Origin of the sequence: Spirulina subsalsa FACHB-351, from assembly GCF_026130165.1 — a bacterium.
GTDB lineage: Bacteria > Cyanobacteriota > Cyanobacteriia > Cyanobacteriales > Spirulinaceae > Spirulina_A > Spirulina_A subsalsa_A.
The window spans coordinates 1-57,671 of the sequence record NZ_JAIHOM010000011.1; the positions used below are offsets into that span (position 1 = coordinate 1).

The 57,671-nt window shown below is 48.4% G+C and carries 52 protein-coding genes and 1 CRISPR repeat array (1 of these 53 running past the window's edge); of the genes, 20 read left to right on the plus strand and 32 right to left on the minus strand.

The window, feature by feature from the left end; all coding sequences use genetic code 11:
* The 3 genes from K4A83_RS22970 to K4A83_RS03235 all read right to left on the minus strand — a co-directional run.
* The coding region (locus K4A83_RS22970) for a helix-turn-helix domain-containing protein (protein ID WP_407809800.1) at positions 1-197 on the minus strand (197 nt) is incomplete at its 3' end.
* A gap of 345 nt (positions 198-542) precedes the next feature.
* Entirely contained in the window at positions 543-1,148 is a 606-nt protein-coding gene (locus K4A83_RS03230) for a TerD family protein (protein ID WP_265262963.1), read from the minus strand.
* 104 nt (positions 1,149-1,252) lie between these two features.
* Positions 1,253-1,828 (minus strand): TerD family protein, encoded by a 576-nt coding sequence (locus K4A83_RS03235; RefSeq protein WP_265262964.1) that lies wholly within the window; start codon positions 1,826-1,828, stop codon positions 1,253-1,255.
* Between the two features lie 387 nt (positions 1,829-2,215).
* Here K4A83_RS03235 and lpxD point away from each other — a divergent pair, with 387 nt between their 5' ends.
* Positions 2,216-3,250, plus strand: a complete 1,035-nt coding sequence (lpxD, locus tag K4A83_RS03240) for a UDP-3-O-(3-hydroxymyristoyl)glucosamine N-acyltransferase (protein WP_265262965.1) — start codon at positions 2,216-2,218, stop codon at positions 3,248-3,250.
* Between the two features lie 88 nt (positions 3,251-3,338).
* Here the strand turns inward: lpxD and K4A83_RS03245 are convergent, their stop codons facing one another.
* From K4A83_RS03245 to rfbB, 6 genes are all read right to left on the minus strand, one after another.
* On the minus strand, positions 3,339-5,396 hold the full coding sequence (locus K4A83_RS03245) for a pentapeptide repeat-containing protein (protein WP_265262966.1): 2,058 nt from the start codon (positions 5,394-5,396) through the stop codon (positions 3,339-3,341).
* A 128-nt stretch (positions 5,397-5,524) separates the two neighbouring features.
* Positions 5,525-6,406 (minus strand): MBL fold metallo-hydrolase, encoded by an 882-nt coding sequence (locus tag K4A83_RS03250; protein WP_407809801.1) that lies wholly within the window; start codon positions 6,404-6,406, stop codon positions 5,525-5,527.
* 7 nt (positions 6,407-6,413) lie between these two features.
* Positions 6,414-7,508 (minus strand): chorismate synthase, encoded by a 1,095-nt coding sequence (gene aroC, locus K4A83_RS03255; RefSeq protein WP_265262968.1) that lies wholly within the window; start codon positions 7,506-7,508, stop codon positions 6,414-6,416.
* A 96-nt stretch (positions 7,509-7,604) separates the two neighbouring features.
* Positions 7,605-9,623 carry an adenylate/guanylate cyclase domain-containing protein gene (locus K4A83_RS03260; RefSeq protein ID WP_265262970.1) on the minus strand — a complete coding sequence of 673 codons (2,019 nt, stop codon included), beginning with the start codon at positions 9,621-9,623 and terminating at the stop codon, positions 7,605-7,607.
* Positions 9,624-9,751: 128 nt separating this feature from the next.
* Positions 9,752-10,723 (minus strand): glutathione synthase, encoded by a 972-nt coding sequence (gene gshB, locus K4A83_RS03265; protein ID WP_265262971.1) that lies wholly within the window; start codon positions 10,721-10,723, stop codon positions 9,752-9,754.
* 176 nt (positions 10,724-10,899) lie between these two features.
* Positions 10,900-11,943 carry a dTDP-glucose 4,6-dehydratase gene (rfbB, locus tag K4A83_RS03270; protein WP_265262972.1) on the minus strand — a complete coding sequence of 348 codons (1,044 nt, stop codon included), beginning with the start codon at positions 11,941-11,943 and terminating at the stop codon, positions 10,900-10,902.
* 128 nt (positions 11,944-12,071) lie between these two features.
* On the opposite strand from rfbB, the gene pheS reads away from it, so the two are divergent.
* Positions 12,072-13,067 carry a phenylalanine--tRNA ligase subunit alpha gene (pheS, locus tag K4A83_RS03275; RefSeq protein ID WP_321160993.1) on the plus strand — a complete coding sequence of 332 codons (996 nt, stop codon included), beginning with the start codon at positions 12,072-12,074 and terminating at the stop codon, positions 13,065-13,067.
* A 120-nt stretch (positions 13,068-13,187) separates the two neighbouring features.
* Here the strand turns inward: pheS and K4A83_RS03280 are convergent, their stop codons facing one another.
* Complete coding sequence (locus K4A83_RS03280) at positions 13,188-13,682, minus strand: Fur family transcriptional regulator (RefSeq protein WP_265262973.1); 495 nt, start codon at positions 13,680-13,682, stop codon at positions 13,188-13,190.
* 212 nt (positions 13,683-13,894) lie between these two features.
* Here K4A83_RS03280 and bioB point away from each other — a divergent pair, with 212 nt between their 5' ends.
* Both bioB and K4A83_RS03290 read left to right on the plus strand, forming a co-directional pair.
* Entirely contained in the window at positions 13,895-14,974 is a 1,080-nt protein-coding gene (gene bioB, locus K4A83_RS03285; protein ID WP_265262974.1) for a biotin synthase BioB, read from the plus strand.
* A complete protein-coding gene (locus K4A83_RS03290; protein WP_265262975.1) occupies positions 14,952-15,611 on the plus strand; it encodes a biotin transporter BioY in 660 nt (219 codons plus the stop codon). Before bioB ends, K4A83_RS03290 begins: the two co-directional genes overlap by 23 nt.
* Positions 15,612-15,617: 6 nt before the next feature.
* Positions 15,618-16,521: a CRISPR direct-repeat array (repeat unit 37 nt; unit sequence GTGATCAACGCCTAACGGCGATCTAAGGTTAACTCAC).
* Between the two features lie 348 nt (positions 16,522-16,869).
* On the opposite strand, the gene K4A83_RS03295 is transcribed toward K4A83_RS03290, so the two are convergent.
* From K4A83_RS03295 to K4A83_RS03325, 7 genes are all read right to left on the minus strand, one after another.
* Entirely contained in the window at positions 16,870-18,294 is a 1,425-nt protein-coding gene (locus K4A83_RS03295; protein WP_265262976.1) for a Ni/Fe hydrogenase subunit alpha, read from the minus strand.
* A gap of 50 nt (positions 18,295-18,344) precedes the next feature.
* Positions 18,345-18,893 (minus strand): NADH-quinone oxidoreductase subunit B family protein, encoded by a 549-nt coding sequence (locus tag K4A83_RS03300; protein ID WP_265262977.1) that lies wholly within the window; start codon positions 18,891-18,893, stop codon positions 18,345-18,347.
* Between the two features lie 63 nt (positions 18,894-18,956).
* On the minus strand, positions 18,957-19,673 hold the full coding sequence (hoxU, locus tag K4A83_RS03305) for a bidirectional hydrogenase complex protein HoxU (RefSeq protein WP_265262978.1): 717 nt from the start codon (positions 19,671-19,673) through the stop codon (positions 18,957-18,959).
* Positions 19,674-19,746: 73 nt separating this feature from the next.
* Positions 19,747-20,805: an Acg family FMN-binding oxidoreductase gene (locus K4A83_RS03310; RefSeq protein WP_265262979.1), complete on the minus strand. Its 1,059-nt coding sequence runs from the start codon at positions 20,803-20,805 to the stop codon at positions 19,747-19,749.
* Between the two features lie 13 nt (positions 20,806-20,818).
* Positions 20,819-22,429 carry a NuoF family protein gene (locus K4A83_RS03315; RefSeq protein WP_265262980.1) on the minus strand — a complete coding sequence of 537 codons (1,611 nt, stop codon included), beginning with the start codon at positions 22,427-22,429 and terminating at the stop codon, positions 20,819-20,821.
* A gap of 144 nt (positions 22,430-22,573) precedes the next feature.
* Positions 22,574-23,098 carry a bidirectional hydrogenase complex protein HoxE gene (gene hoxE / locus K4A83_RS03320; protein ID WP_265262981.1) on the minus strand — a complete coding sequence of 175 codons (525 nt, stop codon included), beginning with the start codon at positions 23,096-23,098 and terminating at the stop codon, positions 22,574-22,576.
* A gap of 610 nt (positions 23,099-23,708) precedes the next feature.
* Positions 23,709-24,665, minus strand: coding sequence for a peptidoglycan-binding domain-containing protein (locus K4A83_RS03325; RefSeq protein ID WP_265262982.1), 957 nt, complete (start codon positions 24,663-24,665; stop codon positions 23,709-23,711).
* A 199-nt stretch (positions 24,666-24,864) separates the two neighbouring features.
* Between K4A83_RS03325 and K4A83_RS03330 the strand changes: the two genes are divergently transcribed.
* Positions 24,865-25,575 carry a hypothetical protein gene (locus K4A83_RS03330; protein WP_265262983.1) on the plus strand — a complete coding sequence of 237 codons (711 nt, stop codon included), beginning with the start codon at positions 24,865-24,867 and terminating at the stop codon, positions 25,573-25,575.
* On the opposite strand, the gene K4A83_RS03335 is transcribed toward K4A83_RS03330, so the two are convergent.
* The 5 genes from K4A83_RS03335 to K4A83_RS03355 all read right to left on the minus strand — a co-directional run bounded on the left by K4A83_RS03335 (position 25,559) and on the right by K4A83_RS03355 (position 30,014).
* A complete protein-coding gene (locus K4A83_RS03335) occupies positions 25,559-26,479 on the minus strand; it encodes a hypothetical protein (protein ID WP_265262984.1) in 921 nt (306 codons plus the stop codon). The two genes, K4A83_RS03330 and K4A83_RS03335, sit on opposite strands and share 17 nt — an antisense overlap.
* A gap of 158 nt (positions 26,480-26,637) precedes the next feature.
* On the minus strand, positions 26,638-27,240 hold the full coding sequence (hpsU, locus tag K4A83_RS03340; protein ID WP_265262985.1) for a hormogonium polysaccharide biosynthesis acetyltransferase HpsU: 603 nt from the start codon (positions 27,238-27,240) through the stop codon (positions 26,638-26,640).
* Entirely contained in the window at positions 27,237-28,199 is a 963-nt protein-coding gene (locus tag K4A83_RS03345; RefSeq protein ID WP_265262986.1) for a glycosyltransferase family 2 protein, read from the minus strand. Before K4A83_RS03345 ends, hpsU begins: the two co-directional genes overlap by 4 nt.
* Positions 28,200-28,222: 23 nt before the next feature.
* A complete protein-coding gene (locus tag K4A83_RS03350) occupies positions 28,223-29,161 on the minus strand; it encodes a glycosyltransferase family 2 protein (RefSeq protein WP_265262987.1) in 939 nt (312 codons plus the stop codon).
* Positions 29,162-29,309: 148 nt separating this feature from the next.
* Positions 29,310-30,014: a hypothetical protein gene (locus K4A83_RS03355; RefSeq protein ID WP_265262988.1), complete on the minus strand. Its 705-nt coding sequence runs from the start codon at positions 30,012-30,014 to the stop codon at positions 29,310-29,312.
* Positions 30,015-30,156: 142 nt separating this feature from the next.
* Between K4A83_RS03355 and cobU the strand changes: the two genes are divergently transcribed.
* From cobU to K4A83_RS03375, 4 genes are all read left to right on the plus strand, one after another.
* A complete protein-coding gene (gene cobU, locus K4A83_RS03360; RefSeq protein WP_265262989.1) occupies positions 30,157-30,711 on the plus strand; it encodes a bifunctional adenosylcobinamide kinase/adenosylcobinamide-phosphate guanylyltransferase in 555 nt (184 codons plus the stop codon).
* Between the two features lie 131 nt (positions 30,712-30,842).
* The gene (locus K4A83_RS03365) at positions 30,843-31,394 is read left to right on the plus strand and encodes an Npun_F5560 family protein (RefSeq protein ID WP_265262990.1); all 552 of its coding nucleotides are present in this window, start codon (positions 30,843-30,845) and stop codon (positions 31,392-31,394) included.
* Between the two features lie 61 nt (positions 31,395-31,455).
* Positions 31,456-32,079 (plus strand): hypothetical protein, encoded by a 624-nt coding sequence (locus K4A83_RS03370; RefSeq protein WP_265262991.1) that lies wholly within the window; start codon positions 31,456-31,458, stop codon positions 32,077-32,079.
* Positions 32,080-32,104: 25 nt separating this feature from the next.
* Positions 32,105-32,539 carry a DUF4332 domain-containing protein gene (locus K4A83_RS03375; protein ID WP_265262992.1) on the plus strand — a complete coding sequence of 145 codons (435 nt, stop codon included), beginning with the start codon at positions 32,105-32,107 and terminating at the stop codon, positions 32,537-32,539.
* A gap of 178 nt (positions 32,540-32,717) precedes the next feature.
* Here K4A83_RS03375 and K4A83_RS03380 read toward each other — a convergent pair whose 3' ends face one another.
* A complete protein-coding gene (locus K4A83_RS03380) occupies positions 32,718-33,446 on the minus strand; it encodes a Bax inhibitor-1/YccA family protein (protein ID WP_265262993.1) in 729 nt (242 codons plus the stop codon).
* Between the two features lie 294 nt (positions 33,447-33,740).
* Here K4A83_RS03380 and K4A83_RS03385 point away from each other — a divergent pair, with 294 nt between their 5' ends.
* The gene (locus K4A83_RS03385) at positions 33,741-34,517 is read left to right on the plus strand and encodes a sigma-70 family RNA polymerase sigma factor (RefSeq protein WP_265262994.1); all 777 of its coding nucleotides are present in this window, start codon (positions 33,741-33,743) and stop codon (positions 34,515-34,517) included.
* Positions 34,518-34,652: 135 nt separating this feature from the next.
* Here the strand turns inward: K4A83_RS03385 and hemB are convergent, their stop codons facing one another.
* A complete protein-coding gene (gene hemB, locus K4A83_RS03390; RefSeq protein ID WP_265262995.1) occupies positions 34,653-35,636 on the minus strand; it encodes a porphobilinogen synthase in 984 nt (327 codons plus the stop codon).
* Positions 35,637-35,843: 207 nt separating this feature from the next.
* On the opposite strand from hemB, the gene K4A83_RS03395 reads away from it, so the two are divergent.
* On the plus strand, positions 35,844-36,122 hold the full coding sequence (locus tag K4A83_RS03395) for a YggT family protein (RefSeq protein ID WP_265262996.1): 279 nt from the start codon (positions 35,844-35,846) through the stop codon (positions 36,120-36,122).
* A gap of 13 nt (positions 36,123-36,135) precedes the next feature.
* Here the strand turns inward: K4A83_RS03395 and K4A83_RS03400 are convergent, their stop codons facing one another.
* Positions 36,136-36,468 carry a DUF760 domain-containing protein gene (locus K4A83_RS03400; protein WP_407809803.1) on the minus strand — a complete coding sequence of 111 codons (333 nt, stop codon included), beginning with the start codon at positions 36,466-36,468 and terminating at the stop codon, positions 36,136-36,138.
* Between the two features lie 303 nt (positions 36,469-36,771).
* Between K4A83_RS03400 and K4A83_RS03405 the strand changes: the two genes are divergently transcribed.
* The 5 genes from K4A83_RS03405 to K4A83_RS03425 all read left to right on the plus strand — a co-directional run bounded on the left by K4A83_RS03405 (position 36,772) and on the right by K4A83_RS03425 (position 43,490).
* Positions 36,772-37,053: an HU family DNA-binding protein gene (locus K4A83_RS03405; protein ID WP_265262998.1), complete on the plus strand. Its 282-nt coding sequence runs from the start codon at positions 36,772-36,774 to the stop codon at positions 37,051-37,053.
* Positions 37,054-37,378: 325 nt separating this feature from the next.
* Positions 37,379-38,815: a YcjF family protein gene (locus tag K4A83_RS03410; protein WP_265263000.1), complete on the plus strand. Its 1,437-nt coding sequence runs from the start codon at positions 37,379-37,381 to the stop codon at positions 38,813-38,815.
* Positions 38,816-39,030: 215 nt separating this feature from the next.
* On the plus strand, positions 39,031-41,286 hold the full coding sequence (locus K4A83_RS03415) for a M48 family metalloprotease (protein ID WP_265263001.1): 2,256 nt from the start codon (positions 39,031-39,033) through the stop codon (positions 41,284-41,286).
* Positions 41,287-41,902: 616 nt separating this feature from the next.
* Positions 41,903-43,015 (plus strand): tetratricopeptide repeat protein, encoded by a 1,113-nt coding sequence (locus K4A83_RS03420; protein WP_265263003.1) that lies wholly within the window; start codon positions 41,903-41,905, stop codon positions 43,013-43,015.
* A 154-nt stretch (positions 43,016-43,169) separates the two neighbouring features.
* Entirely contained in the window at positions 43,170-43,490 is a 321-nt protein-coding gene (locus K4A83_RS03425; RefSeq protein WP_265263005.1) for a YkvA family protein, read from the plus strand.
* A 328-nt stretch (positions 43,491-43,818) separates the two neighbouring features.
* Here the strand turns inward: K4A83_RS03425 and phaC are convergent, their stop codons facing one another.
* From phaC to phaA, 4 genes are all read right to left on the minus strand, one after another.
* Positions 43,819-44,913 carry a class III poly(R)-hydroxyalkanoic acid synthase subunit PhaC gene (phaC, locus tag K4A83_RS03430; RefSeq protein WP_407809804.1) on the minus strand — a complete coding sequence of 365 codons (1,095 nt, stop codon included), beginning with the start codon at positions 44,911-44,913 and terminating at the stop codon, positions 43,819-43,821.
* A gap of 467 nt (positions 44,914-45,380) precedes the next feature.
* Positions 45,381-46,448, minus strand: a complete 1,068-nt coding sequence (phaE, locus tag K4A83_RS03435) for a class III poly(R)-hydroxyalkanoic acid synthase subunit PhaE (protein ID WP_265263007.1) — start codon at positions 46,446-46,448, stop codon at positions 45,381-45,383.
* Between the two features lie 220 nt (positions 46,449-46,668).
* The gene (phaB, locus tag K4A83_RS03440; protein WP_265263008.1) at positions 46,669-47,391 is read right to left on the minus strand and encodes an acetoacetyl-CoA reductase PhaB; all 723 of its coding nucleotides are present in this window, start codon (positions 47,389-47,391) and stop codon (positions 46,669-46,671) included.
* Between the two features lie 71 nt (positions 47,392-47,462).
* Positions 47,463-48,653, minus strand: a complete 1,191-nt coding sequence (gene phaA / locus K4A83_RS03445) for an acetyl-CoA acetyltransferase PhaA (RefSeq protein ID WP_265263009.1) — start codon at positions 48,651-48,653, stop codon at positions 47,463-47,465.
* A 499-nt stretch (positions 48,654-49,152) separates the two neighbouring features.
* Here phaA and K4A83_RS03450 point away from each other — a divergent pair, with 499 nt between their 5' ends.
* Positions 49,153-49,392: a helix-turn-helix domain-containing protein gene (locus K4A83_RS03450; RefSeq protein WP_265263010.1), complete on the plus strand. Its 240-nt coding sequence runs from the start codon at positions 49,153-49,155 to the stop codon at positions 49,390-49,392.
* Positions 49,376-50,050: a hypothetical protein gene (locus K4A83_RS03455; protein ID WP_265263011.1), complete on the plus strand. Its 675-nt coding sequence runs from the start codon at positions 49,376-49,378 to the stop codon at positions 50,048-50,050. Before K4A83_RS03450 ends, K4A83_RS03455 begins: the two co-directional genes overlap by 17 nt.
* On the opposite strand, the gene K4A83_RS03460 is transcribed toward K4A83_RS03455, so the two are convergent.
* Both K4A83_RS03460 and K4A83_RS03465 read right to left on the minus strand, forming a co-directional pair.
* Positions 50,047-50,730, minus strand: a complete 684-nt coding sequence (locus K4A83_RS03460; RefSeq protein WP_265263012.1) for a hypothetical protein — start codon at positions 50,728-50,730, stop codon at positions 50,047-50,049. The two genes, K4A83_RS03455 and K4A83_RS03460, sit on opposite strands and share 4 nt — an antisense overlap.
* 159 nt (positions 50,731-50,889) lie before the next feature.
* A complete protein-coding gene (locus tag K4A83_RS03465; RefSeq protein ID WP_265263013.1) occupies positions 50,890-51,906 on the minus strand; it encodes a dihydroorotate dehydrogenase-like protein in 1,017 nt (338 codons plus the stop codon).
* A 70-nt stretch (positions 51,907-51,976) separates the two neighbouring features.
* Between K4A83_RS03465 and K4A83_RS03470 the strand changes: the two genes are divergently transcribed.
* Positions 51,977-52,420: a hypothetical protein gene (locus K4A83_RS03470; protein ID WP_265263014.1), complete on the plus strand. Its 444-nt coding sequence runs from the start codon at positions 51,977-51,979 to the stop codon at positions 52,418-52,420.
* A gap of 70 nt (positions 52,421-52,490) precedes the next feature.
* On the opposite strand, the gene nifJ is transcribed toward K4A83_RS03470, so the two are convergent.
* Complete coding sequence (nifJ, locus tag K4A83_RS03475; protein WP_265263016.1) at positions 52,491-56,081, minus strand: pyruvate:ferredoxin (flavodoxin) oxidoreductase; 3,591 nt, start codon at positions 56,079-56,081, stop codon at positions 52,491-52,493.
* A gap of 949 nt (positions 56,082-57,030) precedes the next feature.
* Here nifJ and K4A83_RS03480 point away from each other — a divergent pair.
* Positions 57,031-57,671, plus strand: the 5' portion of a protein-coding gene (locus tag K4A83_RS03480) for an NAD(P)/FAD-dependent oxidoreductase (protein WP_265263018.1). Its footprint extends 379 nt past the window's final position; the window shows 641 of its 1,020 coding nt (coding positions 1-641); the start codon lies at positions 57,031-57,033; its stop codon lies off the right edge, out of view.

Below are 57,671 nucleotides of genomic sequence, written 5' to 3' on the forward strand. Positions count from 1 at the left end.
TAGGTCGGTCTAGGAGTGTTTGGACTGATTATGTATTCAGAATGAATTGAACAAGCATTGATAGACGACTTGCGACTGTTCACCCAATCCTTCCTTTCTCGAAGTGCATAGTTATAAACTTGTCGGCACGTTTCAAGGTGCATCTCAATCCTTTGGACTTGAGACTTTTTAGGCTTGAGTTTGAAATCGTAGGTCATCGTTATCATGCTCCCATTATAACACACTTAATAAAACTGGCAAGGCTCATTAAGTGTTGACGCTTCGCGGGTTACATACTGTTTTTCTTTTCATCCCCGTCCTAAAGTATCGGGGCTTTCAAGAAAACATGATCGGTAATCTTCCACCAATATCCCGCACCACCGGGGTCTGGTCAAGTGATTGAGGTAGAAATTGAGCTAAAACGCAAGGATGGTCAGCCTGTAGATGAATGGCTGCAAGCGGAGATTAACCGCCACGCTTAGAATCAGTGGGGAGCAGGGGAGTTGGGAATAAGCATCAATCATCGGTATTGGGATGATCAACTAAGACAATGAAGACTACCTTCAACGAGAACGTTGATAAAGAGCCACCAATTCCCCTAAACCATCCACATTAATCCCTTTGCCAACTGCCGTCATTCCCCAATCTTGTTCTCGTCGTTCCAACTCCGCCAAAATCAACCCCGTCATCCCTTGATACTCAGAACCTGAGAGATTATAACGCGCCACTTCTTGCTGATTTTTTGAGTTCACCAACCGGACAAAAGCATTCTTAACTTGCCCAAAATCCTGCTTTCTTTCCCGACATTTATAAATATTCACCGTAAAAACTAGCTTGACAATTGAATTGGGAATCTTCGCTAAATTAACCAAAATTTGTTCATCATCTCCCTGTCCTTCCCCCGTCAAATTATCTCCTAAATGAACAATCGCACCAGAAGCATGACGCAGATTGGCATAATAAACTAAATCTTGTTTGTTGACAAAACGATCCCCTTGTGATAAGCAAATGATTGAGGCATCTAAATCAAAATCAGGTGTATTTTTGAAGAGGCCGAATAACCCACCCCCTTGTTGAACATCCCAACCTAAACCACACATCACTTGGGTTAAACCGGGGGATTCTTTGGTTAAAGAAATCCGTTGTCCTTTCTGTAAATTAATCGCCATATTGGTAATATCCTTTTGGGACGTAATGTCTGCTTTAAATCATATCCTAGGGGGAATTCATGGATTCCCCCTAATATAATCTCTTCAGGGCTAGGTTAATTGGGTTAATTATAACGATCGAGTAAAGCTTGTAATCCTCCTTGATAGCCTTCTCCGATAGCACTCATGCGCCATTCTCCGTCCTTTAAGTACAATTCACCCATAATCATGGCTGTCTCAATGGAATAGTCTTCTGAGAGGTCGTAACGCAAAATTTCTTGCTTAGTTTGCACATCCACTAAACGAACAAAACCATTTTCAACTTGACCGAAATTTTGCCCCCTTTCTTCTGCCTCATAAATGGTAATAGTAAAGACAATTTTTGCGACTTCGGGGGGAACTTTGCGCAGGTCAACAATAATGGCTTCATCGTCTCCTTCTCCGGCTCCAGTGAGGTTATCTCCCATGTGTTTAACCGACTGATCTGGATCGGGACTGGTCAGGTTATTGTAAAAAATGAAATGTTGGTCAGAGAGGAGTTTTTCATTAGAGCCTAACAGGAAGACAGAAGCATCAAGGTCAAAACTTTTCCCTGTATCGGTACGTTTTACGTCCCAGCCTAAACCGACAAAGACAGCAATTAAACCGGGGGCAATTTTTTCGAGGGAGACTCGTTGGCCTTTTTTGAGTGAGATTGACATTTTATCTGGAGTGAATGTGAAAGAATGAAATTTAACGAAATTGTAGACAAATTGTAAACAAATTAAGGTCTGAATGGTCACAAGGGAGCCGCTTCGACTCCCATCCTCATTGTAGCCCTCAAATTCTGAGTCTGGCATCACTGGATGAAGCAACAGAATATTCTCTTCTTCACCCGACATTGCAGATAAAGAGAATTTGATGGTACTCTGTCAATGACCTACGGGACGTGGGGCAAAGCCTATCGCCAGAGAGTAAGACTCGTTACTGGGAAAAGTAAAAAGCATCTCTTTGGGTAGGAAGCCAAGACTGTCATTTTTCATTCAGTGTTGGTAGTTCACTTCACTCAAACCGGAATTCCCGATTTCCTATTCCCTAACTAATCCTCCATGGAATTTCAGCAATTAATTACCCACTTAGGTGTAGACCCCAGTCAAACCAGTTTAGCCCAGCAACCGGATCTCAACCCGGAGATTCAAGCCGTCTGTGCCGTATATGAGGCAACGCCGGAATCCCTAAGTTATGTGGAGGGAGCAAAATATGCCCAGTGGATTAGTCAAACGGCGGCGAATAGCCTTATTTTGCCTCCAGATCCGGCATTCCAAGCCGAAGCCACACAACGGGGGATTGCTTGGTTAGCCACTCCTGAACCCCGTTTATTGTTTGCTCGGGCGATCGCACTATTTTATCAACCCTACCGACCGAAACCCGCAATTGACCCCACAGCGGTGATTCATCCCAGCGTGGTGTTCGGAGAGTCTGTCTATATTGGCAGTCATGTTGTGATTGGTGAGGGGGCAAAAATTGGCGATCGCGCTTGTCTTCATCCCAACGTGGTGATTTATCCCGATGTGGAGATTGGGGAAAACACCACGATCCATGCTAACGCTACGATCCACGAACGAACCCAAATCGGGGCGAATTGTATGATTCACAGTGGGGCCGTCATTGGGGGGGAAGGGTTTGGCTTTGTTCCCTCCGCCCAAGGATGGGTCAAAATGGAACAATCGGGGCGAGTGGTCTTGGAAGACGGGGTAGAAGTGGGGAGTAATAGCACCGTAGATCGTCCGGCCGTGGGAGAAACTCGCATTGGTCGCAATACCAAACTCGACAACCTCGTACAAATTGGCCACGGTTGCAAAATAGGCACCAATACGGTGATTGCGTCACAAGCAGGCATGGCTGGAGGGGTGAAAGTGGGGAATGGGGTAATTTTGGCGGGTCAGGTGGGAATTGCCAACGAGGCCGTAATTGGAGATGGTGCGATCGCCACTGCCAAAGCGGGTATTCATAACAACATCAAGGCCGGGGAAATTGTCACAGGCATCCCGGCCTTACCTCATAAAGTCTTCCTCAAGGCCAGTGCCGTCTATCAGCACTTACCAGAAATGTACAAGACTTTACGGCGTTTAAAGCGAGGATAGGGAGTCGGGTTCGTAGTTGCGCTTTAGCGCCCAATCGGGAGAGGGGGAGAGGGGAAGCAATTATCAATAGATCGCCCTTAGGCGTTGATCACAGTTCAAGACCCAGTAACCTGGCAATCTTAGGCAGGATTTCCGAGGCATCCATTAACGGTCCCGGGGTGGATAAATCAATTAAACTCCCTTTGAGGAGATGGAGAGCGGTTTTAGCAGCTTTACGGTGGCTACTGTCGGGATTCTCTAACCCCACTTCGGCGAGGATGCGAATTTGTTCGAGGGCGGTGATCTGATCGTCTTCGCTCAATTCTGAGGTGGCGACTAAGATGTTTTGTAATTGTTGGAGAAATTCGGCGAGTTTAAGGGCTTTAGGGGTGTTGGTGGCTTGGAGGCCAATGATGGCATGGTGGGTTAGGTGCTGGGTGCGGGTGAGAAGGGTTTCGGGGGGGGCGGGGGTGGGTTTTTCGCTGCCAAAGACAGCCCAAGGATCACTATTTCGGGGACTGGGGGGACGGGTGAGGGCGGTGATAATCATGGTTTCGAGGTTACGGACGCGATCGCCTTCTAAAATCCCCGATAAGCCAATACTACTGTCGGGCATGAATTTGAACTGGTTGTAAGTGTGGAAATATTCCGCACTCAACAGGGAATGATCTACCACTTCGGCGGTTTTCACCCGCAATAACAGGTTCTGCCCCCGTTTTTCTAGGGCGACCAATTCTAGACGGGCTTCGGGATACAATTCCTCTAGTTTCTTGTAGGCGATCGCAATGGAACGAGGATCCACCCCCTGAGTATGGTACAAGTCTAAGGTGTGGGAAATGGGCTTAATAAACTCCACAAAGTCCCCCGGTGCAAAGGTTTCCCGGTAATTATCCGGTTTCCGGCGCGGATTGGGCTGATCTGGGGTAGGAACGTGGAGAAACACATACTGACAGTCTATAAAATCTAAGCGGGTGGTATTGGTCACACCCCAATCCTCCAAATAAGCCCCCGTCAGAGAAGCCCGCGTTAAGTCCGCCCCATCGAGTTGAGTCTGCTTGAAAATCGCTCCCGTTAAGTCCGTATTCACCAAGTTGGCATAACTCAACACCGCCCCTGTAAAGTCCGCTTGGGCTAAATTTGCCCCCTCTAAATAAACTCCTTGTAAATTTTTGTGCCTAAATACTTGACTTGCACCCTGACCTGTGATAAGTAAGCGACGAATCTGGGCATCTTGTAAATAAGTGTCCCCAGTGCGCACAAGGCTATAACGTTTGAGACGGAACCATTGAGTCCGGGTGAGAATCGCCCGACGGAGGTCTACCCCCTTTAATTCCGCTTGGTAAAAGTTGACATAGGAGAGGTTCGCCCCTTGGAAATTCGTGCCTTTAATCGCTGCTAGGGCAATAGCGAGGTTATAAATAAAAGCTTGTTTGCGATCGCCAGACAACGCCTGCCAACCCACATAAGTTCCCACCATTGCCCCCACCCCAGCCCAAATCAGAGAGAGCAATTTCACCTCATTGCCCGGCAGAGGAATCATCCCGATTTGCACATTGGCCCCCGCCATTGCCCCCGGAATCGTACCCAGCAGCGCCAACAATTCTGTCGCCGCCACCGCCCCAAAACCGGCCACCGCCATAGCCAAAGCCGCCGACACCGCCACCCCCAAAGTTGTCCCCACCCCAATGGCTAAGGCCACCCCCATAATAACCGCCATAATAATCGGATTCGACCCCGCCCCAGCCCCCGCGTAGGCTGTCGCCCAGACCAAAATCACCACCCAGAAACCCATCGCCACCAGCGCCCCCGTCGCCTTGGGCAACCCTTGGCGCGCCGTCATCCCGTAGAAAATCCCTAAAACCACCACCTCCACCAGCCCAATTAAAATATCCCCCGGGTGGAGATTTTGCAGCACATTAAATACAATACTGCCCATAAAAGCCGAAATGAGGGCGCAAGATCCCGACAACAGACAACAGCCCCCAATCAACGTCAACACCCAACGCCCTTGTAATCCTGTGCGAGCGTAACTAAAATTGGCTTCCGCTAAATTGGCTCCCCGAAAGTCTGCACTGCGTACATCTGCACGGCTAAAATCTGCCCCGCGTAAATCTTGATTTTGGAAGGAAGCACCGCATAGATTTTGACCGGAGAAATCGGTGGACATGATAGAGGGACTAAGGTTTGAACGGCTGGAAATATTATCAACAGTGAACTATTAACAGTCAATCATCTAACAGTCAATCATCAATGATTCACCCTTAACCTCAACAGCCCACTCTGGACGATTCACTATTATTTCACCTCTTTTGAAATCACACAAAGTTTCATCCCTTCCTTCGCCAATACACTACCGGGCATCGCTTCTTTAACTTCCTCAGCCACCTGATCGAGAAAATCATCACTGTGATTCGGTTCGTGATGGAACACGACTAACTGTTTTACCCCGGCTGCTTTAGCCGCTTTTACCCCTTCTTGCCAAGTGGAATGGCCCCAGCCCACCTTGGGAGACTTGGGATTGTGATACTCTTCATCGGTGTACATCGCATCATAAATAAACACATCGGCATCCCGTGCCAAGTGCAGCACATTCTCATCCAACCGATCAGGAAAATGTTCCGTATCGGTACAATAAACGGCCGTATGACCGCCCCAAGAGACGCGATAGCCCATCGCCCCATTAGGATGGTTTAAGGGCTTAGTTTCAATCACAATGTCATCGAGATTAAAGGTTTCCCCACAGACAATATCGTGATAGGTTAATTGGGCTTGAATATCGGCCACCGGAACCGGGGAGTTTATATGTAATACCCGATCTCGGAAATGCCGCTCCATTTTCATAATTTCCCCTTCTTGGGGAACTTGTCCATGAATATAAAAGCAATCTTCGGCGGTAAATTGGGGCAAGAAAAAAGGCAACCCTTGGATATGATCCCAATGGTAATGGGTAAAAAACATACAGGCTTCTAGGGGTTGCTCATGGTATAAATCATAAAGATGTTTCCCTAAAAGACGTAACCCAGTCCCCCCATCAAAAATCAGTTGTCGATCCCCAATTTCCATGGAAACGCAGGAGGTATTCCCGCCATAGCGGACGGTTTCGGGGCCTGGTGAGGGGACACTGCCTCGGACCCCCCAAAATCTTACAAAAAATCCAGAAGATGAGTTATTTTTCATGGGACATTCAAGGCGTGAGTGTGGCACATTGACCCTGATGACGCAGCAGGTGGTCACATAACACGAGGGCAACCATTGCTTCTACCATAGGCACGGCTCTAGGCAAAACACAAGGGTCATGTCGCCCCCTAGCGGCTAAGGTGGTTTCTTCCCCAGTGTTGGTCACCGTTTTCTGGGCTTGACCTATTGTAGCAGTTGGTTTAAATGCCGCTCGGAGAATGATATTTTCACCGTTACTAATCCCTCCTTGAATCCCACCAGAACGGTTGGTGACGGTGCGTGTGGCTCCTTGTTGATCAATATAGAACTCGTCGTTGTGTTCTTTTCCGGTGAGTAACACCCCGGCAAAACCGGAGCCAATTTCAAAACCTTTGGTCGCGGGAAGGGACATAATGGCTTTAGCGAGGTCGGCCTCTAGTTTATCAAATACGGGTTCACCGAGGCCCCGGGGGACGTGACGGGCTACACATTCCACTACCCCTCCGAGGGAATTGCGATCGCGCTTGGCCTGATCAATCAAGTCAATCATCCGTTCGGCACATTCTTCATCGGGACAGCGCACAATATTATTTTCCACCTGTTTGAGGGTGACGGTGTTACTATCAACGACCGCCTCTAGGTCTTTAATGCGCTTGACATAGGCGACAATTTCCACCCCAGCGACTTGGTAGAGGATTTTTTTGGCGATCGCACCTGCCGCCACCCGTCCAATAGTTTCCCGGGCCGAAGAACGCCCCCCTCCTTGCCAATTGCGAATCCCATATTTCGCGTCATAGGTCGCATCAGCATGGGAAGGGCGATAGGTGGTTTCCATTTCCTGATAGTCTGCCGGGCGAGGGTCTTGATTGCGGACTAAAATGGCAATCGGAGTCCCTAGGGTTTTCCCTGCAAACACCCCCGATAAAATCTCACATTGATCCGCCTCTTTCCGGGGAGTGGTAATCTTACTTTGTCCCGGTCGTCTGCGGTCGAGTTCAAACTGGATTTCGTCTCGGGATATCTCCAAGCGGGGGGGACAGCCATCAATCACAACGCCAACCCCTCCCCCGTGGGATTCTCCAAAAGTCGTAATGCGAAAGAGATGTCCGAATGTACTGCCCATAAGCTTCTATTTTGGCGTTGACCGTCTTGTATTGTAACAGTGTTCTAGGGGCAATGAGCGGGGGAGGAGCTATGTCCACCAAAAAGCCGAGGCTAATCAAAGCTCATCACGACAACGTTCTAAGTAAATTTGTGCCACTGAATCTTGAGGATTAAGGCTTAAACATTGAGCAAATAGCTGAATAGCCTCGGCTAAATCTCCCATATAATAACAGAGTAACGCTTGCTCAAAACGAGTTTTAGTTTTCTGTTTTCCCTTATATAATTCCGGGGGATCGGCATCAAAGACTTCAAACACTGAAACCTGTTCTGATTTGCCTTTAACAATCACCCGATCAATTAATCGGATGCCATATTCTGAACGATGGGAGAGTTTTAAAAAGGTTTGATGGGAAATCAATAAAGAAACACGATATAAACGGGTAAGACGTTCTAAACGAGAGGCTAAATTCACCGTATCACTCACGACCGTGCCATCCATGTGTCGTTTACCCCCAACGGTGCCTAACATTAAATGACCTGTATTAATACCAATGCCAATACTAATAGGGGTTCGTTCCCGTTGGCAACGATATTGATTATAAGCAGCTAGACGTTTTAACATAGACACACCCGCTTGTACTGCATCATCGGCACTGCCACTAAAAAGCGCCATAATTTCATCCCCAATATACTTATCAATAAATCCACCATTTTGGGTAATCGCCGGCTCCATGCGAAATAAATAAGCATTAAGAAATTTAAAGTTATCGGCGGGGGTCATTTGCTCACTAAAGGTGGTGAAGTTGCGGATATCTGCAAAGAGTATGGACATTTCTTTTTCTACGGCATCCCCTAATTCCACGTCAATGATGCTGTCTTTTTCGAGGAAGCGTAAAAACTGGTTCGGCACAAAGCGTTCATAGGCTGCGTTGAGTTGGCGCATCTGGCTATTACTAGCCTCTAACTGCACAAAAGATTCCTGTAATTGGTGGGACATTTGTTGCAGGAGTTGGGCGAGTTCTCCGAGTTCATCGCGATTGGCGATCGCCACTGGAGAATCCCATTCCCCCTGACCCAAGCGCCGCACGGTTTCCTGAAGCATAGAAAGGGAAAAAACAATGCGCCGTTTGGTAAAAGCCAGAATATCAAAAACCACCCCCAAGACGGCTAGCAACACTAACAGCCAGAGAATCGTGACTAATAACAAAGCCGTGGCAAATTCTCCGGCTGGTTGTTCCACCACCACAAACCAGGGTACCACTTCTAAACGTTGCACAGAACCCACCACAATGCGGCCAATTAAGCCCCGATAGCCATTAAAGCCAGAACGACTCATCTCAAGGGGAGAACGCCCCACAATGTCCTTTAAATAGACGTTGGGTTTTTGGGAGCGTCGCTCTGCAACGGCGATGATTTGCCCGTCTTCATCGGTGAGATAGACATACCCGGCCTCACTGGGTCGAATGTGTCCAGTTAATATCCACAGAGCCATTAAGTCTACGCGCACGGTGAGAGTGCCGAGGGGTTCTTGGGTCGCTCCTCGAACATCTGTACTTAAATAAACATAGGGGGAGTCCTCTGCAAATTGAATGGGACTCAGTTGAACGCCTTTATGGGAGTTGATTTCTAGGTTTTCATAGCGGGTCAAGGGGTGAATTCTTGCGTCTTGATGATGGTATTCAAGAATCGTGCCATCTGGGGCAGTCAGCCAAATGGCGAAAAATTCAGGATTGCGTTGCAACATAGTCCGGATGATTTGATCCCGGTTGTTGCTGACGGCGAGGGAGGCACTGGTGGCTACTAAATCACTTTTAATGTCTAGGAGGGCTAAATCCACATTGCGGGCCACTTGGGCTCCAGCGCGGTCTAGTTTGCGTTTGACCCGTTCTACACTGGTAGTTAAGCCCAAAGACATGGCCGTGAGCAGTCCCAGTAACGCGGTTAAGCTCAGGAGAATCACCCGTCGAGTGATCTGTTGACTCAAAGAGTCTCGGCGCTGTCCTGATACAGTTTTTGCCTGATAGGCGGGTTTCCCCGGGCGATTCTCGTTCCGAGACACTGGGCGATTCTCGTTCCGAGACGCTGCGCGATCGCGACTCACTCTTATCTCCTCCCCACTCAGGCTGTTTCCCATTGAAGCTGTTCCTATTGTCGCTTATTTTTCCCGAAGCCATCGCAATGGACGGGTTGCTGTTTAGCATTGAGGAGAAGGAGATGTAAAAACTCTACCAGTTGATCTTTCTTCGGTGTGGGAGGGCCTCATTAGTCAGATTGACATTGCTCAACTAACCAAGTGATCACTTGTTTTCCTAAAGATACCCCATCTAAACGGTCAATTTCTCGAACTCCGGTGGGACTGGTGACGTTCACTTCTGTTAGGTAGCCACCAATGACATCTAGTCCCACAAAGTATAAACCATCGGCTTTGAGGGAGGGGGCAACGGTCGCGCAAATCTCCCGATCTCGCTCAGTAATCTCGGCTTTCGCCACTCGTCCCCCGACGGCCATATTGCCCCTAAATTCTTGCCCCGTGGGGATGCGATTGACGGCTCCAATGGGTTGGCCGTCGAGTAAAATAATCCGTTTGTCCCCTTCACTGGCAGCTGGGAGGTACTGCTGCACCATGACGGGTTCTTGACCCCATTTGGTGCTAACTTCAATCAGGGAATTGAGATTGCGATCGCCTGCTTCCAAGAACAAAATTCCCTCCCCCCCTTTACCCCCCAAAGGTTTCAGCACCGCCGCCCCTTTTTGAGCTACAAAGTCTAAGATCACGCTTTTGGCTTGACTGACAATCGTTTCGGGAATCACAGTGGGAAAGTTCAAAGCGTAAAGTTTCTCATTGGCCGCCTGTAGACCTCGGGGGTTGTTGAGAACCAGTGTTTTCGTCGGATCAATTAAATCTAAAATTTGAGTAGTGTAGAGATAAGGCACCGTCACCGGGGGATCTTTGCGCATTAAAACCCCATCCATCGTGGTGAGAGGCTGCCAAGTTCCAGGCCCCTTTTCATACCAAGATTTAGGCGCAAGCCAGCGCTCTCCGACTAATTCAACGGGAGTGAGGGAAACGGGGGACAATAACGCCCAAGCTTGGCCTTCCACCACGCTCAACTGTTGAACTTCGGTTATATAAACTTCATGTCCCAACATTTGAGCCGCTTCCATCAGAGCTACGCTGGTATCGTGACCCGGGTCTAGTTGAGCAATGGGGTCAATAATAAAGACGAATTTCATAGGAGTGTCAGGAAGGGGGGATGAGAGGCTTTTGTCCCTATTTTAGCTCAAATGTCGATATAGCGTTTCCATTTGAGTTTTGTAATCCACAAGGGAAAGCAAAGGGAGCAGGGAATTGATAATTGACAATTGATAATTGACAATTATTTCCGACACCCTCTCCCCTGCTCCCCAAGTTATTCAGCAAGCCCTATATAAGCCCCAAGCGGTTGCCACCAGTGGGGATGGTCTAAATACCATTCCACGGTGGCGCGTAAACCTTCCTCAAGGGTGACGGAAGGAGTCCAATGGAGTTGGCTAGCGATTTTGTGGGCGTTGATGGCGTAGCGACGATCATGGCCGGGGCGATCTTTGACAAAGGTGATCAGTTGCTGGGAGGGACGCACGGGCAGACTGGGGGCGAGTTCGTCCATGATTTGACAGATCATTTGAACTAAATCCAAATTTTTCACTTCATTGTTGCCGCCAATATTGTAGGTTTCGCCGGGTGTTCCTTGGTGAATCACCCGGTCGAGAGCGCTACAGTGATCCAATACATACAGCCAGTCGCGGACATTTTGACCATCACCATAGATGGGTAGGGGTTTCCCGAGGAGGATGTTGAGACAGATCAGGGGAATGAGTTTTTCGGGGAACTGATAGGGGCCGTAATTGTTGGAACAGTTGGTGATTAAGGTGGGGAGTTGATAGGTGTGGTAATAGGCTCGAACAAGGTGATCACTGCCTGCTTTTGAGGCGGAATAGGGGCTGTTGGGGGCGTAGGGGGTGGTTTCACTAAAGGGGGGGTCATCGTGGTCTAAACTGCCATAAACCTCGTCTGTGGAGACGTGGAGGAAACGGTAGTGGGTGGGGGTGTTTTGTGTGACCCAGTGATGGCGGAAGGCTTCAAGGAGGGTAAATGTGCCGTTGATGTTGGTTTGAATGAAGGTATCGGGGGCCAAGATGGAACGGTCTACATGGGATTCGGCGGCGAGATGGGCGAGGGTGTCGATTTGTTCGCTGGCGAGGAGGTGGTCAAGGAGGGGGCGATCGCCAATATTCCCCTCCACAAATCTATAGTTAGGGTGGGCGTTGAGATCCTTGAGATTATCTAGGTTTCCAGCATAGGTCAGGGCATCGAGAACAATCACGCGATCGCCCGGATAAGTTTTACACCAATGATGAACGAAGTTGGAACCAATAAAACCAGCCCCGCCAGTAATCAGAATAGTACGAGTCATATTGTCAATTATCAATTATCAATTCCCTAGTTTAGGGGGGACTGTATTCTTCCCAGCCAATGGATGCCCCATTTCTCGCTAAACTAGAACTGATTGAAAACCTGCATAACCTTGAGCAATCAGCCCTAATGAGTGAAATTGAAGCGCAACTAACCCAACTGAAACAAGAAGCAACCGAAGCGATCGCCTCCGTCACCACCCTCGACGCTCTAGAACAACTGCGCGTCAATTATCTAGGTAAAAAAGGGCAACTGTCCCAAATTTTACGCGGCATGGGCAAATTATCCCCCGAAGAACGCCCCCGCATTGGTGCGATCGCCAACGAAGTCAAAGAAGCCCTACAACAAAGCCTTGACCAAGCCAACCACCAACTCGAAAAAGCCCAAATTGCCGCCCAACTTGCCGCCGAAACCCTTGATGTCACCATGCCCGGTGTTAGTCGTCCCCTCGGTCGCATTCACCCCCTCAATAGCATCATTGATCGGGTCATAGAAATATTCCTCGGTCTGGGCTACACCGTCGCCGAAGGCCCCGAAATTGAAAGCGACTACTACAACTTTGAAGCCCTCAACACCCCCCCCGATCACCCGGCAAGGGATATGCAGGACACCTTCTATCTGCCTCACGATCAACTCCTGCTACGAACCCATACCTCCTCCGTCCAAATCCGCTACATGGAACAGCATGATCCCCCCATTCGGGTCATTGCTCCCGGTCGGGTCTACCGTCGCGACACCGTAGACGCTACCCACTCGGCCGTTTTCCATCAAGTGGAACTCTTAGCCATTGACCGGGGATTAACCTTTACCGACCTCAAAGGCACCCTAAAAGAATTTGTCCGGCAAATGTTCGGCGAAGACCTCCCCATGCGCTTCCGCGCTAGTTATTTCCCCTTCACAGAACCCTCTGCCGAGGTTGATGTGCAATGGAAAGGCAAATGGTTAGAAGTTTTAGGCTGTGGCATGGTAGATCCTAATGTATTAAAAGCCGTCGGTTATGACCCCGAAATTTACACCGGATTTGCAGCCGGATTAGGGGTAGAACGGTTTGCGATGGTACTCCATCAATTTGATGATATTCGTCGTCTTTACAGTAGTGATTTGCGCTTACTACAACAGTTCTGATATCAGTTATCAGTTCTGATATCAATTCTCAATTCTGAGTTCTCAATTCTGAGTTCTCAATTCTGAGTTCTCAATTATCAATCATCAATTATCAATCATCAATTATCAATTATCAATTCCCTATTCTGAGTGACTCGGAACAGAAGGATTACGGTGGCCGTAAAAATTAATCCGATACTCGGTAATTTTTACCCCCGTCTGCTGCTCGATTTGGGCTAATAAATCGGCGGGTAACTCAACATGAACATCAATAATTTGTTGTGTGTCTAAACAATTCACATGACTATGGGCATCGCTCACATTCCCGTAAAGTCTGCCATCACAACGCTCCACGCACTCAATAATTCCCTGACTGGATAACGCATCTAAATTTTGATAAACCGAAGTGTGACCAATCTCTTTCCCGTTTTGATTCAAACGATCATAAATTTCTCGGGCGGAGAGGTGTTCTTGTTGTTCCCATAATAACTCTAAAATATAGCGACGTTGACGACTCAAACGCATCCCCAACACTTGACAGCGCTCATAGGCATCCTCTAAAGAACGAATGGGCTTTAAAGCAACTTTCCCATGGGATTGGGAAGACTGGGACAAGGGCAAATCGGTCTTGTTCATCCGTCAGTTGATGGCTATTTATTCATAATCATTACCACTTTAGCTTAGAGACCTAAAAATGTCTATCTGTACTCGGGAGGAATTCCTCGCTTTTGAGTTCTTCTCTCCAGGAAGATGATACAATGGCCTGACAAGCTTGGGGATGTCGGCGAGTATCCAGCAAGGGCTGGAGACAGGATAATACTATTGTTAGTCAAAAAGTAGCGGAAAACGTGGTTCAAACAGTCATCAAAAAAAACCCACCCCCTCAACCAGATGCGTTAAAAAACTGGTTAGCAGAACTCGCAGACCGAGTGATTGCCGGGGAACAATTGAGTAAAGCGGAAGCCTTAGCGTTAACTGAGATTACGGGACAGGAGAACATTTTACTGCTCTGTGAAGCGGCGGATCGGGTGCGTCAGGCCTGCTGTGGGAATGTCGTAGACCTGTGCAGTATTATTAACGTTAAGTCGGGGAATTGCTCGGAAAACTGCGGTTTTTGTTCCCAATCGGCTCACCATCCGGGTCAAGATTCGCCGATCTATGGTTTAAAGCCTCAAGGGGAGATTTTAGAACAGGCGAAAGCTGCCGCCGCGGCCGGAGCTAAACGATTTTGCTTAGTGAGTCAAGGACGGGGGCCGAAATATAGCAGTCCCAAGTCCCAAGAATTTGAACAGATTTTGGCGACGGTGCGGGAAATTATTGCCACTACGGAGATTAAACCCTGTTGTGCTTTAGGGGAAGTGACCCCGGAACAAGCCCAAGCACTGCGAGAAGCGGGGGTAACGCGCTATAACCACAATTTGGAGACTTCCGAGAACTATTTCCCGGAAATTGTCACCACTCATAGCTGGCGCGATCGCGTCGAAACGATCAAGAATCTGAAAGCTGCCGGAATTCAAGCTTGTACCGGGGGCATTATGGGGCTAGGAGAGTCTTGGGAAGATCGGGTAGATTTAGCCTTAGCCTTGCGGGAGTTGGAAGTAGAATCTGTTCCCTTAAATTTACTCAATCCGCGCTCAGGAACCCCCCTCGCGGAGCGTTCCCGTTTGGACCCCTATGATGCCTTGAAGGCGATCGCAATTTTCCGGCTCATTCTACCTCAACAAATTCTCCGCTATGCTGGAGGACGGGAAGCCGTCATGGGAGAATTACAACATTTGGGACTGAAAGCCGGAATTAACGCCATGTTGGTGGGTCATTACCTCACCACCCTCGGGCAACCCCCCGAAGAAGACGCTGCCCTGTTAAACGCATTAGGACTAGAAGGAGGAGAAGCCCCTGTTCCCGGTGAGTATAAACCGTCGCGCTAGAAGACCCAGAACAGCCAACCCCCAAAAGCCCCGCCGCCAGAACGAGCGTCGGTTATCCTTTCCCCATCAACTGGCCTGGGCAGCCATTGGTTTAGTCTTAACCATTGGCGGCACATTTATTGAAGCCTCGGCCACTAATTTTCCTTGGCAGTGGTCAGAACAAGGGGTGGTTGTCATTCCCCTTAAAATCTCTTTTCAAATTGCCGCCGTTTTATTCGTCGGCTGTATGGGAGGTGCTAAAGCTGCTGCACTCTCCCAAGTTGTTTATGTCTTATTAGGCTTAATTGGCCTACCGATTTTCACCCAAGGGGGCGGCCCGGGGTATATTCAAGAATTAACTTTTGGTTATATTTTGGGCTTTATTCCGGGGGCTTGGATTTGTGGCTCTTTAGCCCTACGCGCCAAAGCCCAACTTGAATCCTTAGCCTTTAGCTGTCTTTGCGGTTTGGCCATGATTCATCTTACCGGAATCACCTATTTAGCCGGACTTCAGTTATTAAGTCCCATTGGCGAAGGTTTAATGGCTCTCATTGGTGATATTATTCGCTACTCTGTCCATTTTTTCCCCCGTCAGTTAGTTTTAGTTTGTACTGTTTCAGTCCTCTCCTTCTGTCTGCGTCGGATTATGTTTTACTAAAAGTATGTGATCAACGCCTAACGGCGATCTAAGGTTAACTCACTTCTTCTTGTGATATTCCTAGTTCTTTTCTTCTTGTGATCAACGCCTAACGGCGATCTAAGGTTAACTCACCTGCAACCGGGATCGACCGCGATCCGATTCCCCCTGTGATCAACGCCTAACGGCGATCTAAGGTTAACTCACTTCCCTTCTTTTTCCTTTCGGTAGCCTCTTTTACTCGTGATCAACGCCTAACGGCGATCTAAGGTTAACTCACCCATCGTTTTTTGTTATATTCTTCTAATGTTTTTTGTGATCAACGCCTAACGGCGATCTAAGGTTAACTCACATAGGAAATAACCCTCAAAATGATTACGAAAATTATAGTGATCAACGCCTAACGGCGATCTAAGGTTAACTCACTCTTCTGGGGTCGGGGGTCTATATGACTGTTTGTCGTGATCAACGCCTAACGGCGATCTAAGGTTAACTCACACAGACGACTATTGTTTTGCATTTGCATTATCTGGTGATCAACGCCTAACGGCGATCTAAGGTTAACTCACAAGAACTGGGACGCGGGTCGATTTGAAAGATTTCGTGATCAACGCCTAACGGCGATCTAAGGTTAACTCACTTATGGGCGATCGCATAAAACCCTTGGCACTCCTTTGTGATCAACGCCTAACGGCGATCTAAGGTTAACTCACAGACCGTAGGAAATGGCGGGGTGATTGTCCAATTGCCTGTGATCAACGCCTAACGGCGATCTAAGGTTAACTCACAAAAAAGGAGACACCCATGTACGATAAAGATCAAAGTGATCAACGCCTAACGGCGATCTAAGGTTAACTCACAAGCTCGTCTTTGTAAGCCCAGTACCTCTGCACAGTGATCAACGCCTAACGGCGATCTAAGGTTAACTCACAGCACCCGCCAAAACCCTTACAGGACAACACGCCTCAGACAGTTTTGCAAGCACCCCCACCACTCCGACCCAATTAACCCCATACTACACCATTTTTCGCTAAATCGCAACAGCCCAAACCCAACCCCCATCAAGGGTTCAGGATTTTGCAAGCACCTCCCGCCTCACCCAAACCCCCTCTAAGCCTTATCCCATAAAACTTACAGCCATTTTGCTTCCCCTTTTTCCCCCAACAGTCAGAGGTGCTTGCATTTTTGTCCCCAACAGGCAGGAAAAAACCACACCCCTCCAAGAGTGTGGCGATCAGAACAACTGAGGTAGAAAATTCAAGGCCTGAAGGGACAAATCCTAGCGGCGGTAGACCTCATTCAACAGCGCTCCATCTGCCCCAATGAGTTCAACGTGCAAGGGCATTTGTCCAGCCGCGTGGGTAGAACAACTCAGACAGGGGTCAAAACACCGGATTCCAGCCTCAACACGGTTTAATAAACCTTCGGGGATTTCGTTGCCGTGAATATAATGTTTGGCGATTTGCGTCACGGTTTTATTCATGGCGAGGTTGTTTTGTCCCGTGGCAATAATCAGGTTCACTTTTTGGATTAAACCGTTTTCGTCCACTTTGTAATGGTGGAACAAAGTACCGCGAGGGGCTTCACTGACTCCTACGCCTTCGAGTTCGTTAATTCCGGCTTGGGCGCGTACTCGTTCCGACACCACATCAGGATCATCCATTAACTGCTGGATTTTCTCTAAGGCGGCGAGAATTTCGATTAAACGGGCGTAGTGGTAGAAGAAAGAGGAGGTGGGAAGGCCACCAGCGCGATCGCGCATTTCCCGTAATTCCCGATCCGCCGCTTCCGTGCCGATGTGATCACACACATTTAACCGCGCCAAAGGCCCCACCCGATAAATCCCGTCAGGATAGCCCAAGGGCTTGTAGTAGGGGAACTTGAGATAAGACCAAGGCTCCACCGCTTCGCCGATAAAGCTGTGATAGTCGTCCTCGCTGAGATGATCGGCGATAATAGTCCCCTCACTATCCCGGAAGCGTAAATGACCGCCGTAGTGTTCCCACTCGCCATTTTTGCCCACTAAGCCCATAAACAGGGAGGGGAATTTGCCAAATTCCTCGGTTTCAGTGGTGAAACGATCTAGAAGTTGTTTAAACAGATTTAAGGCCGTGTAGAGCGTTTCAAAGGACTCTGGGAGGCGTTCCCGGATCCAGGTGCGTCCTTCTTCCGATAAAGGCGATCGCACCCCACCAGGCACCGCCCAGGCCGCGTGAATTTTCCGCGCCCCCAACTTCTCAATAATCGTCTGACCAAATTGGCGTAAACGAATGCCAGCGCGGGCTAAATCCGGATCAGCCGCAATTAAACCAAACACATTCCGCGTCGCCGGATCACTATCCCACCCTAATAAAAAATCAGGGCTGCTTAAGTGGAAAAAGGACAGAGCATGGGATTGGGTAAACTGTCCTAAATTCATTAAACGGCGCAATTTTTCCCCGGCGACTGGCACCTTCACCGCCAGTAATTTATCCCCGGTTTTCGCGGCCGCCAGTAAGTGACTTACCGGACAAATGCCACAAATGCGCGCCGTAATTCCGGCCATTTCCGTAAAGGGTCTACCTTCACAAAACTTTTCAAAACCCCGATATTCCACCACATGAAACCGAGCATCTTCCACCTCCCCGGCATCATCTAAATAGATGGATATTTTGGCATGACCTTCAATGCGTGTTACGGGGTCAATAACTACGGTTTTCGCCATAATGTTCTCCTCTGAAAATGAATAACGAATGATGAGAAATGTTCTGAAATTTAGCCAAATTTAATCATTTCTCGTCCTTCCATTTTGGGCTGTTCCCCATTTAAAAGCGGCTCAATAGTGGCTTTAATTCTATCCGCAGAGGGAGGACAACCGGGCATAAAAATGTCTACTTTGACCAATTCATGAATGGGGGTTACACGATCTAATAATTCCGGTACAATTCCGGGGGCGTAGGGTAACTGTTGATTACAGTCCCCGAGTTCTAAATACCCTCGTTTTAACACCGCTTCTGCTGTTCCTAACATATTTCGCATAGCGGGAACATTCGCAGTCACAGCACAATCTCCAAAGGAAATGAGCAGTTTTGTTTTAGCGCGAACTTCTTCTAAGAGTTCTAAGTTTTCTTGGTTGGCGACGGCCCCTTCTACTAAACAAACGTCTACATTATCGGGATATTCTTTCAAATCACAACCGACGGGACTATAGACCACATCTACATATTGGGCGAGGTCGATTAGCCATTCATCCATATCCAAGAAGGACATATGACAACCGGAACAACCAGCTAACCAAACGGTGGCGAATTTTATTTTTTCCATCTCTTTTGCTCCCATTTCCTTGATTTGAATTGATAATTGATAATTGCACAATGGCGGATTAATTTAGCGCGTCCATTGTCCTTGTTCCCGTGCGGTGACAAGGAATTCTAATTTTTCGCGATCGCCTGCTTTCTCCGCCGTTGTGGTACCCTTACGGAAAATCGCCCCCGTTGGGCAAGCATCCACACACTTCCCACAAGAGGTACAAGCCTCCACCTCGCCCCAAGGTTGATTCATCCCCGAGACAATATAACAAGCGGCTCCCCGTTGGGCTACATCCCAAACGTGGGCCCCTTCCACCTCATCACACACCCGCACACAACGGGTACAGAGGATACAACGGTTGTGATCAATGCCAAATTGAGAATGGGAAACATCTACCCCCCGATCCGGGAAACGGTAGACAAAGCGACTGTGGTCCATTCCCACTTCTACCGCCACATCCTGCAACTCACAGTTATTATTCGCCACACAAACGGAACAGACATGATTTCCCTCAGCAAAGATTAACTCAACGGCCATCCGTCGGTATTCCTGCAATTTGGGGGTATTGGTGCTAATTTCCATCCCTTCCGCCACTTGAGTAACACAGGCGGGTAGGAGTTTGTTAATCCCTTTGACTTCCACCAAACATAATCGACAAGCCCCCACATCAGAAACCCCTTCTAAGTGGCACAGGGTAGGAATGGGAATTCCGGCCTCTTTGGCGGCATCTAGGATGGTTTTTCCCTCTTCAATAGCGATGGGCTGATCATTAATCGTGAGTGTTTTAACGGACATGGTGCTGTTTCTCCTGTATTAGGTTTCAATCCTCATCCAGCGCGGAGGCCGGGTACTAGATTAGGGGGAATTCCTACAGCCCGGATTCCGGGGGGGAATGGCGGGGAGTAGGGGGAAGAGGAGCGCCTAGGGGATACCCCAGACGGAAAAGGAGTTGAGGGAAAGCAGAGGAACAAAATTGTTGAGTGACTTGCTCCCGCAAGGATTGCACTTCTAGGGGTTGATTAAAGAAAGAAGCGCGCACTCCCCAGAGTTCGGCCTCTAATAACACCGCGCTGAGGGCTTGCCCTGTGGCTAACCAAGCGTCGGGATCATCGGCTTCTGTCACCAACAAGGCCAAATGGGGGGCATTGGCCACTAAGGTTTGATCCTTCTGGGCTTGACTGTCCCCTAGGTCTACCCAACGAATGAGTTGAGCCACGAGGGGGGTGACAAAATCGAGGGCGGGGGGGATGCCTTGGGCATAACTGGGGATGCCATCGTGATCCTTGTTGGTGCTGGGTTTGATCCAATGGCTCAACTCTTGGCGAAATTGAGGGTTTGCCATTTGGATGCGATCGCCTTCCCCCACCCATTCCACCATCAACCAACGGCGTTCCGGGCTATCGAGCCATTGCAAATCTACCCCCTCCCCTTGGGCTACCCTCTCCAACGCCTGCAACTGTTCCCCTGTTAAGGTTTTCGCCCCACTTCCCCCCTCAGTCAGGGGGGATGATCCTTGATAAGGACGGCGATCCGTGCGACGGGTGACGATAGCCTGACACAATTCCTGCGCCCGCTCATCCGGAGAACAAGTTTCCCCAAACTCCAACCAAGCCAACAGATCCGGCTGGTCCGCATCGGGAAACGTGGTCACAGTTCCCCCATAGCCAAAAGCCGCCAAAGCCACCCGCAGATTAAACAACGCCGCCCCACAACTAATAATTAGGGCGCGATCTTGGGGATCCACCACCGCTAAAGAGCGTTGACGATCGGCATAGAGCGCCATTTTCTCCCCCACCACCCCAAAGCGCCAAGGCTGGGTATTGTGGCCAGAGGGGGCTAAAACCGCATAATTCCAGAGATAATGCCACCGTTCCGAGGGTGTTCCCCCCCGGGGAAAAGCGTCTAGGGTAACTTGCCAAGGATCCATCACCAAAGGCCTCCTATACTGGTACCTTGCCGTTTTGGGGTTGTTTCAACAGTTCCAGATACTCTTCCTTGAAGTAACGCAAGGTACTTAACACAGGGTTCGGGGCTGTCATGCCCAAACCGCATAGGCTGGTATCCTTGACCATGTAACAGAGCGCCTCCATCTTCTCAATATCCTCGGCTGTCGCTTGACCTTTGAGGATCTTGGTTAGGAAACTATAAAGTTGTACCGTTCCCGTGCGACAGGGAACACATTTCCCGCAGGTTTCCCCACGACAAAATTCCATATAGAAGCGGGCTACTTCCACCATGCTGGTTTCTTTGTCCATTACCACCATGCCCCCAGATCCCATCATGGAGCCAATTTTAATCAAGGAATCATAGTCCACAGTGGTATCTAACAAGGAAGCTGGAATACAGCCCCCAGAAGGCCCTCCCGTTTGGACCGCCTTCACTTCTCCATCCGGGACACCCCCGCCCATTTCTTCCACAATTTCCCGTAGAGTAATGCCCATCGGCACCTCAATTAAACCGTTGTTGCGGATTTTTCCAGTCAGGGCAAAGATTTTTGTGCCTTTACTCTTCTCTGTGCCAATACTGCTGTACCATTCAGCACCCCGTTTAATAATATTGGCGATATTGGCAAAGGTTTCCACATTATTGATTAACGTGGGACATTGCCAGAGGCCTTTTTCGGCGGGGTAGGGCGGCCGAGGAATCGGATTCCCCCGTCCTCCTTCAATGGATTGAATCAGGGCGGTTTCTTCCCCACAAACAAACGCCCCAGCCCCAATGCGGATATCTACCTTAAAGTCAAAGGGCGAGTTAAACACTTGGCTGCCGAGGATGCCGTATTTTTTGCCCTGTTGGATGGCTTTTTGTAGGCGCTTAATGGCGAGGGGATATTCTGCCCGTACATAAATGTAGCCGTGGGTGGCTCCGATGGCATAGCCCGCAATGGCCATTCCTTCTAGGACTAAATGGGGGTCACTTTCAAGGATACTGCGATCCATGAAGGCGCCGGGATCCCCTTCATCCCCGTTGCAAATCACATATTTCTGATCGCCGGGCATTTTCGCCACCGTCGCCCATTTGAGGCCTGTGGGGTAGCCACCGCCCCCTCTACCCCGTAGTCCACTGCTAGAGACTTCCTGCACGACGGTTTCTGGGGTCATCTCATACAGCACCTTATGCAGGGCTTGATAGCCCCCGAGGGCGATATAATCTTCAATCCGTTCTGGATCTACTTTGCCGCTATGTTCGCGCACTACGCGCATCTGACGGGCAAAGAAGGGGTGTTGACTGTCCCCTTGAACGGGTTCGGCGGTGCCTCCATTGAGGGCGTGGATGATGCTGCCTGCGGTTTCTGGGGTGACTTCTTCGTAGAGGGTATCCATCGGGTCAATTTGGACTAACGGGCCGCGGCCACAAAAGCCCATACAGCCCACGCCCACCACTTCGACGCGATCGCCCATACCCGTTTCTTCAACCGCTTTATCTAGATTCTCCTTCACGCCCAGAGAATTCGCCGCTTGGCATCCCGTCGAAGTACAACAATGCACTCGAATACTTTTCCGTTTCGAGCGTTCTTGTTCTGCTAGTGCTTGTAATTCTGCTAAATCCATTATTGTGTTCTCCTCTTGATGGGGTAATAGGTAATGGGTAATAGGGAATAGGTAATGGGTAATAGGGAATAGGTAATAGGTAATAGGTAATTTCTCCCCTGCTCCCCTGCTCCCCTGCTCCCCTGCTCCCCTGCTCCCGACTCCCTATTCGTGCCATTCCTGAATCCGGGCTAACGTGCTTTCAGGGGTCTGTTTCCCGGCCACTGCGCCATCTAACACCACAGCCGGAGCAATCCCACAAGCCCCTAAACAACGTGCCGCCATCAGCGAAATTTGACCATCTGGGGTGGTTTCTCCCACCTCAATCCCCAGTTCTTGTTCCAGTTTTTCTAAGACTTTGCCACTGCCTTTCACATAACAAGCCGTCCCCATACAAACCACGCAACTATGAGCGCCACTGGGTTTGAGGGAAAAGAGATGATAGAACGTAGCGACACCATAGACACGACTGAGGGGAAGTTTGAGCGATCGCGCTATATAATCCAGAACCTCCGGTTCTAAATAGCCAAAAGACTCCTGTGCCTTATGTAAAACCTCAATCAAAACATCTTGGCGATAATGATTCCGCTTCATGGTTATTTCCAACACCTTGAGGCGTTTATCGTCCTTGACTTTTTTATCTGACCCTTGAGACGGGGTAACGGCATTTTCTGTTACAGTCTTGGGCATTTTTTTAGATCCTTCGTAACTCTATCAGTGATCAGTCTCAACGCAACAGCACAACTCCAAACAATTCCTCTGATTAAAACCAGACAAGCCACAGGAGAATCCTATAAAATCCCCCATAACGCCCTGTTTTTCCTTGTTTTTGTTGGTTGTTCCCGCTTGAATAACTGTTAAAAAAAACACGAAACAAGCCACCTCATTGGGTGTTTCTTTAGGCACAGATCCAAGTCTAGTTACATTTTGCCTCTACGCTCTCACAAACTCAGAGAAATTTAGGATCATTCCAGAATTGCCAAGGCTTTCACAACAACTCAGTTGTTTATTTCCCCCCCTCTTGTCCCCCCCTTCCAAAGGGGGGCTAGGGGGGATAAATTAACTCAGTAGGAATCGGTCGGTTTTTCCCTTCGTTGAGTAGAATCCCCCTAAATCCCCCTTCCAAAGGGGGACTTCCCGATTTCCTCCCTTCCAAAGGGGGACTTCCCGATTTCCCCCCCTTCCAAAGGGGGGCTAGGGGGGATAAATTAACTCAGTAGGAATCGGTTGGCTTTTCCCTTCGTTGAGCAGAATCCCCCTAAATCCCCCTTTGGAAGGGGGACTTCCGGATTTCCTCCCCTCAACGCCGCCGCACCTGCACCGCCGGAACCCACAAATTCAAACTCGTACCATCCAAACGGTACCATCCGGCCACAAGCTCCTCCACTCGCACCTTCGTCCCATCAGGTAAAGAAGCCCCCACAGGCTGGGACTCATAATTTGGACCCGCCCGCACAACCGCCCCACTCCCCGGTGCAATTATTTCCCCATTGGCCATTTCACAATCCCGAAAAACCCGCGCCTCCGTTTCTCCACCCGAATTAGAATGAGGCGACGGACTCGGATTATTCACCACGGTTCCCCCCGTACCAATCCCCAGCGCCGTCAATGTTTCCCGCCCCACCTTACCATCCACATACTCCAGCCCTTGCGCCCGTTGGAACGCCAGCACTGCCTGTTCCGTTTGCACTCCAAACACCCCATCAGCCCCCGTCGGCCCCAGATTATAGCCCAACGCCACTAAACGGCTCTGCACCGTCTCTACTAACGGCCCTCGCGCCCCCACCGTGAGAAATCCCTGTTCACCTAGTCCCACCTCCTCCCCACTATTGCCATTTCCCGACGCTCCCCCAGTCGTTACCTCCTGCCCAATCGTATAGGGACCAAACAGCCAATTTCCATTCTCCAACTGTAACCAAGTCCCTTGAGCCGCTATCACTTCCACCCGTTGACCATTGCCCAAACAAGTCACTGTCCCAAACTCCATCCCCGGCCCTCTGCGTATATTCAAGCAGCCCCCATGAGGCGTTCTCACTTGGCGCACCGTTGCCCCAGATATATGGGGAGGAAGCAACACCGAGAGGACAAGGGTCATTAAAACCGTATAGAGCCAAATGCGAAGGGTAAAACCTTGAAACGCCCAATCAGAACGAGAAAAATCTAGAGGAGAAAAATCCAGCCATTCTAGAGACATTGACCCAGACTCATCAGACCCAGAACCCATCTGAGAAGCGTAGGAATAAGCAAAAGCATCCATGAGAGACTCCGCAACAATCAAAATCTAGGGGGACTTCTTCCATTGTAGCCATTAACAGATTGACCAATCTTCGATTCAGGTTTCCTTGATTCAGGACAGAAGCACAGGTTAAGAATAGCGTAGTACGTCCGATGGCTTAAAATAAACCTAGGCGTTTTGATACTTTCCCCAAGCAATATTGAGTTTATACGGAAAGAAAATGGTTCAAGCACAAGAAAAAATCACTTACGATTTCACGGTGGATATTTTGTCAGGATCTTTGAAAGGTCGTCAGTTTACGGGATTTTTCACCTATGACTCTTCAGCACTCCAAGGAGAGGAAGAGGAAACCATCAAAGCAGAGGAAGTAGAATTTAATTATTTGAGCCAATACCGTCGCGAGAATCCAGGGCCTAATCTTATATTCAAGAGGGGAAACTTCCAGAGAATGGTTTGGGTCGATGGGAAACAAACTGAACGCTTTGGGTTCAATGGGGGGTTTAATCGACGGCAGTTTTGCCGAGCTAGTGAGGTTTTTATCCGAGAAGGAAAGGATTATTTTGGCTATCTTGATCGGTATACTTATGTTGATGGTGCGGGGGTCATCACCTATGTTAAACGGGATTCGGTTCTACTGGGCGATCGCAAGAATCCAGAATCTGGTGATCATCCCGGAGATTCCACAACCGTTACAGAAATTCCAAGCGCGGTATTGTTACGCTGCGAAAAGATATCGGGAAAGTTGCGAATTCGGGTGATTTCCGAAGGGTACAATCGGGACGTGAATGTGCAATTTCCCCGCAGTATCCGAGAAGTTGGGGCGCTTTATGTGGTGGATGAGGTGGAATTATCCAGCAATGGCAAGTTCTACCGTACTGTGGGTCAGATTCGCCGTCTGGTGTTACCGGAAGATATCACGACGGATCACTGATGAGGGACAAAAGGCGATCGCTTAAAACCCGACGCTCGGAACCGGGGCGAATCCATTGATGCTTGGAGACATCATAATCCCCTTGTTGTAATAACACCTCCTGTAACTCCGCCTTTTGTGCCGCATCTAAACGGGGGAGCATCTTTTCCATTACTTCAAGGGCGTTCCGTTGTTCAAAGGCGGAACGAGAATCGCCAATAATCCTTAAAATATCGGGAAAATAGGCCGCCGCTTCCTCCATTTTGCCTAAACAGGATAACCCCACCAAACGCCGTCCGTCATGTTCAGAATTTAAGTGACTGCTAATCTCCGTATCCGTCCACCCCGCTTGAAAAACGAGCGATCGCATTGCTCCGGCGATCGCCTCAAACAAAAAATTGCGCCTTGTTCCCGTCGGAGCAGACTGGAGGGCTTGATAGCGTTGGGCTAACTGCTTCATCTCCTGACGCGCTTGTTGATGGGTGAGCATCCCCCCATACTCCTGAGCAAGTTGTTCCTCCATCTCCTGTAAATGGACTCGTTGGGCCCCTAATGCCGTTTTTTGGGCATCTTCTAACACCGTATGCACCGCCCCCACCATCTCATCTTTCGTTTCACGGGTGATGAATTGCAATAGCGGGTCAATTCCCCCACTACTCAACTCCGCGGCCGGGGTTTTAATCATCCCCCCCACCAAAGCGAACAGTTGCAATACCGCAGGCAACCAGGCCACTAATAAAATCAAAACTGTTGTATTGTTAACGCCAAAGGTCAGATCCCATCCCTCATTTTGCGTCCAGTGAACCTGAAACAAACTGATGAAACTAATCAACAAAATGGGTTTTAACCAGTTACCGGGCAGACGAACGGCTAACTGTAGCAGTTCGGTTAGGGTTTCTAAGGGTTGACGGGGAGGGGTTTTCATGGTTGATCTGGCAATCTGGTGCGCTGAAGCGCAACTACGAACGGGAATTACGAACGGGAACTACAAATGGGAACTACAAACGGGAATCCGGTGCGCTGAAGCGCAACTACGAACGGGAATTACAAACGGGAACTACAAACGGGAACTACAAACGGGAACTACAAACGATTTGGGAGCATTTTTCGGGCATAATGGGGCTTACAAGGACTCCCCCAAGCGACTTGTTCCTCGGGGATATTGCCGAAGACGCTACTTCTTGCCCCAATCACAGCATTAGCGCCAATTTTCACCCCCGGAGCGACAAAACAATCCGTTGCCACCCAGGCCCCATTGCCGATGAAAATGGGGGCGGTTTCGAGGGTAAAACGAGGGGTCGTGATGTCATGGCTGCCCGTGCAGAGATAACATTTCTGGGAGATGACACACTGACGACCTACTACAATCCGATCCAAACTATAAAACACCACATCATCCCCCACCCAAGTATAATCGCCGATTTCCACCTTCCAAGGGTAGGTAAACCGGGCTGTGGGGCGGATTAATACGCCTTTGCCGATTTTGGCCCCAAAGAGGCGCAAAATGGCGCAACGTAGACCACTTAAATTATGGGGAGTTAGGGGGAAAGTAATAGCTTGAACCAACCACCAGACTAAAATCCACAGGCCAGATTTTCCCCGTTCAAAATTAGACTGGTCATAATGGCGTAAATCTACAAAGGGTTCACTGCTTAAAATGGGGTCTGGTTTGGGGGCATGACTCATTGTTGTTCTGTGACCGTTTGGGGGACAGAGGGAGGATTAGAGGGGGTGTTTGAGGGGGGATGTTGGACATCGACGTTCAAACTGCCGCCAAATTTGCGCAATTCGTAAAGTTTGACTCCGATTTGATACTCATATTGACTGAGTAAACGACCGTAAATATAGCCGGGAGTGCCATCTAAAAAGCCGAGACGCAGAATATAAAACAAAATGAAGCGCACGAAGGGTTTAAAGGGTAAACGAACCCAGATTTTTTTCAGGTAGCGTTTGCGTTGGACGGCATCCCCAAATAGGTTCGCGCCAATGTTGTCGCCGTCCATTTTTCCGGTCAGGATATTGTAATAAACTTGGGCTTCCCAGTTGGAGTAACGGTTATGGCGGGCTAACCATTCGTAGATGTCCCGAAAGTCGATGTGCAGCATATCTTCTTTGAGGTATCCGGTTTTCCCTTCAATGATCACATGCTCGTGAACTTCGTTGTCTCCGGTGTTGCGGATGTTTTCAGTTTTCAGGTTTTCGTAACGGCCTTTTTTGTGCCGAAACAGACGCATATTCCAGTCGGGATATTTCCCCCCGTGGCGAATCCATTTGCCGAGGAAAAATACTTTCCGGTTGAGGAAATAGCCGTCATATTCAGGGTCTTGGATGCGTTGGGCGATTTCGTCCCAGAGTTCGGGGGTGATGCGTTCGTCACAGTCTACAATGAGAACCCACTCGTTGCGGAAGGGGAGATTTTCTAGACCCCAGTTTTTTTTCTTGGGCCAACGGCCGTTAAAGTGGAATTGAAAGACTTTTGCGCCGTAACTTTCGGCAATTTCTACGGAGCGATCGCCACTCTGAGAGTCCACCATAAACACTTCGTCGGCTCGGGTCAAGCTTTCGAGACAAGCGGGTAGATTGCGCTCCTCATTTTTGGCGGGAATGAGTACGGAGACGGGGATTTTGTCTATCTTAGAAGTCATATTAGAGCGGGGGTAATGGGACATTAGGATTTAAAGGGTTTGGGCAAGAGCATTCCGGCCACGGCTGTTTTAAGATACCCAATCTGACCATAGGCATACACTAGATTATCAAAGCGGATGGCCGGATCTTTAAAGTATTTAAGGGATTTATAAAGACCGCGCACAATGCGTTCCCCTCCCCGGGAAAATTGGACGAGTCCAGCCCGTCCGGCCAGTTGTTCCCGATAGGCCTCGCTGACTCCTTGCCACCAGCCCCGACGCATAAACCAAGTCCGTTGCAGACGGTCAGGGGTGACGTTGTGGGCGACGAGGGCGGCGGGTAAATAAGCGACTTGCCAACCTTGTTCTAGGGCAAGTTCGGTCATTTGCAATTCTTCATTAGACAGTAGATTTTTGCCCACTCGTCCTAAGTTGGGGTCAAATCCGCCAATTTGCTCTAAAAAGCTGCGCCGAATGGCGTAATTTAGACCCCGAGGGGTATAGATGGGGTTAGTGATGGGGGTGATTTCTGGGCCGAGGTCGTAGGCGCCGAGGTTGCCTGCGAGGCCGTCGGAGAGCCAAGGGGGGGGGCTGGTGACTCCGGGAGGCCAAAGCAGGGTAACTTTTCCTCCAGCAATGGCGAGTTTTTCGTTGGCTTGAAATCCGGCGAGGAGGGCGCTTAACCAGCCGGGGGTGGCTACGGCATCATCATCTAGGTAGGCGAGGATCTCTCCTTGGGCAACTCTTGCGCCAGTATTGCGGGCGACTGACAGCCCCACTTGGGCCTCGTGGACGTACTGAAGCCGAGGATGGGGTAAACGGGCTTCGGTGACTTCTTTGGTGCGATCGCTCGAAGCATTATCAATGACAATCACTTCGTAGCTGGGGGCATCTTGGGCGAGGAGGCTATCTATGGCTGCGCCCAAGTATTGATCCCGGTTATGGGTACAAATAATGGCGGAAATGGGTAGGGAGTCAACCATCCGAGTTAGGGGTAGGGGGTAGAAGTGGGGGGCTAGGGCTTGCTATAGGTATCAAGACCAAAAACCCCAAGATTATTCTGAGAAACCGGGCTGTTTACTGCTAAGTTGACCCAAGTGAAGGCTTGCGCCCTAGGGTCAGGGGGTGGAGTTAATGATCTTTCAAGCTACTATGAACAATAACGAGGGTTTCCGCTAGACTACTCAGACGGTTTTCGAGGGATTGTTTTTTCTTGAGCAGTTGACGGAGTTTTTGATAACGTGCGATCGCCATACTGACACTTGCCACTTGATCCGCCGGACAGGGTTTTGTCCACAAACGCCCTTTTTCGTCTAATCCACAGAGACGATAACCCGGACGAGAACCCAAGTCAGGGGCAGGGCTAGATAGGCTGTCTTGTCCCTGATGAGACTCTAACCAACCGTCCACAATCGGTCCTTCAAGATACAGGTCTTGGATTTGCACTAATATTTGTTTTAGCTCTCGTTGCCAACCCACTACAATTTCTTCAATTTCTTTCAATAAGTTAGTGGCTAAAGCGGGGTTGACACTGTGCCGATGGTTACTCAGTTGTAGGGACTTTAATTCCGGCAGTGTCGGAACCGCACTCGGCGCAGGGGCAACCGTTCTGACTTGTTGGGGTCTGACCTTTTGGGGGAGGGAAACAGCGCGGGGCGGGGGGGGCGGGGGAACTTGAAGAGCAGCCGCCGGACGCTGGGGGGCGGGCGCAGCCACCGGATAAGCTGGAGCCGGGGCTGGTTTACGCTCCTTTACAGCCACCCCATACTTTTGCTGATGGGCGAGTTGCTCCAACTGTTCTAAGGTGCTTTCGATTCGTTGCAGTTCTGGTCTCATGCTCCGCTCTTTGGCTACTGGGAGTAGAATACTGAAAACAAGGGGGAAAAACAAGACTGGCTGTTTCTGTTCCCACCATTGTACGGTTTTCCCTTAAATTGTTCACCTGAATGTCGCTGTTGTGGCTGGCACTCTATCCGTTATGCTCCATTCTCCTACTATCATTTTAGTAACCGGCCCGGCGAGTTCGGGGAAAAGCGAGTGGGCGGAATATCTGGCGATGCAGTCGGGAAAACGGGTGTCGTATCTCGCGACAGCACGGTTAAATCTTGAGGATCCCGAATGGCAGGCGAAGATTGCCAAACACCAAGCCCGTCGCCCACCAGATTGGCAGATGTTATGGGTACCGGAGGAATTGACGGCGACTTTAGCCCAGAATCGGGCTGAGGATTGTTTTTTAGTGGATGCTTTGGGGACTTGGGTGGCTAATGGTTTGGAGTGGCCCGAGGAGGAATGGCAAGACCGGGTGAGGGATTTATTACAACTCTTGCCGACTTTGCCGGGGGTGGTGATTTTGGTGGGGGAAGAGACGGGCTGGGGATTGGTTCCGGTGTATCCGTTGGGGCGACAATTTCGCGATCGCCTCGGTTCTCTGCTCCGTTACATTGGGGCTATGGCCTCTACGGTTTATTTGGTCACGGGGGGCTATGCGCTGGATTTAACTCAACTGGGGATTCCTTTGCCGAAGAATCCCTAGGGCCTACTGAATAACTTCGGGGGTCGCGCCTGCATTTTTGATGCAAAATGGGGAAAAAGACATTAAAATGAGCGGTACAATCCCCTGCCATACCTTGCCTACCATCTTTGAGGTCGGAGCAAAAAGCAACCGTGAATATTACAGAAAATCTAAATGTTAATAGCCTAAGAAGTGAAGTCTCTCGCCTCCGAGAAGAACTTCAAATGCGCGATCAACTGGTGCAGCAGTTATCCCAAGAACTCTTCCGACTGGTCAAGGGCAATACGAACTTTATGCCCCAGCCGGAAGTTTCTGAACGTCACAAGGCAGAAATGCGGATGTTGCGGGAACAACTGCAAGAAGTAGAACAACAAGTCACGTTCTATCAACAGCAGATTGCCGTGCGGGATCAAGAAATTTATCAACTCCGCCAGTCGGTGCAGGAATTGACTGATCGTAGTCGGATGTTGGAACAAGCCCTGCAAGAAATGCCCCAAATTTACCGTCGCAAATTTGCTGAACGGATGGAGCCGGTGCGGGAGAAAATCGAACGTCTACAACGGGAAAATCGACAACTTCATGTTGAGTTACAAAGTGTTAGCTATCGGTTAGCGGTGAAAACCCGTCGCAATACATCTAAAGTAGATTTACCCAGTTTTTCCCGTCGTTTACCCGGCCCGATTCCCAGTTTCGGCACCATGTAACTGGGGAGACAGCATGGTATTTTAAAGGGGCAAAATTTAGCCCCTCTTTTTAGGTTTTTTTATGCCGCCAGTATTGATTGTTTGTGATCAGGTCAATCCCCCCTTACCCCATGCTTTAGCTTTAAAAGAGGCGATCGCCTCCTTAGAGCCCGAGGTAGACATTGCCCTGATTACCCCCGAGGATCTAGACCTGGATCTTGATGCCGTCTACTGTCCCCTTACCCTACACATTCCCCCAGAATTACCCCTCCCCTCCCCCAGTATTTTTCTCGCTTGTCAGGACTTAGCGGAACAACAGCAATGGGTGGAAACCGAATTAGACTATGAAACCGGCCCAGGTAATTATTGGTTGCCTATTGTTTGGACGATTAAGGGCCCCCTCTATGGGGAAGTGATTGGATGGGAAAATGAAGGGTATGTGCAACCGATTGATCTCCCGGATGATCAACGTCAACCCCTCTATCATCTCGCCTACGACCTGTTACACCACTTAAACGCCCCCCCGGCCGTTTATACCCTCCAATTTGCCTTGAACGACCGAGCTATTGTCTTTGATCGGCTGTTTCCCTTCCCCACAGAATGTGCGATCGCCTCCCTAAAAATCCAAGAACCGGATCTTTTGGTCTGTCATTGGTTATGCTTAACCCATCAGCCCATTTTGGATCTAACCATCCTGCCCCAATAAATGGGATATTCCTTGAGGGAACATTATGCCTCCTGCTTCCAATCGAGTCACCATCCAAGCTTGTAGTTGGGATCTCGAACAACTACCCGGTTTGAACGAAGAATTGCATCGCCAATTCCAGTCTCTGGGTTTAGAGACAACAACCGCCCTGCTCCATGAGGGAACCACTCCTGAACAGTGTAATGCGATCGCCAGTCAACTCCATTTGCCTCTCCAACAAGTGAAAAAATGGGTGGCCATGTCCGATTTAGCCCGTTTACCTAGCGTCGGCTGTGAATATTGCGGGATCCTACTCCACTCCGGCATTGCCTCCGTGAGTCAACTCGCTCACACCCCTGTTCACCGTTTACACCGTCAAATCCTCCGGATGCAAGTCTCTACCCTCCAACGGCGAGATTTATGTCCCCCCGTCCAAGAAGTTCAAAAATGGGTCAGAGAAGCCCAAGTTCTGCAATCCTGATAGAGTCAAGTCCTTTGGTGGCTTGTCATGAAATAGGGAATGATGTGGCTCAACAGTAACAAGAATCTCCCCCTAAGCTTTGCTATAGAGGGAGATTTTGGCGAACTACCCCATCCTGCCGTTGGCGAGGATAGGGAATTCCGCAACACTTTTGCTAAATATCCCGTTAGTCTGAGGACTAATCGCGACCATTGAGCGCAATAATCAGCCGTAGGATAAAGATAAACAGGTTGATGTAGGTTAAATACATTGAGAGTGCCGCAGACAGATATTGCTCGTCACGATAGGCACGGGGCAGGATGAAGAAGTCTAACACCGAAGCCCCAGCGAAGATGAACACCCCGGCGGCAGAAATCCCTACTTCTAAGAAAGTGGGAGTCCCTATACCAAACAGGGCAAAACCGAGTTGACCGACCAAAACCACTAACAGGGCAATCAGGGCGATGCTGATGGTCTTACCGAGGGCAAAACCATCTTCTTCTGAGAGGTTGGAACCGATACTGCGTCCGGCAATGAAGGCGACACCACAGCCCAAGGCGGCGATCGCAATTCCTTGGAAACCTACTCCAGAAGTCCCCAAAGCGTAGGCAATTAAACCACTCAGGGTATAGCCCGATAACAAGCTATAAGTGGCCAGCAAAGGTAAAGCAACGGAGTTATTGCCCTTCTCTGCCACACCCCGCGCCACAAAAAAGAGAATCAATTCCACGACTAGCGCCGCGAAAAAGGTGGGGAAGAAAATACTTGGGTAATTTTGCAATACCCCCAACCCACCATAAACACCAACGGCGGTTAAAACTAAACCCCCTCCTAAATAAGGCAAGGCATTAGAGATCACATTCGGCCCAATCAGGGCTTTATTGCGTGCCGCTTTGGCGGTTTCTAGGAAATTACTACTATTGGCCATATTTTCTCCCAATGACTAAAGTCAGGAAAAACTTTAGATGAACAGTGTTTTTTCTATTCTACCTTGCCAATTTTGGGGGGGGAGGTGAGGAGATCCCAACCCCAAAAAACCCCCTTACGGTCTACATAACTTAACAATTCTTTAAGAGGTTAGCCCCTAGATTCAGTAGTTCTACGGAGAATCTTTGACTCGGTGAATCGGATTTCCGTGAAACAACGATGGTATATACCCCGTTCAGTTTCGACAATAGAAGTAGTCGGGATTACTAATCTAGGGTAAAGTGTTGGGACTATTATGTTAACTTCTGCTGCATCTCTCCAAACTCGTGGACTTGAATTATTGGTCGCTTACGCTAAAAATCCGTCATTAGAGTTACGGAATCAATTAGTCCGACTCAATTTAGGGTTAGTACGGAAAGTAGCTCATCAGATGAGAGAGCAATGCAATGAACCCTACGAAGATTTAGAACAAACGGGATATTTAGGCTTAATTCGGGCTATTGAACGGTTTGATATTCAACAAGGTTATGCGTTTAGTTCCTTTGCCTTACCCTATATTCGAGGAGCGATGCTGCACTACTTACGGGATAAAGCCAATACGGTGAGGATTCCTCGTCGTTGGCAAGAGTTATATTCTCGGGGGAGAAAGCAGCAGAAGCAGTTAACGGCTTGTTTAGGTTATACACCGAGCGATCGCGAAGTTGCCCAATCCCTAGGCGTTTCCCTAGAAGAATGGCGAGATTGTAAAGCCGCCGCGAAACAATGTAATCTCGTCAGTCTAGACGCTTATCTTACCACTTCCAGTGAATCCCCCCTCACCCTCGCCGACATTTTGCCCGATGGTGATGAGTTTTCCCGTCGCCAACAACAAGAAGATTTCATCAATATCCAAAGCGCCTTAAGTCAACTCAACGACAAGGAAAAACTCGCCATTGAGTTAGTTTTTCTAAAAGAATACTCCCGTCGCGAGGCCGCCCAGGCCATTGGCATTAGTCCCATGACGGTGACTCGTTATGTTAACAAAGGGATGAAACAGTTAGAGTCACTGCTCACCCCCTCACAGGTGGCGTGATGGATGTAGGAGGGAATAAGTTGAAATTTGCTGTCTCACTCATCCACTGTTTTTCTAACATTCAACAGTTCTGATTTTCTACAACTATTTTTTAAGTCGGGCAAGTTCAGCGTTGAAAGCCACTCAGAGCGCTCTCTAATCTTTTAACCAACGGGCTGCATCTTTGGCGTGATAGGTTAAGATTAAATCGGCTCCAGACCGTTTAAAGGCGGTCAGGGTTTCTAGGACAATCTTCTGTTCGTCCACCCAACCATTTAAGGCCGCGGCTTTGACCATTGAATATTCTCCGGACACATTGTAGGCGGCGACAGGTAACTGGGTAATTTCTTTGACCCGCCAGATAATATCCATATAGGCTAGGGCTGGTTTGACCATTAACATATCGGCCCCTTCAGCAATGTCTAATTCTACTTCCTTGAGGGCTTCGCGGCCATTGGCGGGGTCCATCTGGTAGGTTCTGCGATCGCCAAATTGGGGAGCCGATTCCGCCGCATCCCGGAATGGCCCGTAATAAGCTGAGGCGTATTTTGCCGCATAGGACAAAATGGGGGTATCTTGGAATCCGGCCTCATCCAGTCCTTGGCGAATGGCCTGGACAAAACCATCCATCATCCCTGACGGTGCAATAATATCTGCCCCCGCTTTAGCTTGGGAAACGGCCGTTTTTTTCAACAGTTCTAATGTGGGATCATTCAGCACTCGTCCCGTTAAATCGCCCACCTCTAAATAACCACAGTGACCGTGACCTGTGTATTCACAAAGGCAAGTATCCGCAATTACCACCAAATCCGGCACCGCTTCCTTGACGGCTGAGGCGGCTTTCTGGACAATGCCGCAATCATGCCAAGCGCCTGTTGCGTCGTCATCTTTGCTGTCGGGAATACCAAATAAAATAATGCTGGGAATGCCTAAATCGTAAACTTCCTTAGCTTCTTCCACAATTTTGTCTACCGACAACTGATAGACTCCGGGCATAGAGGTCACTTCTTTAGCAACACTGGTACCCGGCACTGCAAATAAGGGATAAATTAAATCATTGACTGTGAGGAGATTTTCCTGCACCATCCGGCGAAGATTAGCCGTTTGCCGCAGACGACGAGGACGTTGAATGGGAAACATAGGGTTTTGATCTAAAAAGTTTGTGTGAAAGTATCTGCTCAAAATAGTTTAAGGCGATCGCGTTCCCCCCTTTGATCCTTTTTTGGTGTTTTGTAATGTTTCGCAACACATCCCCTCACCCAGACCGGAGCGCCCACCGCGCTGTGAATTGATTTCCCCTTGCTATACAATCAGAAAGGAAGCGCGTCACACGAGGATCAAAGCACTATGTCGGATTGGGTTATCTTAGGGGTTGGACTCCTTTTAGGTCTATTGGTTTTCTTCTTTATCTTCCGGATCGTCCTCACTTGGTATCCCCAAGCAGAAACGACTCGCTTTCCTTTTAACGTTGTCGTCCTACCGACAGAACCTTTTTTGGCCCCTACGCGCAAACTTGTACCCCCTGTGGGAGGGGTTGACATTTCTCCCATTTTATGGGTGGCTATTATCTCACTCCTGCGAGAAATTTTGGTTGGACAACAGGGACTTCTGCGAATGTTTTTCTAAACAATCGAGGATGTCAAGCTCTAGCTTCTTCCTCGGTTGCGGTTAAACAATAGTCAAATTTCATCCGTTGTTCGACGCGGTTTAAGAAATAACCGCTCATCATCGCAGAAGCGAGTAAACGCCCGAGTTGTTCCCGATTTGTCGTAATGGTTACGTCGAAATGTTCTGGGGGTAAGCTGCCTAACATCCCGGTAATATTGCCTTCCATCATTTGAATAACTTCCGGGGAAGGTTGGGAGAGACGGGCTATGGTTTCAGGATCAAGGGATTGAACATATTGCCATAAACCATTGCCTTGGTGGGGATGATCTAACATTCCGGGGTTGTGTGGAGTGGAGTTGTTCATCATCGTTATGGGTTAAGGTTGACTGGACGGTTTGTTAATCGCACTTTCAATATAGCTTTTCCCTTCAGGAGGTTGGGAGTGCAAAACCGAACCTTTCAAGCCGGGATTTTGCGAATTTTTTGTGGGTTGACTATAACTGAAATTTATCAATTTGGGGGAGAATTCCCGGGTTTTCCCTATGAGCGATGGGGTTTTAAGGCTTTTCCGTTGCAAATTGTTAAGAACTGCCAAAGAATTGAGTGCTATGACACCAACTTCAAGCTAGTCTAGTCCCTATGTTCCCCTACTAATCCTGATTTTTCGATGAATAAAGAACAGTTAGTCAACGCGATCGCAGCGCAAACCACCACAACTAAGAAAGAGGCAGATACTATCCTCTCCGCAACCTTGGAAACCATTATGGAAGCCGTTGCGACAGGGGATAAAGTGACGCTGGTTGGTTTTGGAAGTTTTGAGGCTCGCAATCGCAACGCTCGCACCGGGAGAAATCCTCAAACCGGAGAACCGATTACCATTCCAGCTACTCGTGTCCCCGCTTTTTCTGCGGGTAAACTGTTTAAGGAAAAAGTGGCTGGGCAGTCTTGACCAGTTAAGCTTGAATGTCCTCTTGTTAAGGTTAGGGAATAGGGAGTCAGGAGTCGGGAGTCGGGGGCTTAAGAATTATTCCCTATTACCGATTGCCTGTTCCCTGTTCCCTTTTTGGGCCTAGGGTTTCCGTTCCTTTCTTTTCTTTCGGAAGGCTTCGCCAAGGTCACGCTCCGCGAACGGAAATAATTGTCAATTATTAATTACTAATTATCAATTATCAAGGCCCTCACCCCCCATCCCGCCATCTCTTAAGGATGAACAGAGATATTCCCCCTCTTGCTCTAAAATGTAAAGCATGGATCTGGGCAAAGGATGGAAGAAAATGGCCGTTAAATTGCGGAAACCTGTGTTGGTGGGAGGAATTACCCTTTCTTTTGGCTTATGGCTGTGGTGGACGATTCAAGACTCCCTCGCGGAAGTGGGAGAGGGGGGAATGCTTTTTTTAACGGCTTTAGGGGGGGGCTTGTGGTGGCTTCAGCGTCGCCGAAAGGGGGGGGTGCTTCCTGAGTCGCCTATTGTGCCGTTGAGTCTTGAACAAGTGCAAAGTGCGATCGCCCAAACCCAAAAACAATTACAAACTCTCTACACAGAAGCGCCTCATCAAGACTACTCGGCCTTATCCCAAGCCCTAGAAGAATTACCCCAAACCTTACAACGTCAAAGGTTAAACCTAGCCATCACGGGACTGGGAAAAGTGGGGAAAACCAGTCTGCTCAGTCATCTCATGACATCCCTTCAAACTCCGGAGATTCACTGGCAGGAAATCCCCCTCTCCTCCTTGGGGGAATCTGACCTAGAAACCCATCTCGCCCCCTTAAAGTCGGTGGATTTGCTGCTGTGGGTGATTACGGGGGATTTAACGGAGAGTCAACACCAAGCCTTACGCTCCCTGAAAGCCAACCATCACCGCACTTTGATTCTGTTCAATAAACAAGACCAATATTGTGCTGAAGATCGCACTTTGATTTTAGAACAAGTGCGCCAACATCTTTGGGGACTGATCCCAGAGCAAGATATTATGGCCATCGCCGCCGCCCCCAGTCCGGTCAAAGTTCGCAAACATCAAGCCGACGGCACCATTGAGGAGTCGTGGGAAGCACAATCCCCCAGCCTTACGGGTCTAAATCAGCGTTTAGGGGAAATTTTGACCGAAAACCCTCAACCACTGGTTTGGGCGACCACATGGCGGCAAAACCAAGGCTTACAGCGCAGGATTAAAGAGCAATTGAACGAAGTTCGACGCGATCGCGCTCTTCCCATCTTGGAACAATATCAATGGGTTGCCGCCGCCACGGCCTTTGCTAACCCTGTCCCCGCCCTCGATATCCTCGCCACCGCCGCCATTAACGCCCAGTTGTTAATAGATTTAGGGGCAATTTACGAGCAAAAACTCTCCCTCAACCAAGCCCAAACCGCCGCCGCCACCCTCGGCAGCTTAATGATGAAATTAGGCCTAGTGGAACTTTCTACCCAAACGATTGCAGGCTTCCTCAAAACCAATGCTATGACTTATATTGCTGGGGGGGTTGTCCAAGGCATCAGCGCCGCTTACCTAACCCGTTTAGCTGGACTCAGTTTAATTGAATATTTCCAAACTCAAGACGCAGATTTAGAAGCTAATCTGACCTTTAACCCCCAGCGTCTGGGCCAAACTCTAAAACAGATTTTTGAGCAAAATCAACGGGGGATAGTATTACAAAAATTTGTTAAACAAGCTATGACTCGCTTAACAGGGGAGAGTGTAAGGCTGACCAGTTAAGTGGGGTTGGCTGAATCAGTCGGGGAGTAGGGGAGCAGGGGAGCGGGGGAGCAGGGGAGCAGGGGAATTGATAATTGATAATTGATAATTGACAATTGACAATTGACAATTGATAATTATTACCTATTCCCTATTCCCTATTCCCTGTTCCCTTTTGGGTGGATTTTTCTCTCGCCGTCGAGTTATCTTGGGCAAAGAGTGGGAGAAACGGAACTATGACATCAATTCCTGAACCAAGTTTAAGGGCGGGGACCGAGGCTTTTCGGGAGGGAAATTATGAGGAGGCGATCGCCCATTTAGAGGGAGTCTGTGCTGTAGAGTTGGATCCAACCGTCCTCAACAGCGCCCAGCAAGCCTTGATTGTCGCCTATTGTAAGACCGAAAGGCCGGCCGAAGCGATCGCCCGATGTAAACAACTGGCCCAAACTCCAGACCTTTATCCTTGGGCTGCCCAAACCTTAGCGGACCTCACCCAGCGCTATCGTAAAGCCAACGCTGCCAACTTTGTCCCCCCCGATGAGCAAACAGCCCAACCTGCCGCCTCCCCTTCTCCCCCTTCTCCCCCCCTCCAGCGCCCCCTACCCGTTGCCTATCAAACCCCACCGGAAGCGGCCCCCTCAGTCTATGTTTCGGGGCGGACTTGGCGCAATGGGGAACGGGCGAAACGATGGAAGAAACTCAAAAGCCCTCGACAATGGAAGTTTTGGCTACGTCAGGCCATCACCTTAGCCCTGTTGCTCTGGTTAGTGAATACCAGCCTAATGTGGGTCATGGAGGGCATCAATGAGGTTCTATGGCGTTTACCTGTTTTAAGGCCTCTGGGCTTGTTTTATCGCAATCCTTGGCCGGTGGTCTGCGGGGTGTTTCTGGTGGTCTTTGTCGCGGCCCCTTGGTTCCTGGAAATCTTGCTGCAACGTCTTTATAAACTCGAACCTCTGCCCTTACACCGTCTGGCCGCCCAGTATCCTGAAACGGCTAAAGTCTTCCAACGGTTAACCCGTCATTATCAGGTTCCCACTCCAAAACTCGCCCTTTTGCCCACAGGTGCGCCCGTTGCCATGACTTACGGTCACTTACCCCGCACGGCTTGTATTGTGCTGAGTGATGCCCTGTTAGAACAGTTAGAAGATGACGAGTTAGCCGCCCTCTTGGCTGCCCAGTTTCGCCCCATTGTTAGCCGCGAGGGATTTTTGATGTCTGGTGCGATCGCCTTTTTACAAATTCCCTTTACCCTCTACTGGCTGATCGCCCAACAGGGAGAGCGATGGCGGGAAAAACCCCCGCGCCACTATCCTCTGGTTGCCATCCCTCTCCTACAAGCTTTGTGTAGCCTAGGGACTACTGTTTGTTATACCTTCTATTGGTTGTGGCGGCTTCCCCTGCTCTATGTTTCCCGTCAGCGTCAATATTATAGCGATCGCTTTGCCGCCCAATTCACAGGCAACCCCAACGCCCTCAGTCGGGCCCTGCTTAAAATGACCATCGGCATCGCCCGCCAGATTGAACAACGGCAATTTACCACCGCCCTCTTAGAGAGTTTTGATCTCCTCATGCCCATCAGTCACCGTCAAGCCCTGACTTTGGGCAGTGTACCCGATACTAGCCCCTTTAGCGACCTATTGCGCTGGGACTGTACCAACCCTTACCGCCACTGGCTCGCCCTCGTCAACTCCCATCCTTTATTAGGCGATCGCCTTTATCTCCTCAACCGCTACGCCAACCACTGGAAACTCCAGCCAGAGGTCGATCTTCCCACCCTCATCCCCCCTCCCAAAACCCCCAAAGATCATTGGTTCAAACTGAAAAACAGTTACACCGCCCTACCCATCCTGCAAAGTGCCATCCTCTCCGGCCTCGGTTTCGGGTTACTCGCCCGCCTGATTTTAGCCGCCATTGGCTTACTCAGTGACCTCCTCAGCCCTTGGGTGCGCCTTCCCCTCTGGCGTTTAATTTGGTTCTATAATGCTCAACCCGTATTAATTAACGCCTGTATTCTCGCCGCCTTTAGTTTGAGTTTAATTGTCTGGATTAACGGCTACTTCCCCGATATTCGCATTTCCCCCTCCCGGGAAGATCCCCGTCTAGAGGACTTAATCCGTCCCTCCCACTCCGTCCCCCCTAAAAGTTATCCCGTGCGCTTAAAAGGGCAATTAATGGGGCGACAAGGGCTACAGAATCAACTGTTACAAGACCTGATGCTAAAAACCGATAGCGGTTCGATTAAGCTTCATTTTTTCTCCAAGTTAGGCCCACTGGGAAACTTGCTCCCCCTCGCCCCCCATCCGAGCCAGTTTATCGGTCAAATGGTCACGGTTAGCGGCTGGTTTCGTCGAGGCAGTACCCCCTGGATTGATGTAGATATCATTCGCACCCAATCAGGACAACAAACCCAAAGCGGTTATCCGGTCTGGGTGACGATTTTAGCGGTTCTCTCTGCTATGGGAGCGGCTTATTTTATTTGGCAAGCCTGACTTCCTTAACCATTGATCATTGTTCCCGACTCCCGATTTGGCGCTAAAGCGCAACTACGAACCCGATTCCCTATTATTCCCTAACCCTGACCAGAGAACATTCAGGCTTGTCACTCGTGAGCCAGCCTACACCCTCTCTGAGTCCCCCTTTTGATAAAAATGTAAAGAAATGTTGCCAAATTGCAAAATATCTGTTACATTTGTTCACATAAGAAATACAGCGTTTCGGATTTTGCCTAAACCTCTGGCTCAGTCGGGTATGCGTAAACTCTGTCAAACATTTGTATCTCAATATCTCCTCCCAATACAGCAAGCTCAAAGTCAAGTCGTGAAAACGGCTTGCTTTTTCTATGTAGGGCTTGCTGAATAACTTGGGGAGCAGGGGAGCCGGGGAGTCGGGAATAATTATCAATTATCAATTATCAATTATCAATTATCAATTCCCCGAACTTTTTGGGAGCTAGGGAAGTCTAACTTATAGACCGTCCTTTTCCAGTCCTCGGTAAAAGCCGCCAAGGACGTGGCTTGTATCCCATGAATCTTGGTCAAATTGACCAAGGGTGATAGGATTTGAAGAATTGTTAACCCTCACACTTGAATCAAACCCAGTACAGTTATGAAAGGATCATTGCTCCAGCAAACAACCCGCCCTCTTTTATGGACTCTGCTCTTAGCAGGCTGTACCCTTGGCCTGTTTTCTCAACCTGTTTATAGTGAGGTGCAGGTCGCCCAAGCAGCATCTAGAACGCAACAACTCAATGATTTTTTGCGTCGCGGTCGGGAATTAGTGGATGCGGGAGATTATAGTAATGCGATCGCCGTTTATCAACAAGCGATGCAACTCGACAGCAACAATGCGCGGATTTTCTCAGGTATTGGCTACCTACACGCCCGCCAAGAAAACTACAGCGCCGCCGTTGAAGCGTACCGCCGCGCCATTGCCCTAGAAGCCAATAACGCTGATTTTCACTACGCTCTCGGCTATAGTTTGGCGAAAACGGGGGACTATGCCAGCGCAGCCACCTCTTACCAGCGCGCTATCCAACTCGCCCCCAATGATAAAGAGAGTTATTTAGGATTAGCCGTCGTTCAACTGCGCAGTGGCAATTATGAAGGGGCGATTCAAACCTATGAACAAATCATTGCCAAAGACCCCAATAATAGCGCCGATATTTATGGTCTAGTGGGAACGGTGTTAGTAGAACGGCGACAACTGGATAAAGCCATTGCTCTGTTGGAACAAGCAGCCGAAAAGTTCCCCAGTAACGTTCAATTACGCTTACCCCTTGCCGTTGCCTTCTTAGAACAAGGCAATTATGACCGGGGTATGGCTGTTCTAGAGAGAATTATAGAACTCGATCCCCGCAACGCGATAGTTCATCTGCAAATCGGCAAGATTCGCGCTGCCCAAGGAGATATAGAAGGGGCGGAAGAGTCCTATCGTCGGGCTTCTATTTTAGATCCTCAATCGGCAGATGTTCAGAGGGCTGTAGGAGATTTTTGGCTGGAACAAGGTCAATTGTTAATGGCTAGTACAGCCTACCGACGAGTGACAGAGTTAATCCCTAATGACCCTGAAGCCCATTTTAAACTGGGTTCGGTTTTGCGCGATCGCCGACGTTCTGCCGATGCCCGCGAAGCCCTAGAAACAGCCCGCAAACTCTATCAAGCCCAAAATAATCGTCAAGGGGTAGCCAAGGTCGATGAATTATTGAGTCAGTTCCGTTAGGTGGGATGACTTGACAAAATACACACCAGCCCAATTGCTTTAATTTCGCTCAACTCACTAGGGGAATATCCTCCCTAATCGGTTGGGATATTCCCTCTAACCGTTTCGGGGGGAATCTGTCACCATAAAGATCAAGTCACTCAGGTAATGTCCCATGAAAAAGTTGGTTGAATCCTTTTACGTTTGGTATCGCAAAACCCTACGAAACACCAAATATCGCTGGTTTCTCATTGGCGGCACCCTTCTTTATCTCATCAGTCCTATTGATATTTCCCCCGACTTTATCCCTATCATTGGCTGGATTGATGACGGGATTATTGCCACGGTTTTGGTCACGGAATTAACTCAATTAGTCCTGGAGAACCGGAAACGCCGCAAAGAAGGCAATATGACCCAAGAGGAGGGAGGGGTGAAAGCGGAGTCAGAAGTTGTGGTGGATGTTGTTGCGGAACCATCAACCTCTGCTAAAGTTTAACGTTTTTGAGGGAAGATCGAACAGTCCGGCAAAGTGCCTCTAACCTGCATTCTTTCGTCGGACCGTTCGATAGTCCACAGGGCAAGGATTTCAGCCTTTTTTCTCGAGGAAATCGCGATGAGTTTTGGTCAATTTTGGTTAGTGTTCGCAAACGGGGTCTGGACATCTTGTCCTGTGGGGGTTTAGAACGGGGGGTTTCCCCTTCACCGGGGGACTAAATTGAACCCAGAAAAAACCGGACTTCTCCTAGAGAAACCCGGTTTTTTCCTATTTCCTGCCCCCACTCCAACCCGAGAAAATGGGGGCGCAATCGTGAATCAAATCTAGATCACATTCGAGTTTTTAACCAGTCCACAATAGTGGGCGGTAAATCCCGTTGTACCTTACCACTGACATACATCCCAATATGTCCCACCGGGAAAGATTGCACCGTGTAATCCTTCGTCGTCACATACTGTTGTAACGCCAAAGAAGACTCCGGCGGCACTAAATGATCCTTCTCCGCATAAAGATTTAAAATCGGCATAGTCAAGTTACTTAAATTCACCTGTTTATCCCCAATCATTACCTCCCCTTTAATCAACTTATTCCCTTGATAAAAGTCTTTCATGAATTGGCGATAGGTTTCCCCCGCTTGGTCTGGACTGTCAAAAATCCATTTTTCCATCCGCAGGAAATTCAAGATTTTATCCTCACTATCCATGATTTCCGGGAAGTCTAAATACTTCTGAATCCCCAACTGTCGCGGTTTCAACATTAAAAACTCTAGATTGAGATAATCTCCCGGAATATTGCCCAAAGAATCCACCATTAAATCTACATCTAACGCTTCCGCCCCTAAAGTGCATCCACCCCGCATATTTAACAAACTATTGGGCATATTAAAGTCCACTGGGGCAACCATCACAATGAGGTTTTTGACCTTCTCAGGATAGAGAGAACTATAACACAAGCTAAACGTTCCCCCCTGACAAACCCCCAAAAGATTCACCTTCTCTAACTGGTTGGTTTCCCGGATAAAATCAACGCAATTGTCAATATAACCGTTGATATAATCATCTAAGGTTAACCAACGATCAGCCCGTGTGGGATAACCCCAATCAATCAAATAAACATCTAAGCCCAATTTTAACAAATTCGCCACAAGGGAACGATTTTCCTGTAAATCCACCATAAAAGGACGATTCACAAGGGCGTAAACAATCAAAACAGGAACAGCCAAAGGCTTTTTGACCACAGGTTTAAAGCGATACAACGTGATTTTATCTTCCTGATAAACCACATCCTTGGGACTTGCGCCAATCTCAATATCTTCTTCCCGCAAACGGCTTAGATTTTCAATTCCTTTGACTAACTTTTGTGTCAGTTCCGTGTATTCGTGGGTGGTATCTTCTAAACCCATTTGGGTTAAAAATGGTAACATAATTCTGAAGACTCCTTGTAATAAATGCCAACATTCCGGGGAAAAGTGGGGCGGAAAATTCGCCACAGTAGGGGAGAGACAATGGTCAATTAAGGGATGAGAATAGCAGTGGGAGGTCATCATTTTTCCTCCTGAATCATGTCCCTCTTCCTTCACTTGTGGCTATTTTCAAACAACCAAACTCCAAATCAATGCTGAGGTGAAATAGCGAAAAAATACTATCTAAAAAAGTGCTATTTCGTCCTATTTGTGCCATTTGATGCTATTCGTAGGTTGGGTGTAGCGATAGCGAAACCCAACAAATCTTAGCCTAAGTCAAGCCAAAAAGCCATTTGATGCTATTCGTAGGTTGGGTGTAGCGACAGCGAAACCCAACAAATCTTAGCCTAAGTCAAGCCAAAAAGCCATTTGATGCTATTCGTAGGTTGGGTGTAGCGACAGCGAAACCCAACAAATCTTAGCCTAAGTCAAGCATCAGTACCTTTGGACTTTTCTGCTTTATTGGTCGTCGCGGTTTTAGTGCCTTTGGATGAGGAAGTAACCTCCTGTTGTACATTCTTTTGGGCGAGGTCTTTTTTCAGTTGCTTAAGTTCCTTGCGCAGTTCATAGATGGTCTTGTGCATCTCATCAACTTCACTGCGTAAAGGCATATTCATGCTTTGGAGAAACAGTTCCATTAACTGTTGCTGTTCCAAACGGTAAGCACTTAAAGCATTTAAGAAAGCACCGCGAATTTTTAAGTTTTCTTCCTGACAAAATGCCTCCCCAAAAACATCATCAGCAATTTCACTCCAAACTTGTTGGAATTGCTTCCATGTTTGAATGGCTTCGCCTTTTTCTGCCCGCGAGATCAAGTTTTGCATTAAGGCTTCAAAGGAACGCACCTGAATATCTGCCAAAACGACTTGATAGTTAACACTCGCTTGATTGAGGTTTTTCCATGCCTCAAAACTGCGGACTAATTTTCCGTTAAATTCTCGCGTTGGTCCAAGAATCGGACTTTGCATTAAACTGCCAAAGCTTTCCTCATAGAATAAGTTCCAGTAGAGGTTATTTAACTCAATCCAAGCGGAACTGTTCCCGGTTGCGGCTTTCCCCATTGTCCCTAAATGGAGTCCCATTGGATCTAACCACAGTTGGGTAAATTTTTGCACTTGTTGTAAGTAAAGTTGCCACATTTGGGCAACATCTTGATTCATTTGTAGGTTGCCGTGGCTTACATTGTCCAGTTGTTCCCGCATTTTTTGGGCGTACTGACTCATGGTTTTTGTCCAGTCGCCGCCGCTTTCGAGTTGGGGAAAAATATCTTTCCACGCATCAAAGGATAGTTTAACAAACCGCAGCCATAAATCTTGATTATCCAGATAACGATGGGTGAATTTATCCAGTTCAGGCTGAACATCGCCAAAGGGTTTGGCGGTGGAAACTGTTCCCATAAAATCAAACCAGTTCCGCCATACTTGGGTACTGGTTTCTGTCCAAGTATTGACCACTTCACTGGCCATATTACTCCAGTTTTTATTGTTGTTGGTCATAATGTTTTCCTCGTTTTTTGTTAAAACAATTGCGTCAGAGGTGGGGAGAGGGGGAGCAGGGAAGTCGGGTGTAATGTTATTGACTAACTTTGACTAACTTTAGCCAGAAACCGGGTTGCATTCATTGTCTAGTTTTCTCGATACACCCTAGCAAAAACCCGGTTTCTCATGTCAATTGTCAATTGTCAATTATCTATTCCCTATTCCCTGTTCCCTGTTATCAAGTATGGTGTGCGCCATTGACGCGCAGGACTTCCCCAGAAACGTAGCTACTGGCGACGGGAGAGAGGAGATAGGCTACAGCCCAAGCAATATCTTGAGGTTCTCCAAAGCGTCGGAAGGGGATTTCTGCGGTGATTTTGTCCCGTACTTTGTCGGGGATGGCTTGAGTCATTTCGGTGTTGATGAATCCGGGGGCGATCGCATTAGCCCGCACTCCATAGCGCGCACATTCCCGCGCCAAGGATTTGACAATACCAATCACAGCCGCTTTTGTCGCCGCATAGTTCGCTTGTCCGGCATTGCCGCGATCGCCGGAAATGGAACTAATGGCCACAATTGACCCCCCATTCTGCTCATACATCCCTTCAATAAAGGGCTGGATGGTATTTTTAACCCCTTTTAAATTCACATTAATCACCGCATCCCAATCAGCATCAGTGAGTTTGGTAAAAAAGTTATCCCGGGTGATGCCTGCATTGGCCACTACACCATACACCGGCCCCAGTTTCTCCGTAATCATTTGGGCGGCCGCCTGCATAGATTCTAAACTGGTGACATCGGCTTCAACTGCCAAAGCTTTCCCGTCGTCGTCAGAAATCACAATGTCGGTATAGGCCACTTTTGCGCCCAAATCCAGCAACAAGTTGACAATGGCTTTACCAATGCCCCGATTTCCACCTGTGACAACGATGACTTTATCTTCTAATCCGAGAGATACCATATTAATTTTGCTCCTAAACTGATGAAAGACAATCCCCCCTCACCCGGCTTGGGACAGGGGGAATAGTGGGTTTAAACTCGTTCTAAGGCGATCGCCGTTCCGCCCCCGGTACCATGACACAAGGCCGCAATCCCGCGTGTTTTATCCTGTTCCTGTAGGGCATTTAACAGGGTGACAACAATCCGCGCCCCCGATGCACCGATAGGATGGCCCAAGGCGATCGCACCCCCATTCACATTCAACTGCTCATGAGGCACTCCCAGCAACTTGTTAAACAACAAATTACTAACCGCAAACGCCTCATTGTTCTCAAACAAATCGAAATCTGCTATACCCATCCCCAACTTATCCAGCAGCTTCTTCGTGGCATAAATCGGCACTTCTGGGAAACGCCAACTTTCGCCCCCCGCCCAAGCACCCCCTAACACCTTCGCCAACGGTGTTAAGCCATAACGCTCCACCGCCTCCCCACTGGCGAGAATTAACGCCGCCGCACCATCCGAGAGTTGGCTACAATTACCAGCCGTTAACACCCCATCCGACTTAAACGCCGGGCGTAACTTAGCCAAACTTTCCAGTGTCGTCTCCGCCCGAATCCCCTCATCACTATCCAGTAACTTGGTTTCCTTCTTCACCCGCACTTCCACCGGGGCAATTTCCGCCTTAAAAGTTCCTCGCGCCGTCGCCGCCGCCGCCCGTTGTTGGGAATAAGCCGCCACCTCATCGAGCGCCTCACGGCTAAAACCATGATCCGCCGCCAGACGTTCCGTTTGTTCTCCCATCCCCTCACCCGTCAGAGAATCCGTCAAACCGTCATAAATCAATAAATCCGTTAACGGTTCCGGCGCACCCAACAGGGTTTTATAGCCCCAACGCGCCCGGGCTGAAAGAGCAAAGGCCGTCTGAGACATGGATTCCATGCCCCCAGCCAACACCACATCCGCCTCCCGCGCCTGAATGGTAATCATCCCGTTATAAATGGCCATCATCGCCGAGGAACACACCATATCAATGGCATAACCATCCACACTAGGAGGGATACCCGCCTTAATTGCCGCTTGACGAGGGAGCAATTGCCCATGTCCTCCCCGTAGGACATTGCCCATAATGTAGAGATCGAGGTTTTCTGGGGCAATGCCTGCCTTTTGGAGAGCAGCCGCCATCGCATGGGCTCCCAATTCAGTAGGCGCAAATCCCGACAAGCCACCCCCAAAACGACCTAGCGGAGTGCGCACGGCGGAGACAATATAAGTTTCAGTCATGATAATCCTGCAAAATGATTGATTATCGAGGTTGAGAAAATTCTAGTTTGCTTAGTTTCTCCTTTGATTAAATACAATTACCAACCAGAGCAGGCTTGATCTTCCAATCAACCCACTAATCCTTTTACGGCTATTGTTTCAATCAAACAAGCCTTAAGATAACATTTAAAGATCCCCTGACTCTAGTTTTTCGCAGGGTTAAAACAATTCTTTTCTTTTCTCAATATTTATTCATAAACATTAAGAAAAAATGAAGGGATCACGCAATAAAATTAAGTATAAAATACAACCCATTGCGATAGAATTAAACCGGATTTAATTCCGACCTTTAAAGTCGGATTTCTAAGGATATTTTATCCTAATTACTCGCATCATGATAGGCTTGACAATATTTTCCACGAACTCCTCCCGTAACATCTTGTTAAAAAACGTAATTCTCGGATTTCCTGAATACTATAGTCTGTAGACTGAGCGTCTCTATATCTGAGACAATGCTCTTATGACAAAAATTAATAAAGCTTTGGGTCAAGTTCTGATTAAGTACAGAACATTGGCAAAAATTTCCCAAGAAGAGCTTGCTGACAGAGCAGGTATACACCGCACCTATGTTAGCCAGATAGAGCGCGGCTTGAAATCACCTACTTTATTGATTTTGTTTAAGATTTCAGAATCTTTAAACACGACTCCCAGTATTTTGCTGTCTGAAGTTGAACAGATATTAGATGATATACATCCTTAAACCAAATTTTAATATTGACTGCGGGTTTAATTTGAATGGAAACCACGTCAATTCAGCCTTAGATCAAACCAATAGATTTTTAGAAACTATCCCTTCAACCGTTTACAAGAACATTGATTATAAAACCACAAGCTCTATTGTGGGTTCTATGTTTTGTCACGCTATAGCAGATGTAGTAGGTGCAATAGTTAATCCTATCGAAAAAGGACATCCTGATATTATTCCAATCGCAGGAAAAGACGCATTAGAAGGAGAACTTCGTAATTATCCTGTAGGACTTGAGGTTAAATGTACAGTCGGCAATATTCCTAAAGGTTCTAAATTGAGGGCTGGAGAACCTAGAATTAATGCTTTAGTGGGGATTACATGGCAGGCTCATCACCAAGAAGTTACTAAGCTGTTGGGCTTAGTGTGGGATTTTGTTGCCAGTGAATATGAATTTAACTATCCCAAAATTACAGCAGCTTTTTATGCAGATAATCTGACTATAGAGGATTGGGGTAGAATTAGTGGCACTAAAGGTCGAAATACAAAAGTGACAGGGATGAAAACAACCGGAAAACAAAAGATGGGTCAAGGGTGGGTGGCTCTAATTGAAGATCCTTTGTATAGAGAACGTTATCAAAAGATTCTGAAATTTTCTATTGAAGAAAATTAAAAAAGGCTAAGTTGCTGGCTTGCTTTGTTAGACCGATAGTAGATGAATTCTTTGCTAGTTTTACCTGCTACGCTCTTTAACTCTAGTAAGGGTTTAAACGGTAAATAATCTCCTTGATACCCTTCACAAAATATAATTTCTCCCTTTCTTTCTTTTGACCATATTGCTAAGTTTTGATAATTGATCAGATGGCTGCCATAGCGATAACCTTTACCTGCATCATCTTTGTACGGTGGATCAATAAACCAAGTCGCTTCTATGTGAGGAGCCATAGTATAATCACCGTGAATAATCTGCCAGTGCTTAATTTTAAATAAGTTATCTGACATATATCGCTTACTGATTGCCCAATTTCTAGCCAGTACCGGAGTTACTTTAATAGTTTTATAGTGAAACGCCATTTTTGTGGCAGCGTGGACAATATGAAGAAACTCAGAGCTTTTTTCTCCAATTTTTAGATCGGGAAGGCTTTTGATTTCAGATGCAGTCGCATAATAAATCAACCATCTCCAAATCTCAAAAACACGCTCATCTCTCTCAACTAAAATAACTTTTCTTTTCCAGTTTCCTCCATAGAGAGAATAAGCGGCTGATCCTGCAAAAGGTTCAATAATTGTCTCAAAATTAGGTAATGGATAATGTTTCGCGATTTGCTTTTTTCTGCCGTAGTAGTAGAACATATGCTTGCTAGGTTTTGAATACTATGGTATTCAGTTTGTGTGCAGGAGTCAAGAGAACACACCTGACAAATCACTACACTACAGATGACTCCTAGCTGCCGAACAAGGGGGTGCGCCAGAGGAAGAGAAACCCTGACGCACCCGGAAACTTAACTGATTCTAGGGAGCAAAGGTAAAGGAATCAGGATGATAAGATTGAATCCCTTGCATATATTGCACCCGTTCAAAGGCGCTTTCATTAGGACATTTAATCTGACTCATACTGCCTTGCATTTGCTTCACTGACTCATACTCATTTTCTTCCATCCAATGCACCATTTCCTGTTCTAAAGTGCGAATGTAGGGAATCCCATGCCGTAATAACACAGAACAAATCTGAGTAATACTTGCCCCAGCCATTAACATTTTCAGCGCATCTTTGCCGTGCTGTATCCCACTGGTAGAGGCTAAATCTGACTCAATGCGCCCGTATAAAATGGCAATCCAGCGCATGGGTAAACGCATCGCTTGGGGGGTACTTAATAAGATATTAGGACGCACGACTAATTCATCAATATCAATGTCCGGTTGATAGAAACGATTAAACAACACTAACCCATCCGCCCCCGCATCACTAAAACGTTTAGCCATATAGGCCATATTACTAAAAAATGGGCTGAGTTTTAGGGCGACGGGGATGGAAACCTCGGCTTTGACGGCGGTTAAAATATCCAGATAATTCTGCTCAATTTGCGCCCCCGTGGTGTGCATATCGGTGGGAATATCGTAGATATTTAATTCTAAAGCATCGGCTCCGGCTTCTTGAATCAGTTTAGAAAAATGAGTCCAACCGCCAATATTATTACCATTTAAGGAGGCAATAATGGGGATATTAACCGATTCTTTACAACTGCGGATATGTTCTAAATACAATTCTGGGCCGACGTGGAAGGTTTCCGGTTCGGGGAAGTAGGTTAACGCTTCGGCAAAGGTTTCTGTCCCGTAGGTTAAATGGTGATGGAGTTCGTACTGTTCTTTCTCTAATTGTTCCTCAAAAATACTATGCAAAATCACGGCGGCCGCGCCGGAATCTTCCATTAATTTAATGTTGTCCAGATTCTCGGTTAAGGGGGCGGCGGCGGAAGGAACAAGGGGAGATTTTAAGTTCAGTCCTAGATAAGTGGTTGTGAGATCCATGTGCTGTTTTATCCGTAATAAAAGGGAATGGGATGTCCTATGTTGTCGGGTAATCCTACCCGTAGGTTGGGTGAAACAACAGCGCAACCCAACAAAATCATTGATAATTGTTGAACAATTTGTAGGTTGGGTGAAACAACAACACAACCCGACAAAATCATTGATAATTGTTGAACAATTTGTAGGTTGGGTGAAACAACAACACAACCCGACAAAATCATTGATAATTGTTGAACAATTTGTAGGTTGGGTGAAACAACAACGCAACCCGACAAAATCATTGATAATTGTTGAACAATTTGTAGGTTGGGTGAAACAACAACGCAACCCGACAAAATCATTGATAATTGTTGAACAATTTGTAGGTTGGGTGGAGCGACAGCGCAACCCAACAAAATCATTGATAATTGTTGAACAATTTGTAGGTTGGGTGAAACAACAACGCAACCCAACAACTCACGGGAGGATTGAGCCGAATAAGACAGGAAACAGGGGGCGATTAACCATTGTGTGATTAAACCCCCCAAGGCTCACCCCTGAACTGGCATTCAGGGATGATGATTCACTCAGGGAGGAAAATGACCTTATTCCTCCGTTTTAATCTGACCATTTCCGGTTTGACGGGCGGCCAGATATTCGTACATTTGCCAACGTAAGTTAATGTCTTGTTGGGCTTCTTCGAGTAAGCGTTTCGCTTCTTCCGGTTTGGTTTTGGTCAACATCTTGAAGCGGTTTTCGTTGTACATCGAATCTTTAACCGCTTTCTTGGGTGCGCGAGAGTCCAGTTGTAAGGGGTTTTTCCCTTGTTGGGCTAACTCGGGGTTATAGCGATACAACAGCCAGCGACCACTTTCTACGATGTCTTTCTGATGACTCATGGCGGTCTGCATATTGATGCCGTGAGCGATACAGTGAGAGTAGGCAATGATCAGGGATGGGCCGTCATAAGCTTCGGCTTCCATGAAGACGCGCAGGGTGTGTTCATCCCGGGCGCCCATGGCGACGGAGGCGACGTAAATGTTGCCGTAGGTCATGGCAATCAGGCCGAGGTCTTTTTTGGCGCTGGGTTTCCCACCTGCGGCGAATTTGGCGACGGCTCCGCGAGGGGTGGCTTTGGAGGATTGTCCTCCGGTGTTGGAGTAAACTTCGGTGTCCATGACTAGGACGTTAAGGTTACGACCACTGGCGAGGACGTGATCTAAACCGCCATAGCCGATGTCGTAGGCCCAGCCGTCTCCGCCGATAATCCAGACGGATTTTTTGACGAGATAATCGGCTAAACTAAGCAGTTGTTTGGCTTCTGGGCTGTCTACATTTTGTAGGCTGGCTTTGAGTTGGGCGACTCGTTCCCGTTGGTCCCAGATGTCGGCTTCGCTGGTTTGATGGTTGTTGAGGATCTCTTGGACGAGGTTATCCCCAACGGTTCCGGCGAGTTTGGTCAGGAGTTCGGTGGCAAATTGGGCTTGTTTGTCGATGGAGACGCGGAAGCCCATGCCGAACTCGGCGTTGTCTTCAAAGAGGGAGTTAGACCAGGCTGGGCCGCGGCCGTCGGCGTTTTGGGCCCAGGGGGTGGTGGGGAGGTTGCCGCCGTAGATGGAGGAACATCCGGTGGCGTTGGCGATGACCATGCGATCGCCAAATAACTGACTGACCAGTTTTAAGTAGGGGGTTTCCCCACACCCGGCACAGGCCCCGGAGAACTCAAAGAGGGGTTCTTGCAGTTGTTGCTGCTTGATTTGGTTGAGTTTTAGGGTGGTGCGGTTGGGATTGGGCAGGTTCAGGAAGTAATCCCAGTTCGTCCGTTCGGTTTCCCGCAGGGGTAGCTGTTCCTCCATGTTTAAGGCTTTCAGGGAGGGCTGGGATTTGTTTTTGGCGGGACAAACATCGACGCAAATCCCGCACCCGGTACAGTCTTCTGGGGCGACTTGGATGGTGAATTTCTGCCCGCTAAAGTCTTTATCCCGAACGGCAGTCGATTTGAAGGTGGCGGGGGCGTTGGCCAGTTGTCCCTCGTCGTAGACTTTGCCGCGAATGACGGCATGAGGACAAACCATGATACATTTGCCGCACTGCACACAAACATCAGGATCCCAGGTGGGGATAAATTGGGCGACGTTGCGTTTTTCCCATTTGGAGGTTCCGGTGGGATAGGTGCCATCACAGGGCAGAACACTAACGGGGAGTTCGTCGCCTTCTTTGATTAACATTTTGCCTTCTACGTCGCGCACAAAGTCCGGGGCGTTGTCGGGCATGGCGGGGAGACGGCGGAAGGTGGAGGTGACATCTCCGATGGGCAGTTCAAAGAGGTTGTCGAGGGTGTTGTCTACGGCTTTGAGGTTCATCTCAACGATTTGTTTGCCTTTTTTGCCGTAGGTTTTTTGGATGGCTTTCTTGATTTGTGCGATCGCCTCTTCTTTGGATAACACACCCGCTAGGGCAAAGAAACAGGTCTGCATCACGGTATTAATCCGGCTGCCCATGCCATTATCCCGCGCCACTTTGTTGGCGTTGATCACATAGACTTTTAACCCTTTGCGCACGATTTGTTCCTGCACTTCTAAGGGCAAGTTATTCCAGACTTCGTTCACCTCGAAGGGCGTATTTAACAGGAAGGTGGCACCCGGAGAGGCGGCTTTGAGAACATCCAGTTTTTCTAAAAAGAGCCACTGGTGACAGCCCACAAAGTTGGCCTGAGAGATTAAATAGGTGCTACGGATGGGATCCGGCCCGAAACGCAGGTGAGAGACGGTGACAGCGCCGGATTTTTTGGAGTCATAAACAAAGTAGCCCTGACAGTAGTTCTCGGTTTCGTCCCCGATAATTTTGATCGAGTTTTTGTTTGCCCCCACGGTCCCATCAGACCCTAATCCGTAGAACATTGCCCGCACCACGCTATCCGGTTCGGTGTTGAAGTTGGGGTCATAGACGAGGGAAGTCTGGGTTACATCGTCGTTAATCCCGACGGTGAAATGGTTTTTCGGCTGGGCTTGAGTTAAATTATCAAACACCGATTTAACCATGGCTGGGTTGAATTCTTTGGAGGAGAGGCCATAGCGTCCGCCAACAATGGTACTAATGTTTTGTACTTTAGCTTTTAAGCTCCCATCCCCACTGAATAGCGCCTCTTGGACCACCGTTAGCACGTCTTGATAGAGGGGTTCTCCGGCAGATCCCGGTTCTTTGGTGCGGTCGAGAACGGCGATCGCTTTCACCGTTTCCGGCAGAGCTTCAATGAACTTAATCCCGGCAAACGGACGATATAAGCGCACTTTCAGCACGCCCACTTTTTCCCCTTGGGCGACCAAATAATCCACCGTTTCATGGACTGTCTCACAACCAGATCCCATCAACACCACCACTCGTTCCGCATCCGGTGCGCCGTGGTACTCAAACAGTTGATAGTTGCGTCCTGTCAGTTCCCCAAACTTGTCCATCGCCTCCTGTACCGCATCAGCACATTGAGCATAGAAGGGGTTCACACTTTCCCGCGCTTGGAAATAAACATCGGGGTTTTGGGCGGTACCGCGTAACACCGGACGATCGGGAGTCAGGGCGCGAGAACGATGCTCGAACACCCGCTCATCATTGATCATCGCCCGCAGCACACTGTCCTCTAACAGTTCGATTTTTTGGATTTCGTGGGAGGTGCGGAACCCATCAAAGAAGTGAATAAACGGAATGCGACTTTCTAGGGTGGCACTATGGGCAATCAGAGCTAAATCTTGGGCTTCCTGTACCGAAGCAGAACACAAGAAAGCAAAACCCGTAGCGCGGGCTGAGGTGACATCACTATGATCGCCAAAAATCGATAACCCTTGGGCGGCTAAAGAGCGGGCAGCAACGTGAATCACACAAGGCGTTAATTCCCCAGCAATTTTGTAGAGGTTGGGGATCATTAACAATAACCCTTGAGACGCGGTGAACGTCGTGGTCAGAGACCCCGTTTGTAGTGAACCATGTAGGGTTCCGGCTGCCCCCCCTTCTGCTTGCATTTCTACGACAGAAGGCACGGTTCCCCATAGGTTAGGGCGACCTTCACTCATCCAAGCATCCGCCCATTCCCCCATGGGAGAGGCGGGTGTAATGGGATAAATGGCGATCACTTCATTAAGTTGGTAGGCAACACGAGCAACGGCTTCGTTTCCATCTAGAGGGGCGTAGGTTTTGGTACTCATAATCATCAAGTCTGAATGAACAATAATGGGCTGTTGAGTCGCAATCGGTTAAAGATTGCACGGTAGGACTACTCATAAACAGCCCAAAGCGTCTACTTTCGTCACAGCAAATATCCCCGTTAACGACACAGCAAGTTAGGGGTGTTTTCACCCATGGTCTCTGGTTCTTTAAGGGTTAAGTCAAAATTTTTGGGTAGTCAAATCCTCCACTTTTGGGCCAACGTTCTGCTGCCTTAGTCTGTGATCATGAATCCATCATCAGGGGGTGATCCTCAAAAGTTGTTGAAGTTAATCGGAAACGCGGAAACCCTAAACACAGGAGTCACAAGAACACGCTTAGACGAACACAAGTGATCCAAATGATCGGTTACGGGTTGTTTCATGGGGTCATTCATTGCTATTGTCTTTAGACCTCTTCTCGCTGAGATGCTTCAGTTAGATGGTTGATCCGAGTTTAGTGTTTTCAATGCCCCTCCTGTCTGTGTCCTCTTCTATCTTCTCACTTCTCTTGCCTATCGGGGGGATGTGCTTAGTTTTTTTTAAACAACTCGTAAAATTTTGATGGAATGCAATATTTGTTTTTAAAACGTAATCTTTTGCGATAAGTCTTAAAATTTCTCTTAGATATCCCTAGGGACTTTAGCACTGTATCTAGGGCATTTCAGGCTTTTTGGGTTTTAGGCTCAGTTGGCTATTTTACGAATATATTAAAATGTTTATGTTTCTTTATTTTGGGGCGACCTCAGTTTTTCAGTCTGGCTATTGATCGAGAATGAGCAACAATTGTTCTGGGGTTTAAGCTATAATAGGATTATGGGTTTTTGTGACTATCAAAATATTAAGAAAAGTTTAAGAAAGTCCTAGAGGTTAAACAATAAAACAGTTGCTAAATTGAGGTTAGGAAAAGGTTAAAATCCAAGGTAAATCAAACAATCAAACTAGGGATAGTATGGAGCAAATTCTAGTCATTGGGGCCGGACTAGCGGGATTAAGCTGTGCCAAGTCCTTACAAAAGGCCGGGCATTCGGTTTTAATTGTGGAAAAATCCCGAGGGGTAGGGGGAAGAGTGGCCACGAAACGGCTTTATAATACCTGTGTGGATCAAGGTTTACCGGCCCTGGAACCCCAAGGGGAATGCACAGATCAACTGTTGGCGGATTTGATGTCGGCTCGTTCTTTGCAACTATGGACAGATATCACCCACCAATGGCAAGAGAATTATAGTTTGCTTCCCCGCTCAATGGGCAAGCAATACAGCTTACCCGATGGGGTGAATGCGATCGCCAAACATCTCGCCCAAGACCTCAAAATCCTACGCCAGCAACGAGTTGAGCAGATTCACTATGCCCATGATAACTGGGAGATTACCTGTCAGATGGCAGAAGGTGAACTGACGCAATACCAAGGCAAGGCGTTAGTATTAGCGGTTCCTGCTCCCCAAGCCATTCCCCTTGTCGCTCCCCTCAAGCTCCCTTCTCTCCTCACCCCCCTAGAATCCATCGAATTTGACCCCTGTATCAGCCTGATGGTGGGATATACCCCCACCCCCCAATGGGAAGCACTCCCTTGGCAAATCCTCACTCTCCCCCA

Coding starts and splice junctions, on each gene's coding strand:
- gshB (WP_265262971.1), bottom strand. CDS start 10,723: ATGAAATTCGTCTTTATTATTGACCCCATTGCTCAACTAGACCCGGGT.
- K4A83_RS03385 (WP_265262994.1), top strand. CDS start 33,741: ATGTTAACTTCTGCTGCATCTCTCCAAACTCGTGGACTTGAATTATTG.
- K4A83_RS03310 (WP_265262979.1), bottom strand. CDS start 20,805: ATGGATCCTTGGCAAGTTACCCTAGACGCTTTTCCCCGGGGGGGAACA.
- nifJ (WP_265263016.1), bottom strand. CDS start 56,081: ATGAGTACCAAAACCTACGCCCCTCTAGATGGAAACGAAGCCGTTGCT.
- hemB (WP_265262995.1), bottom strand. CDS start 35,636: ATGTTTCCCATTCAACGTCCTCGTCGTCTGCGGCAAACGGCTAATCTT.
- K4A83_RS03410 (WP_265263000.1), top strand. CDS start 37,379: ATGGCCGTTAAATTGCGGAAACCTGTGTTGGTGGGAGGAATTACCCTT.
- K4A83_RS03355 (WP_265262988.1), bottom strand. CDS start 30,014: ATGAGACCAGAACTGCAACGAATCGAAAGCACCTTAGAACAGTTGGAG.
- K4A83_RS03230 (WP_265262963.1), bottom strand. CDS start 1,148: ATGGCGATTAATTTACAGAAAGGACAACGGATTTCTTTAACCAAAGAA.
- K4A83_RS03425 (WP_265263005.1), top strand. CDS start 43,170: ATGAAAAAGTTGGTTGAATCCTTTTACGTTTGGTATCGCAAAACCCTA.
- K4A83_RS03460 (WP_265263012.1), bottom strand. CDS start 50,730: ATGTTCTACTACTACGGCAGAAAAAAGCAAATCGCGAAACATTATCCA.
- K4A83_RS03450 (WP_265263010.1), top strand. CDS start 49,153: ATGACAAAAATTAATAAAGCTTTGGGTCAAGTTCTGATTAAGTACAGA.
- cobU (WP_265262989.1), top strand. CDS start 30,157: ATGCTCCATTCTCCTACTATCATTTTAGTAACCGGCCCGGCGAGTTCG.
- K4A83_RS03375 (WP_265262992.1), top strand. CDS start 32,105: ATGCCTCCTGCTTCCAATCGAGTCACCATCCAAGCTTGTAGTTGGGAT.
- K4A83_RS03380 (WP_265262993.1), bottom strand. CDS start 33,446: ATGGCCAATAGTAGTAATTTCCTAGAAACCGCCAAAGCGGCACGCAAT.
- hoxU (WP_265262978.1), bottom strand. CDS start 19,673: ATGTCCGTTAAAACACTCACGATTAATGATCAGCCCATCGCTATTGAA.
- K4A83_RS03250 (WP_407809801.1), bottom strand. CDS start 6,406: ATGAAAAATAACTCATCTTCTGGATTTTTTGTAAGATTTTGGGGGGTC.
- K4A83_RS03345 (WP_265262986.1), bottom strand. CDS start 28,199: ATGACTTCTAAGATAGACAAAATCCCCGTCTCCGTACTCATTCCCGCC.
- K4A83_RS03415 (WP_265263001.1), top strand. CDS start 39,031: ATGACATCAATTCCTGAACCAAGTTTAAGGGCGGGGACCGAGGCTTTT.
- hpsU (WP_265262985.1), bottom strand. CDS start 27,240: ATGAGTCATGCCCCCAAACCAGACCCCATTTTAAGCAGTGAACCCTTT.
- K4A83_RS03335 (WP_265262984.1), bottom strand. CDS start 26,479: ATGAAAACCCCTCCCCGTCAACCCTTAGAAACCCTAACCGAACTGCTA.
- K4A83_RS03280 (WP_265262973.1), bottom strand. CDS start 13,682: ATGAACAAGACCGATTTGCCCTTGTCCCAGTCTTCCCAATCCCATGGG.
- pheS (WP_321160993.1), top strand. CDS start 12,072: ATGAGTGAAATTGAAGCGCAACTAACCCAACTGAAACAAGAAGCAACC.
- K4A83_RS03295 (WP_265262976.1), bottom strand. CDS start 18,294: ATGGCGAAAACCGTAGTTATTGACCCCGTAACACGCATTGAAGGTCAT.
- K4A83_RS03350 (WP_265262987.1), bottom strand. CDS start 29,161: ATGGTTGACTCCCTACCCATTTCCGCCATTATTTGTACCCATAACCGG.
- K4A83_RS03260 (WP_265262970.1), bottom strand. CDS start 9,623: ATGGGAAACAGCCTGAGTGGGGAGGAGATAAGAGTGAGTCGCGATCGC.
- phaB (WP_265263008.1), bottom strand. CDS start 47,391: ATGGTATCTCTCGGATTAGAAGATAAAGTCATCGTTGTCACAGGTGGA.
- K4A83_RS03395 (WP_265262996.1), top strand. CDS start 35,844: ATGTCGGATTGGGTTATCTTAGGGGTTGGACTCCTTTTAGGTCTATTG.
- aroC (WP_265262968.1), bottom strand. CDS start 7,508: ATGGGCAGTACATTCGGACATCTCTTTCGCATTACGACTTTTGGAGAA.
- K4A83_RS03455 (WP_265263011.1), top strand. CDS start 49,376: ATGATATACATCCTTAAACCAAATTTTAATATTGACTGCGGGTTTAAT.
- K4A83_RS03400 (WP_407809803.1), bottom strand. CDS start 36,468: ATGAACAACTCCACTCCACACAACCCCGGAATGTTAGATCATCCCCAC.
- K4A83_RS03420 (WP_265263003.1), top strand. CDS start 41,903: ATGAAAGGATCATTGCTCCAGCAAACAACCCGCCCTCTTTTATGGACT.
- phaA (WP_265263009.1), bottom strand. CDS start 48,653: ATGACTGAAACTTATATTGTCTCCGCCGTGCGCACTCCGCTAGGTCGT.
- K4A83_RS03300 (WP_265262977.1), bottom strand. CDS start 18,893: ATGGAAAAAATAAAATTCGCCACCGTTTGGTTAGCTGGTTGTTCCGGT.
- phaC (WP_407809804.1), bottom strand. CDS start 44,913: ATGTTACCATTTTTAACCCAAATGGGTTTAGAAGATACCACCCACGAA.
- K4A83_RS03330 (WP_265262983.1), top strand. CDS start 24,865: ATGGTTCAAGCACAAGAAAAAATCACTTACGATTTCACGGTGGATATT.
- K4A83_RS03370 (WP_265262991.1), top strand. CDS start 31,456: ATGCCGCCAGTATTGATTGTTTGTGATCAGGTCAATCCCCCCTTACCC.
- lpxD (WP_265262965.1), top strand. CDS start 2,216: ATGGAATTTCAGCAATTAATTACCCACTTAGGTGTAGACCCCAGTCAA.
- K4A83_RS03235 (WP_265262964.1), bottom strand. CDS start 1,828: ATGTCAATCTCACTCAAAAAAGGCCAACGAGTCTCCCTCGAAAAAATT.
- K4A83_RS03315 (WP_265262980.1), bottom strand. CDS start 22,429: ATGGATTTAGCAGAATTACAAGCACTAGCAGAACAAGAACGCTCGAAA.
- phaE (WP_265263007.1), bottom strand. CDS start 46,448: ATGACCAACAACAATAAAAACTGGAGTAATATGGCCAGTGAAGTGGTC.
- K4A83_RS03465 (WP_265263013.1), bottom strand. CDS start 51,906: ATGGATCTCACAACCACTTATCTAGGACTGAACTTAAAATCTCCCCTT.
- K4A83_RS03405 (WP_265262998.1), top strand. CDS start 36,772: ATGAATAAAGAACAGTTAGTCAACGCGATCGCAGCGCAAACCACCACA.
- K4A83_RS03245 (WP_265262966.1), bottom strand. CDS start 5,396: ATGTCCACCGATTTCTCCGGTCAAAATCTATGCGGTGCTTCCTTCCAA.
- hoxE (WP_265262981.1), bottom strand. CDS start 23,098: ATGCCCAAGACTGTAACAGAAAATGCCGTTACCCCGTCTCAAGGGTCA.
- K4A83_RS03325 (WP_265262982.1), bottom strand. CDS start 24,665: ATGGATGCTTTTGCTTATTCCTACGCTTCTCAGATGGGTTCTGGGTCT.
- rfbB (WP_265262972.1), bottom strand. CDS start 11,943: ATGACTCGTACTATTCTGATTACTGGCGGGGCTGGTTTTATTGGTTCC.